The following is a 55,301-nucleotide window of genomic DNA, read 5'->3' as shown; positions in this document are numbered from 1 at the left end:
GGCCCGTTGGGCGGGGTCGATCGCGTGGGCGCCGTCGTCCAGGTCCCAGAGGGCGTTCTGCAGGATCCGGCCGAGGGTCCAGGACGTCGCCCGGGCCCGGTCGAGGGCGAGGACGTCGGTCATCAGGTCGAAGCGACGGCGCAGGGCGCGCGGAACGTCGCCGGTGGCGGTGAGGTCGTCCCAGCGGTTGCCGAGCGCGGGGAGAAGCTCGAAGCCCGGGTCGCCGGCGAGCGGTTTGGGGTCGATGGCGAGCCAGGGCGCGCGGCCGTCCGGGCCGGCCGGGGCGAGCACATTGCCGTAGTGCAGGTCCCAGTGCAGCAGGCGGTCGCCGGGCTCGTCCCTGACCTCGCGGACGGCCGCGGCGCAGTCGGCGAGCAGGCGGCGGTCGGCCGGGTCCGCCAGCACGGCGAGTGCGGGCGGAGTCCCGGCCAGCAGGCCGTCGGCGAGGTCCGCCAGCCGGCGCAGCCCGGGCGGGGCCTGGCGTTCCGTCAGGCCGGCCAGGATCTCCGCGAGGACGCGCAGCGCGGCGAGGTCGTCGGGGACGGCGAGCAGGGAGCGGTCCGGGTCCAGGCGTTCCAGCAGCATCGATCCGGACGCCGGGTCGTGGGCGAGCAGCCGGACGGCGCCCCGGCCGGCCCAGGCCCGCAGCGCCACCGGCTCGCCCGCCGTCTCCTCGTCCACGGGCTGGAGCTTGAGCACGGCGGGCGTGCCGTCGGCGCGCAGCACCGGGACGACCAGCCCGACCACGCCGTGCGCGGGCGGGCCGTCCGGGCGCAGCTCCCAGCTCTCCAGCAGTGCGCCGGCGAGTGACGGCAGCCCGGCCGCCCAAACCCGTCCGGCCTCGCCGAGGAACGCGGTGAGAGAGGCCGCCAGAGCGTCGGGGACATCGATCGGCGCGGGGCCGGGCGGGTGTTTCGGCATGGTGGGCTCCTGCTGGCACGTCCGGGCTGTCCTTCCGGGCAAGCCTGACACGGCCCGCCGCGGCCATCGGCCCGGCCGCATCACCCGCTCCGGGCCGCCGCTCCCCCACCGGGGACCGCCGGCTCGGCGCGACCGCCGGCAAGCAATCGCCAACTCACTTCCCCAGAGGGGGATTTCCGGGGTGCGAGTTCCGCCGAACGACGGTTTTCCGGCCCGTTCCGGAGGAGGATGGCACTCGGACGCTCCACCCGCGGGCGAGGGACCGGAGCAATGACGGAGGGGCGGACGTGGCCTCGCACCCCTGGCAGTCCGCACGCCAGGGATGCGAGGCCGGCGAGGGAGCCGTCTCTCGGACCGGGCCGACCCGTCCTATCGGGTCGGCCTGTGCCGTGTGGCGAGTTCTGCGCTTCGCCGGGCAGGTCGGGGACACGGCTCCCCGTCCGCCTCCGCTCTCGCCGCCCGGGGCGCAGGTCGGCCGGAACAGAAGCTTCCCGCAAGCGTACCCGGTTCGGGCAAAACGTTCGGGCCATCAATGAACGAGTTCTGTGCCCAACTGGCCTTTCTTCGGCGATTCCTTGACGAATGATCAGCTCTTGGCGCACAGAAGCCCGAGGGGCGCCGAACCGTCCGGCGCCCCTCGGGCCGTTCTCCTCGCGGCGCTCGCCGGCAGGGACCACGCGAACTGGCGCCACCATCCCCATGGCGCAGTCCGTCGGACCGCGGTCACCACTGGCCGAGCACACCGGCGCGGGTCATGTCCCTGGGAGCCGAACCCGGTCTCCCGGCCGCACCGCCCACCCGGGCCGCACGCTCATCCGAGCAGCAGCAGTTCCCGGACGGATCCCTCGCGATCGACCAGTTGGAGCTTGCTCCCGCGCTCGCTCTCCCGCTCCACCAGGTCCAGCAGGGCGATGGCCCGTCGCACCGTCTCGGTGATGGAGGTGCCGCGCTTCTTGTGCCGCTTCAACACCTCTTCCGTCTCGCTGTTGATGTTGATGCTCAGGCGAGTGAAGGTTTTCGTCTCAGTGTTCTCGGACATGCCGCAGGCCCCTCGTTCGAAAACGCCGCAGCATAGGAACCACGGCGCAGCCCGGGCGTGAACACAGCACACCCAGGCACATTTGATTGGCTGCCATCACGAGCAAGGTGGGACCGCGTGTGAGCGGAAACGCACGACAACGGACTGCAGAGCGTCCGCATCCGTCACACGCCGCGCCGGCACGCCGTCACGTCAACCGAGTCGAGCCATAGCCGAGGACCGGCCCGTAACGCTCGGGACTGTTGGTCGGGACAACCCATGGTGCTCCCCCTGCAGTTCTGGCGATGCGTTCAATCCTCCCCAGACCCACATGCGATGTCAAGTAGATACACCTGGGACACTCCTTTGGTACGCACAAGATGCACATTCAATGTTGATCTGATGTTGATTCAATCCGCCTTCCGTCTGTAGGATCCCTCCTGCAGCACGCTGCAGGGAACTGCGCCGCTGCTCCCCTGCCCCGACGGGCACTTCAGTGAGGGAGAACCACAGCATGTCGACCGTCTCCGCGAGCAGCGGCGAGCCGGGACAGGACCGCTGCGCCTTCGTGCGTCACCTGTTCCCCAGGCCCGGCTCCGCGGTCTCCACCCGGGTCAGCCTGGACTTCGGCTGCCCCAGAATGGCCGCAGCAGACAGCGTGGTGAACGTCTACGCGGGCCAGTCGGTTCCTGAACCGACCCCCGAGGATCCAGAGTTGATCATCAGTCAGACCATTCCGGCCCTCGTGCCGGGGCAGCGGCTCCTGCACGAGGACGAGACCCCCGGCAACGGCCTGTGCGACGTCGCCTCGGTGTCCGGGCCGATCGCCCGGCTCTACTGCGAGGCCGGCAAGGAAGGATGCCGTGACCGAGATCTCTGAGGGCGCCGAGCGGCCCGGACAGCACGTCCTGTCCGAGAACGACGAGCCCTCCAGGCGCGGGCTGAACACCAACGACTTCCTGTTGGAGGTCAACAACCAGAAGCACATGTCCCAGACCCGACGCCTGCTGGCGGTCGGGCTTTTGTGGATCATGGGCCTGCTCGCCGTGATCCCCACCATCGCCCTGGTGCTCGGCCGCTGGACCCACTTCGGCGGCGAGCAGCTCCAGGCCTTCGCGGTGCTGTTCACCCCCGTGATGGCACTCGCCAGCGCGGCGTTCGGCTTCTTCTTCGCCTCGGAGGGGAGCAACCGCCGGCGATAGCGGCGCCGCACACCGGAGCCGCGCCCGTACCGGCCGCCGATCGGACCGGTACCGGCGCGGCTCCGTCCCGCGCGCGGGCCCGCACACCCGGGAAGCGGACCGCCACGTACCTCTTCCCGGCACCCCCTTCCCAGTTCCGGCCGCCCGTGTTCGGATGGGGCGCATGGGTGATGAGCGACGCGATGGATACGACGGGACGGGGCCAGGAGCGATCACGCCGGACGGCTGCGCCGTCGAGATGTGGTCCCGGCTGCCGGTGGACGGTTCGCCGGAGGTGATCGAACGGGCGGTACCGGCCGGCGCGAGCATCCTCGAACTGGGCTGCGGCGTCGGCCGGATGACACACCCGCTGCTCGACCGCGGCTTCACGGTGACGGCCGTGGACGAGTCGCCCGAGATGCTGGCCCGGGTGCGCGGGGCGCGCACGGTCCGCAGCCCGATCGAGCACCTGGATCTCGGCGAGCGCTTCGACGTCGTCCTGCTCGCCTCGTTCCTGGTGCACGCCGGCGACCCGACGGTCCGCCGGGGGCTGCTGGAGACCTGCCGCCGGCACGTCGCGGACGACGGCAGCGTCCTGGTGCAGCGGGAGGGCGAGGACTGGTACCGGAACGTACCGCGCGAGCGCCCCGTCGGCCGGGACGGGCTGATGCGGGTGGTGTCGGCCACCCCGGTCGGCGACGGGGTGAACTCGGTCCATATCGAGTACGAGTTCCCCGACGCACGCTGGACCCACACCTTCCGCGCCCGGCCGCTCGACACGAAGCAGTTCGAGCGGGCGCTGGCGGACGCCGGGCTGGCCGTGGAGGGGTACCTCACGGACGACCGGACGTGGGTCCAGGCCCGGCCGGTGCCGCACCGGACCGGCTGAGCCCGGCGGGGGCCCGGAGCGGGGGCCCGGAGCGGGGGTGATCGCCAAGTCGTCACCTTCACCGCGTACCATCAGGCGCGCGCCGGGCCCGCGCGCGGCCCGAGGGCCGGACGGGACCGGTTGTTCGCATGCCGTCGGCATGTCCCCCGCGCATGCCATCGGGCATGCTCCCGCACCGACCGACAAGGACCGCTGATGCGCATCGAGCGACGGATACCCCCGGCGGGTGCCCGGTGATCGACTGGTTCCACGGGGCCGTCCTCGGCCTGATCCAGGGGCTCACCGAGTTCCTGCCGGTCTCCTCCAGTGCCCACCTGCGGGTCTTCTCCGCCCTGCTGGGCTGGGACGACCCGGGCGCGGCGTTCACCGCCGTCACCCAGCTCGGCACCGAGTCCGCGGTGCTGATCTACTTCCGCCGCGACATCGCCTCGATCGTGAAGACCTGGACGCTCTCGCTGTTCCGCCCGGCGCTGCGCTCGCACCAGGACGCCCGGATGGGCTGGTTCGTGATCATCGGCACCCTGCCGATCGGCATTCTCGGCAAGCTGTTCCAGGACAGCATCGAGACCAACCTCCGCGATCTGCGGATCATCGGCACCACGCTGATCGTCTTCGGCCTGATCCTGGCGGTCGCCGACCGCAGCCGGGCGGTCCGGAACGCCAAGCCGATCACCGACCTGACCCTGCCGCACGCGGTCGGGTACGGCTTCGCCCAGGCGCTCGCGCTCATCCCCGGCGTGTCGCGCTCCGGCGGCACCATCAGCGCCGGTCTGCTGCTCGGCTACAGCCGCGAGGCGGCGGCCCGGTACTCGTTCCTGCTGGCCATCCCCGCGGTGCTGGCCTCCGGCGCGCTGGAGCTGTTCAAGATCGGCGAGGGCCCGGCGCCGGCCTGGGGACCGACCATCCTGGCAACGGTCATCGCCTTCGCGGTCGGCTACGCGGCGATCGCCTGGTTCCTGAAGTACATCTCGAACAACAGCTTCCTGCCGTTCGTGGTCTACCGGGTGCTGCTGGGCATTCTGATCATCACCCTGGTGAGCATCGGCACCCTGGCCCCCGACGCCGGTGTGGTGAAGTAGCGCGGCGGACGTCGCGGACACGTCGGTAGAACGGCATTGCAGAACGGCCCGGGCACAAGCGCCCGGGCCGTTCGTCGTATGCGGTGCGGAGAACCTAGCGACCGCGCTCGCGGGCGGCGGTCAGACGGCCGCGTACGGCGGCGTGGACCTCGGCCTCCTCGGCCGGGTCGGCGGCGAGCCGGCGCAGGCGCTCCAGCACACGGGCGTCCCCCGTGGTGGCGACATGCCGCGCGGCGAGCTCGCGGGTGGACTCCTCGCAGTCCCAGAGGCACTCGACGGCCGGCCCCTCGGGGAAGTGCACGTCGGTCACGGCCAGCGCGCGGGCGGCGCGGCCACGCAGCTCGGACGAGGCGGCCTCACCGTAGATATGGCGCAGGACGGGGACGGCTTCGGCGGCGGCCAGCCGCCCCGCGCCGTCGACCAGCGACCCGAGCCCGGTACCGGTGACGCCGCGGACGGAGACCCAGCGGCGCAGCCCGGCCACCACCAGCGGTCCGTCGCCGGGCTCGCCGGCGTCGGCGAGCAGCTGGACGGCGGCCTCGCCGAGGGCGCTGTCGGCGCCGCCGGTGGCCGGATCGGCCCAGCGGCGGGCGTGGGCCAGCGCCTCGGGGCCGCGCATCCGGCCGAGCAGTTCCAGGGCGGCGCGCACGATCCGGTCGTCGACATCGGCGGCGGCGGCCTCGATCAGGGCGGCGGCGGCCGGGTCGCGTTGGTCGACCAGGAAGCGCAGAGCGGCCCGGCGGGCCCCCGGCAGTCCGCCGCGGGCGGCCTCCAGCACGGCGGGACGGTCCTCGGGGCGGACCACGGCGGCCAGGCAGCGGGCGGCGGCGGCGGCCCGGCGGTCCCCGGCGTCGGGGCCGTCGGTCTCGCCGGCGTCACGGGCCGGCTCGGGGCGGTCGGGCTGCCGGGCGAAGGCACCGGCACCGAGGCCCCCGAGGTCTCCCTGGTCGGCCCAGGCGAGCACGTCCGCGGTCGACCAGCCGGGGGTGACGCCGCTGCGGTTCAGCTGGCGCTGCCAGAGGTCGAAGGGTGACTGCTCGCTCGCCGCGGCGACCCTCGGGTGGTACGCGGCCCAGAGCCGCCAGGGCCTGGGCTCGTACGCGCCGCGGATGAACTCGCGCAGCTCGGCGTCGCCCTCGGGGCCCGGCGCGAACCGGTCCAGGACGGCGGTGCCGAGCAGCAGGAGCCCGCGGTCGTCGTCCCTCAGCGCCAGTTCGTCCAGCGCCCAGGCCCAGTTGGTGCCGGTGGCGGTGTACTCGCGCAGCATCAGCAGCGCGTCGCGCCGGCCGTACGCGGCGAGGTGGCCCAGGACGGACAGGGCGAGACCGGTGCGGCCCTCGTCGTCGTCGAGAAGGTCCTCCGGGTCGTGGAGGTGGTCCTCGATACCGTCGAGCGGTGCCTCCAGCTCCATGTAGAGGCGCGCGTAGTAGAGGGAGCGGTTCTCGACCTGCCAATCGGCTCGCGGATCCCTGGTGACGCACTCCTCCAGTGCGGCGATGGCCTCGGTGCGGTCGGCGGCCAGCGCATGGAGCTGCCCGTCACCGCGGCCTCGCTGAAGGAGGCCGAGGAGGCTGGCACTGGGCGCTATCACTGGCTCGAACATGAGGTCAGCATCCGTTGCGGCGGTCGTAGTGGCAACGGGATTTCCGTCGCCGGGGTCTCTGGTCGGTACTGCGGTGGGCGCCCGGGCGCCGGAATCACCGAAGGTTACCGCCTCGCGCACGTCGCCGCACACAGGGCGACGGCCCCCGATGCCTTACTGGCATATGCCGGGGGACTTTTGCCAGGATCTGTTCAAATCCCCCGCAGGGGTGACGCGGCTGTGCGACAGTTTTTTCACCACCCCCGACGGCCTTCCCGGCACCCCGCCACCCTCGGAGCGATGGAGCCGCCATGAGCATGCCAGCCCCCGCCCCCGATCCCTGCCCGCCCGGCACCCCCGCCGGGCCGGGCGGCCCGGCGAAGGGCCCGGCAGGGGGCGGGACGGACGGCGGAGCGGACGGCGCGACGGGCACCGACGGCACGGCGCAGGCGCCGCCCGGCCCCGAGATCGGCTCGGCCGAGTGGGATCTCCTCACCGACGACGTCCGGTGGTCGGCGGAGACGTTCCGGCTGCTCGGGTGTGACCCCGGACACGGTCCGCTCAGCCTCGACCGGCTGCCCGACCGGCTCGACGCGGCGGACCGGCCGATGCTGCGCCGGATGATGACCGACGCGCTGGTGCACGGCCGCTGCGCCGTCGGCACGGTGCAGGTGCGCCGGCCCGGCGGCGGCCACGGCACGGTCGAGTACGCGGGCGAGCCCGTGCTCGGCGCGGACGGCACCGTCACCGCCCTGCGCATGCTGCTCCGGCCGGCCGGTCAGGACGGCGGGACGACCCCGGTCTGACCCCGACCCGCCGGGCGCCACGGACCCGCCGGGGACGGCTCGGAGAACACCGGACAGCACCGGACACGCCGGCGAAGGTACCGGCCCCGGGCCGGAGGCCGGCTCAGGCGAGCTTCGGGCGGTGCTTGGCGTCCGCCACCCGCAACTCCCGCCCCAGCTCCGCCCGGAGCTCGTCCACCACCTGCACGCCGCGATAGCGGGCGGTCAGCCGGTACATCTCGCGCAGCCGGTCCCAGGTCCGGTGGGACGAGTTCTGGCCGATCAGGTTCATCACCATCTTGGCCTGGAACTCCGCCGCGTCCGGCTCCCCGGTGATCCAGTGCACCGAGGCCAGGGTGATCCGGTCGAACAGCGCCGAGCGCAGCTGTCCGGTGCCCTCGCGCAGCTTGATCACCCGCTCGGCCTGCTGTCTGGCCTGCGGGGCGGCCACCGGGTCGTGCTCGGCGAGGGTGCGCAGCACCAGCGCCTGCATCCCGCGCAGCTCGGCCTCGTCGAACACCTGCATCCAGGACGGCGGTGGCTCGGACACGTCCTCGGCGAACAGCTCCTCGGCCTCGCCGAGCAGCCGCCAGGTGTCCTGCGAGTGCCCGATCGAGGCGTGTGCCCAAGCCTCCACGGTGTTCAGCATGGCCCGGGTCCTGGGCAGCGCCCGGCCACCGCCCGCCTTGGCTGCCGCCATCAGGTCGAGCGCGTCGTCGGCCCGGCCCAGGTGGACCATCTGCCGGGCGGCCCGGGAGATCGCCTCGCCAGCCCGGGGGCGGTCCCCGGCCTCCTTGGCGGACTCGGCGGCGATCATGAAGTACTTCTGGGCGGTCGGTTCGAGGCCGACGTCGTGCGACATCCACCCGGCGAGCACCGCCAGGTTGGCCGCGACCAGCCACAACCGCCGTTCCACCGGCGGACTGTGGCGGTGCGTCAACAACCCGCCCACCTCGTTGAGCTGGCCGACCACGGCCTTGCGCTGAAGTCCGCCGCCGCGCGCCGCGTCCCAGGCCCGGAACACCTGGACCGAGCGCTCCAGCGCCTCCACCTCGTCGAGCCCGACCGGGCCCGCGTCGTACACGTCGACCACCGGGCGAACACCGCCCTGGGTGATCATCTGGCGGGGGCCCGGCACCGAGGCCGCGTAGGCGACCGCGTCCCCGCCCAACCAGCCCTTCAAGGAGTCGGCGATGGCCGCCCCGGCCGTGAGCGCGGCACCCGCACCCACCAATCCACGTCGGTTCAGCATGAGGTCCATTCCCGTGAACTCGGTGAGGACCGCGGCCGTTCGATCCGGCTCCCATGGCACTGCTGCGGACTGCGCCGCTCCGGTCCTGGTGGGCCGGTGTCGTTCCAGACCGAGGTCCTCAGTGGTGACGACACGGCCGAGCCGCTCCGTGAACACGGACGCCAGTACCCGCGGCACCGGATCGCGCGGGATCTCCCCGTGCTCGATCCACCGCCGCACCCTCGAGGTGTCGGTGGACAGCTGCTGCTGTCCCATCGCGGCACCCCTCCGGTTGACCAGCCGCGCGAGTTCGCCCTTGGACCATCCGGTCAGGACGAACAGATCGGCGAGTCGGGTGTTGGGTCCCCTGCTCACGTGAAGCCCCCAGGTTCCTCGGCTGGTTCGAGGCTAGAGGCTCCGTCAGGTGCCGGGCGAGTATTCGCCATGCTTCGCCAGGGTCCGCCACATTCTTAACCAGTGGCGATCGGGTGTGTTGTAGAGGTGCGCCACCTCGCCCCTCGGGTCGGGCGGCGTCCCAGGGCCGGTCGGGGCATTCCCCCGCCCGTGTCATGGGGCGTCCCCGGTCCTCACCCGAGGGGGTGGCGCGGCCGGGTGGCGCGGGGGCGCCGGGCACGGCCACGGCAGTCCGGCCGACCGCATTCCCCAGGGTGCGGACGGCCGGCACCTCGCCGCAGGGGCTCCGGCCCCGCGTCCGTGCCCGGCGCCCGCGTTCCACCCACCGCACCGCCCAAGGGCCGCCGTCACGCCAGGAAAGCTCGCGGCACCGGCCCTCCCCCGCACCGCGGGGCACACCCGCCCGACGGACAGGAAGGGACCACCCTCACCCCATGTACTCCTCAGCGACCACCCCTACGCCGACCGCGGCCCGCACCGCGCTGCGACCCCCCACCGCAGCCGCGGGCCGTCCCGGGCCGAAGCAGGTGCCGCCACCGAGCCGCCCCGCCGCCCCGCGCGGGGCCGACGGCCGGTCCACGGACGCGCGGGGCCACGCCGGCCGTACGGCGCTGGGGCTGCGCGGCCCCGAGACCGTCCTGCCGCCCGGCGCCCGGATCCCGGGCGCCCGCCCGACCGACGGCCGGCTGCTGCGGCCGCACCGGCCCGGCCAGCCCGGCACGGCCGAGCGGATCGACCCGGCGGCGCTGCAGACCCCGACGGTGCGGGCCGCGCTGGCCGGTGTCGCGCGGATATGTCCCGCGTTCACCCCGCGTCAGGTCCTGCGGGAGGGCAGCCGCCACATCCTGGTGGCCGGCACCATCGGGCGGGCCCCGGTGGTGGCCAAGTGCCTGGCCCCGCAGGCGGTGCGGAGTGAGTACTTCGAGCAGCTGGTGGCCGATTTCCACCACGAGGTCGCGGTCTACCGGGCCTTCGTCCGGCACCGTCCGCCGGTCCGGCTGCCCCGGCTGGTCGCGGCCGACCACGACCGCTGCGTGCTCGTCATGGAGCGCGTGCCCGGCCGCCCGGCCGCCCGGGAGCGCCACCCGGTCAACGCGCCCACCCCGGGCGAGGTACGGGCGCTGCTCACCGCCGTCCGCACGCTCAACCTGTGGCGGCCGCCGACGGACGTGTTCCAGCCGAGGATGGACTACCAGCTGGAGATCGCCCGGTACCACTCGGTGGGCCAGCTCACCGACCGGGACGCCGGCGATCTGCGCGGGCTGCTGCACGGCCTGAGCCACACCCCGCTCCAGCTCTGCCACGGCGACGCCCTGCTCAGCAACATGCTGCTGGCACCGTCCGGGCCGGTGCTGGTCGACTGGGAGCAGGCCGGCTGGTACCTGCCGGGCTACGACCTGGCGGTGCTGTGGAGCGTGCTCTCCGGGGACACCGCCGCCCGCCGCCAGATCAGCCAACTCGCGCAGAGCGGCGGCACGATGGCCCGGGACGCGTTCCTGGTCAACCTGGTGCTGGTGCTCATGCGGGAGATCCGGCTGTACGACGTGCCGGGCGCCGGCGAGGAGCAGCGGATCATGATCCGCCGGCTGTACGACGACGCCGCGCTGGCCCGCCGGGCCGTCCGGGCCGCCGTCGGCACCCGCTGAGGCGGCCGCGGACGGGGCGGGACATGGACCGGAGCCGGCGTCGGCTGAGGCGACGCCGGCTCCCCCCCAAGGGGGGTTTCGGGCCAGGGGGCGTCAGGCCCTGGTACCGCGCTCCAGGGCGGCTCGCCCGGCCCTGTCCAGGATGGCCTCGTCCGGGGCGAAGTGCACCCGGCTGCTCAGCACGTCCCGCAGGTAGCGCTCCAGCGGATGACGCCGGCTCAGACCGGGGTTGCCGGTGAGCGAAACCGCCTGCTGGACGGCCGATACGGCCGCGCGGGTGGCCAGCAGATGGGCCGGTCCGGTCCGGGCCACCGCCTCCGGGTCGGCCCGGTCCACCCGCGGGGCCAGTCCGCCGACCAGCTCCTCCGCGCCGATCAGCTGGGCCTCGATCTCGCCGAGCGCACAGCGGTAGCGGGGCAGGCTGCCGAGCGGCTCGGTCAGGTTGGCCGGGGTGCGCTGCTTGAGGAAACGAACCAGCCAGTCCTGCGCCGAGCGGGCCACTCCGACGGCGACGGCGGAAAGAGCCAGATCGTGCCAGGCGCGGGTGAGTTCGCCGGGCGGTACCGCGCCGGACACCGGAGCGACCGTCGAACTCGCGCCCGATTTCGGCCCGGTGAGCCCCAGCGCGAGCTCGACCGGCACCCGGACGGCGTCCAGCACCACGTCGTGGCTGGCGCTGGCCCTCAGGCCGAGCTGGTCCCAGGTCGGGTCGATCTCGATGCCCTCGCTCTCGCCGCGCACCAGGAAGGTGCCGACCCGGGGCACCGGTTCGTCGGTCCGCGCGGTGACGGCCATCCAGGCCAGCGCCTCCGCGCCGGCACAGTACGCCTTCCGGCCACTGAGCAGCCAGCCGTCGCCGTCCCGCCTGGCGACCGTGGCGGGCGGTTCCCCGCTCTGCGAACCGGGCTCCGCGCGCAGGGTGTTGACCAGCGCCGGACCGCGCCGGGACTCGGTGAGCAGCCTCCGGTAGCCGGCCGGCGGCCAGTTCGCCACCCGGGCCTGTTCGGCGTGCTGGAGCAGGGTGAACGCCGTGACCACGGCCACCGAGGCGTCCCCGCGCCCGAGTTGGGCGAGCACCCGGACGGTGTCGGCGAGCGTGCCGCCCGCGCCGCCGTACCGCTGGGCGACGGTGAGGGTGAGCAGCCCGGCCTCGTGCACCGCCTCGATGCCCTGGTACGGGAAGGTGGCGTCGCGGTCGTGCTCCTCCGCGCGGGCGGCGAGCAGATCGACCACCCGGGGCAGCCCGGCGAGGGCGGTGGCGACGGACGGCTGGTCGGCAGCGATGGTGGTCATGGTGCTGGTGCCTCCGGGCGGCAGCGTGGGCTCGGCAACTGCGGGCGGCACGCCGGAAGGGCGCGCGGTACCGGTTGGCGGCCCGGGAGACCAGCGGAAACGCCGCCCCCGGATCGGCGTCGGCCACTCGGCCGCCCGCCCACCGCCGCGGGGACGAATCCCCCTCAGCGGCCCGGACACGCCGCGCTGGCGGTGCGCCGCAGGTCCAGATAGCTGCGGCGGGTCAGCAGCAGCGGGAGACGGCACGACATGTTCGCGACTGTACGAAGCCGTGATCGAAACCGTCAAGCAGCGGCCAGGGCCCCGGCCGGTGCCCGGCCCGGGGGCGGCCGGATCAGCCCTGGTGGAACATGTCCGCCGGCAGCGGCTTGAGCAGCTGGTAGAGGTCGTCCGAAATCGGTCGGTCCCAGGAGGCGATGGTGACCTGCACGCCGTCGCTGCGCCCGAACTGGGAGCAGAACACCCGACCCTCGCTGACCTTGACCTTCTTCACGATCAGGAGGTCGTCCCCGAGCATCACCGGGAAGTCCTCGGCGGAGACGAACTCGACCGGTTCTTCGTTCTCCAGCGCCGCGAGCAGTTGCCGGATCTCGAAGGGCACGCCGTCCCCGGTGTCGCGGGCCGGCGAGCCCTCGGGGAGGTTGCCGATGAACATCGCCGGGCCTCTGCCGCCGAACAGGTCGTAGCGCAGGAAAATTCCCTGGCAGGAGCCGTCCGGGCCGGTCATCATGGCCGCACCGAAGTCACCGGGCCAGTCGCCCGGGTCCATCGCGAGCACGTCGAAGTCCGGGCCGGCGGGCTGTCCGGAGCGACGGCGGAGAAAAGACATGGGAACATCGTACGTGCCCGGCACACCGCCTTCGCAGGGTGGGTGGGGCGCCGGACGGAGATCCACGCTCAGAGACCAATGTTGACTCTGAGCAACCGTCCGGGCTACGTTCGGTTCAGCACGACAGCCGCTCTGGGTTTCACCCTCCGGGGGGACGGCTTGTCGCAACGCGGCCCTACACGCGTATCCCTCACTGTGCACATCGTCGTGCCGAACCGCCGAGCACCCAGCTTCGTCGTCGCACACAGCACAGCACACAAGCCAACAGTTCCATGCCACATAAGCAAGGTCCGCGGGGCCCCGGCCCGTCGCTCCCGCGGATCTGCTCGGGACGCCGCCGCGTGGGGGCGTGCGGGTCCCGAGCATTCGGTACCGCCGCCGAGTCGCTCTCGGCGGCGGCGCCACCCTCCCGGCGACTGCCGGCCCCTTGTGGGCCGGGACCGGCCGACGCACCCCGGTGCGCAGGGGATGACTGGGAGGAGGCCTGGCAGCGCTGCCGGGCCGCACAGCAGGCGCCGTGTCTGGCCGCGTGGGGGCGGTGGGCACGGCGTCTGCCTGTGCTCATACTCTGAGCTGCGTTTGTCTAACAGTCAACAGAAATTATGACGGCGCACGCTCAAAAGATGATCAGATGGGACGATCTGACGGACAGTCGAGTCAGGTCGGCCAAAAAACACCCGTTCGTGGAGCCACTCGTTCGAGGAACCACCCGTCCGGGGAGACGCCCTCCCGGGGCACCGGAAGCGGGCAGCACGGAAACGGGCCCCCGAACCGGGGGCCCGCCGCTGTCCGTCCCGGACCCGGGCTCAGGTGAGGTCGAACTCGCCGTCCCGCGCGCCGAGCACGAAGGCCCGCCACTCCCCGGGTGTGAACACCAGGACCGGTCCGTCCTCCTGGCGGCCGTCCCGCATGCCGATGTAACCGTCCACAAAAGCGATCTGGACGTCCCCGACACCCTGGCTGCTGCACAGCCAGGTCGCCCCGGTGAAGTCCACCTTCGGCTTCCCGCTCGGCGCGAACTCCTGCGCCGCTCCGGCCGTCTCCACGTCAGTCCCGATGTTGGCTGCCACTACTGCTCTCCTCCCGACGGCTTGTCGGGGCCAGCCTAACCACCCCGCGTCGCCCCGGTCAGCGGGTTGACCGGGACCGCCCCGACGGTTGACCGGGCTCCCCCGCCCGGGCCGGGTCCGCAGGCCCGCCCCGCGGACCCGGCCGGCCCGGCCGGAGGCCCGGTGTACGGAATCCCGCCCGGCCGCCGGAGGCGCGCCGGAGCCCCGCCGGGGCGGCTCCGGGGCGTGTCCCGGAGTCCGGGGCGGCGGTCAGCTGCCAGAGTGTGGGAAGCCCCGACCGAACGCCCCCAGGAGCAGCCGATGAGCCGCCGGGACGGCACCCGCGCCGATGTCATCCCCATCTCCGACGCACCCTCGGCCCACCCTCCGGCGCCCCGCACCCCACCCACGCGCACCCCGCTGCCCCGGCCGGCGCGGGGCCGGCCGCCCGCGCACGGCCGGGTCGGGATCGTCCTGGTCTCGCACAGCCAGGAGCTGGCCGCCGCCGTCCGCGCCCTGGCACTGGCCCTGGTCGACGCCGACTCCCCCGCCCCGGTCGTCGGCACCGGCGGCGACCTGGTCTCCGGCCCCGGCATCAGCGCTGTGCTGGTGGCCGCCGCCACCCGCCGGGTCGACCAGGGCCATGGCGTGGTGGTGCTCGCCGACCTGGGCAGCGCGGTCTCCACCGTGCGCGCCCTGCTCGCCGACGCGGACGAGCACGGGCTGCCGTTCCCGGTCCGCTTCGCCGACGCGCCGTTCGTGGAGGGCGCGGTGGCCGCGGTGGCGACCGCCACCGCCGGAGGCGACCTGACCGCCGTCCTGGACGCGGCGGAGGAGGCCTACCGCCAGCACAAGGGCTGAACCCGGCGTCCGCCCGGCCCCGCCGGGCGTCCCGCACTGTCCTGGGGCCGCTCCGGGGCCGGGGTGGGGCCGGGGTGGAGCGTTCCACCCCACGGGGGGTGACCGCCCGGCTACCATCGGCGCAGGGCCGGCCGAGCGGGCCGGGCGGTTGTCAGGGGGGAACCTCAGCCATGCGCGTGGTCGTCACCGGCGGAGCCGGATTCATCGGGGCCAATCTGGTCCGGGCCCTGCTGACCCGCCCGGAGGTGGTCCAGGTCCGGGTCGTGGACGACCTTTCCACCGGCAGCAAGGCCACTCTGGCGGGCCTCGACGCCACGCTCTACGAGGGCAGCATCCTGGAACCCGCCCTGCTGGACGAGGCGTTCGCGGGTGCCGACGCGGTGGTGCACCTCGCCGCGCTGCCCTCCGTCCCCCGCTCGGTGGCGGACCCACTGGCCAGCCACCACGCCAACGCCACCGGCACCCTGGAGGTGCTGGAGGCGGCCCGCCGGGCGGGCGGGCTGTACGTGGCGGCCGCCTCCTCGTCCTCGGTGTACGGCGCCAACCGCGAGCTGCCCAAACGGGAGAGCATGCGCACCGCGCCGATGAGCCCGTACGCGGTCAGCAAGCTGGCCACCGAGGCGTATCTGGCGGCCTATCACCACTGTTACGGGCTCGGCGTGCTGCCGCTGCGGTTCTTCAACGTGTACGGCCCGCTCCAGCCCGCCGGACACGCGTACGCCGCCGTGGTGCCGGCCTTCCTGGACGCGGCACTGGCCGGCCGGCCGCTGACCGTCCACGGGGACGGCGGCCAGAGCCGGGACTTCACCTATGTCGGCACCGTCACCCGGGTGATCACCGAGGCGGTGCTGCGCCGGGTGGTGCACGCCGACCCGGTGAACCTGGCCTTCGGCGCCCGTACCTCGCTGCTGGAGCTGGTCGGCGAGCTGGAGTCGGTGCTCGGCCACCCGGTCGAGGTGGACCACACCGATCCCCGGCCCGGCGACGTCCGGGACTCGCAGGCCGACAACTCCCGGCTGCGCGAGCTGTTTCCGGACGTCCGGCCGGTGCCGCTGCGCGAGGGCCTGGAGCGGACCGCGGAGTGGTTCCGCACGCTCTGAGGGCAGGGCTGCCGGGTCTTTCAGGGCACGGCGAAGGGGCCGCTCGGGCAGAAGGCCAGCCGGGCGAAGCGCTCGCCGATCAGGGTGTGCCCGGCCGGGCCCGGGTGCAGCAGGTCGACGAGCCCGTCGGCGTCCGCCGGGCCGAGCAGCGCGAGCCCGTCGAGGTAGTGCAGCGCCGGGTCGGTGGCGGCCCGGGCGGCGGTGATCCGGGCCAGTTCGGCGCGGACCACCTCCAGGGTGAGCGCCCCGGCCGGGACGTCCGCCCGGTCCCCGAGCGCCGCGAACCGACCGCCGGTCTCCGTCGCCTCGAACGCCGCCGGGCCTGGCGTCCGTTCGAACGGCGGGCTGAACACCGGGGAGACCACCAGCAGCGGGGTGTCCGGATGGCCCTCGCGGACGGTGTCGAGGAAGCCGTGCACGGCCGGACCGAAGGTGCGCAGCCGGAACGAGGCCTTGGTCAGGACGTTGATGCCGATCTTGAGGCTGATCAGATCGGCCGGCTGGTCACGGATGGTCCGGGCGGTGAACGGGTCCAGCTGGGCGTTGCCCGCGAGCGAGAGATTGAGCAGGTCGACGCCGGCCCGCCCGGCGGCGATCCACGGCCAGGTGTCGGCGGCCGAGGCGGCCTCCGGTGCCTGGCTGACCGAACTGCCGTGGTGCAGCCAGCGGCGGCGCCCGGTCGGCCGGGGCGGGAGGACCGGGGCGTCCGCGCGCAGGGCGGTCAGTTCGACGGCGGTCCACTGGGGAAGCCACAGTTCGGCCTCCCGCTCACCGCCCGCCCCGGTGGCGAACCGGAGGACGACGGGCCCGCCCGCGGGCGGCAGCGGAGCCCGGTCGGTCCGGACGCCGTCCAGCCACAGCTCGACCGCCCCGGGGTACGGCGACTCCGGCTCGGCGTACAGGGCGAGTTCGAGCACCGCGGCCGCCGTCCGGAAGGCCAGCCGCACACCGGACGGCATGGCGGCCACCCGGCGCAGCTCGCCGTCCGGGAACTGCCCGGCCGTCCAGGCGGGCAGCCGCCAGGGCCGCAGACCGTGCTCGGCCCGCTCCAGATGCAGGGCGCCCCGGACCCGCACCGGGCCGTCCCGCAGCGGGACTTCGGCCAGCCGGCCGGTCACGGCCGCTCCCTGCCTTCCCATTCGAAGAACGCCGCGCCCTGGCACTCCAGGGCCTGGCGCAGCCGCTGGTGCTCCTCGTCGATCATCGGCGGCAGCGCGTCCAGGGTGTACCAGCCGACCGCGAGCGACTCGTCGTCGTTGACCCGGGCCTCGCCGCCGACCGCCCGGCAGCGGAAGGTGAGGAGCACGTACCGCGTCACATCGCCGTTGGGGTAGGTCACTTCCGGTGTCACGCCGACCGAGGCGAGCAGTTCGGGGACGGCGGCGACGCCGGTCTCCTCCAGGCACTCGCGCACCGCGCCGTCGGCGGGCTGCTCACCGGGGTCGAGGATGCCGCCGGGCAGCGCCCAGCGGCCGTCGTCGGCGCGCCGGGCGAGCAGCACCCGGCCGTCGTCGTCCAGGACGACGGTCACGACGGCGCTGAGCCAGAGCGGGCGGGTACCGACCACGGAGCGGAGTTCGGCGAGGAACGGAGGAATGGCCATGCCCCGCAGCCTATCCACCGGTCCACGTCGGACCTGCGGCTCTGCCCGGCCCCGCTGTCCTCGCCACCGCGACACGCGCCCGGCGCGCGCCTTACCGGGAGGGCGTCCGCAGGGGTCCGGCCGGCGAGCCGACCACCACCTCGCCGGGCGGGACGTCCCTGGTGACCACGGCGGCGGCGCCGACGAAGGCGCCCGCGCCGACCTTGCGGCCCTGGAGCACCACGGCGTTGCCGCCGACGGTCGCGCCGTCGTCCAGCAGCACCGCACCGGAGACGTTGCCGCCCGGACAGACCGTCACCCGCTCACCGAGCACGCTGTCGTGCCCGACGGTCGCGTTGTAGTGGACCTGGCTGTGCGCGCCCAGGCGCACGCTGCTGGACACGTACGCCCCGCCCATCGCCAGGCAGCCGGGGCCGAGTTCGGCCTCGGGCGCGATCAGCGCCCGCGGGTGGAGCAGGGTCGCGGGCACCGTGCCGAGGCCGTCCAGCAGAGCGGTGTGCGGGTGTGGTTGGCGACGGTGCAGAGGCCGGAGCCGGTCATCTCGCGCAGCTGCTCCCAGCTGAGCGCGGACGCGCCGGCGCCCTTGGCGGTGGAGCCCTCCCAGCGCGTCTCGCCGCCGACGTGGCAGCTGGCGAGGTAGACGGTGAACGGGAGGGCGCGTTCGCGCAGCAGCGGCCAGGCGTTCTCGTAGACGTCCGCGAAGCCGTCGTCGAAGGTGAGCACGGTGCCGGGGGTCCGGCGGCCGGCCTCGATCCGGTCGACGGCCTCGTCCAGGGAGACCACCCGGCCGGGCGCGCCAGCCGGCGCTTGACCTGGGCGCGGATGCCTCCGTCGGCTCCGGTCGGTCCGGGCGCGGCTGTGCCGCTCATCGCCCCCCTCTGCGGCGCCCTCCCCGGCGCCGTCAAGTGGCCCCGTATCCGGCGCAGTTGACGCACCGGACGGAAATCACAGCAGGGGGAAGTGTGGGGCTGGTGGACCGGAATGGTGAAAGAAGCGAGAAGGAGTTGGCGGATGGGCTGAAAACCGGCCGATCCGACCGGTTGAGACGGGCGCCCGTCCCGCGTCAGAGCGTGGCGCCCCGGCGGTACCGCAGCACGGCGAACGCGATCCGGCCGAGCAGCAGCACGCCGGCCCCGAGACATCCGGCCACCGCCATCGCCCAGGCCGGTCCGTCACTGTCCGGAACCGCCACCGCGACCACGATGCCCACCGCCAGACAGGCCAGGCCGACCATCGCCAGCGGGATCTGGTGGGTGACCAGCGCGCCACCACTCCACAGGCGGGCCATCCTGGTCGCGCCGTGCGGGTGGGAGTGATCACGTTCCGCATCTGCCATGAGCCCAAGGTACCCCGGGAGGGCGCCCGGGGCAGCCCGCGGGAAGTGATTCCCCGGACACCCTCCGCAACCGCCCCGGCGTCGGGCGCACTCCGGCGCGCGGCCGGGGCCGCCCCGCCTCCGGCGCGCGAAAAATCCTCGACTGTCCGGTACAACCATCTACGCGGCGTATCGGTCTCCACTACATTGAGCGATCCAGGAGCCGTCCGCGGTGCGGGTTGGGAGTCCCCGCCGTGGACCGGAATACCCAGGGGGCGGAGCCGCCGTGCCCTTGGTGTCGGAGGCCGGGCTCCGTCCTCCGGCGGTACCGCCACGCCGCATCGGCGACCGAGGGGGAACCGTGCCGCAGTCCCAGTCCACGACGTCGACCTCGACGGCCCCGGCCAGGTCCGCGCCCGGCGTGCGTGTTCGCCCGCTGCCACGGGCGGCGGCCCAGCCGGTGTCCGGCGCGTCCACACGCTCGCCAGCCCGCTCAGCGACGGGCGCGGCGGCCCGCGAGCAGCGCGGTGCCGGGGCGCGCGGTGGGCGGCACGCCGCGCAGTCCGCGGGCTGTCACTCGGACGGGCGAGGTGAGTGGCTGCGCTTCGCCCCCGTCCAGCCCCTGTTCCGGGCCCGCGCCGCCCAGCGGCTCGCCGTGCTCGCCTATCACGGCGTGACGGACCCGCGGTCCTTCGGCGCCCAGCTGGACCGGCTGCGAAGACTTGCCACGCCCGTCTCACTGGACGCCGTCCGGCAGGCCGTCGCGGACCGCCGTCCGCTGCCGGCCCGGAGCGTGCTGGTCACCTTCGACGACGCCGACCGCAGCGTTCTCACCCACGCCCTGCCCGCGCTGAACGACCGGGGCATCCCGGCCGCCGCCTTCGTGATCTCCGAGCTGATCGGGACGGAACGACCGTTCTGGTGGCACGAGGCCGACTTCCTCGCCCGGCACGGCGGGCGCGCCCGTTCACTCGACTGCGGACACCCCTCGCAGCTGCTGCGCCGGCTCAAGGCCATGCCCGACCCCGACCGGCGGCGCAGCCTCCAGGAACTGCGGGTCAGCGCGGACCGCAGGCCTCCCCGCCAGGACCAGCTCACCCCCACCGACCTGCTCGCCCTGCGCGAGGGCGGGGTCGCGATCGGCAACCACACCCAGGGGCACCCCTGCCTCGGGCGCTGCGACGACGCCACCGTCCGGACCGAGATCACCGGCGCGCACGAAGCCCTCACCCGCTGGCTCGGCGAGCCCCCGATCGCCTTCGCCTACCCCGACGGCGGCCACGACCCGCGTGCCGAAACCGTCCTGCAGGAGCTCGGCTACCACCTCGGGTTCCTCTCCGACCACCGCCTGGGCCCCCGGCTCCCCGACCACCCGCTCCAGATCAGCCGCCTCCAGGTCGACTCCACCACCAGCACCCGCCGCTTCGACACCATCCTGTCCGGGCTGGAGCCCGCCTACCGCCGCTGGCGCGGCCAGGCCGTCGCGTAGCAGGACCTCGTCCGGGCCGGGGCCCCCGTCAAACGGCCGGGAGCGGGGCCGGGGCGGCGAGGGTACGGCCCTGGGGGTAGCGGGTGGCGGCGGTGGGAAGGGCGGCGGGGCGGCCTGCGTGGAGGACGGTGAGGGTGCCGGTGCCCCGGCGGGCCGGGTCCCCGATGCGGCGCAGGGCCTGGGCGGCGACCGCGCCGGCGGAACCGTGCAGGGTGAGCTGGGCGGCCGCGGTGGGCGCCACGGCGGCCCGGATGCGGTCGGCCACGAGTTCGTAGTGGGTGCAGCCCAGGACGATCGCCGCCGTACCGGCCGGGGTGCGGGCGGCCGCGTCGGTGACGGCCGCCTCGATGGCGTCGTCGTCGCCGTGTTCGACGGCGTCGGCCAGGCCCGGGCAGGCGACCTCGGTGACGCTGGCCGCCCCGCCGAAGTCACGGATCAGCCCGCGCTGGTACGCGCTGCCGGTGGTCGCGGGGGTGGCCCAGATCGCGACCGGCCCGCCGAGGGCGGCGGCCGGCTTGATGGCGGGCACCGTGCCGATGACGGGCAGTCCGGGCTCCAGTTCGGCCCGGAGCGCGGCGAGCGCGTGGACGGAGGCGGTGTTGCAGGCGATCACCAGCGCGTCCGGTTCGAGGGCGGCCGCCGCCCGCGCGCAACCGACGGCGAGCGCCGTCACCTCCTCGGTCGTGCGCGGGCCCCAGGGCATCGAGGCCGGGTCGGAGGAGAGCACCAGATCGGCGTCCGGGCGCAGCTTCCGAAGGGCGGCGGCGGCGGCCAGCAGGCCGATTCCGGAGTCCATCAGTGCGATCTTCACGGGTCAAGACTTTAGTCGATCCGCCCCGCCGGGCCCCGGGTGCGGCAGACTGCCGGGGTGACCGTCCTGCTGTGGATCGCCGTGCTCTCCCTGCTGGTCTGGCTCTGGCTGGCGTGCTGCCACGGGTTGTTCTGGCGTACCGACGTACGTCTCCCGCCCCGTCGGCCGCCCGCGCGCTGGCCCGCGGTCGCGGTGGTGGTGCCGGCCCGGGACGAGGCGGAGGTGCTGCCGCTCAGCCTGCCGAGCCTGCTCGCGCAGAAGTACCCGGGCCGGGCCCGGGTGATCCTGGTGGACGACCACAGCTCCGACGGCACGGGCGCGGTCGCGTCGAACCTCGCCACCCCTGACCCCGCCGCCCCGGGCCTCACCAGCACGGCCGGCCTGGAGCTGACCGTCACCACCCCTCCCCCGCTGCCGCCCGGCTGGACGGGCAAGCTGTGGGCGCTGCGGCACGGCGTGGAGCTGGCCGGGCCGGACGCCGAGTACCTGCTGCTGACCGACGCCGACATCGCGCACGGCCCGGACTCGCTGGCCGACCTGGTGGCCGGAGCCGAGAGCAACGGGCTGGACCTGGTCTCGCAGATGGCCCGGCTGCGGGTGGAGACCGGCTGGGAGCGGCTGATCGTCCCGGCCTTCGTGTACTTCTTCGCCCAGCTGTACCCGTTCCGCCGGAGCAACCGGCCCGGCAGCCGGACGGCCGCCGCGGCGGGCGGCTGCTCCCTGGTGCGGCGGGACGCCCTGGAGCGGGCGGGCGGGGTGGCGGCGATCCGGGGCGCGGTGATCGACGACGTGTCGCTGGCCCGCGCGGTGAAGGCGTCCGGCGGACGGATCTGGCTGGGCCTGGCCGAGGAGGTGGACAGCGTCCGGCCGTACCCGCGCCTCGCCCAGCTGTGGCGGATGGTCTCGCGCAGCGCGTACGCCCAGCTCCGGCACTCGTCGGTGCTGCTGCTCGGGACGGTGCTGGGGCTGACGCTGGTCTACCTGGTGCCGCCGGTGGCGACGCTGGCCGGGCTGGCCACCGCCCGGTGGGCGGTGGCCGGGGCGGGCGGCGCGGCCTGGGCGCTGATGGCGGGGACGTATCTGCCGATGCTCCGCTACTACCGCCGGCCCGCGCCGGCCGCGCTGCTGCTGCCGTTCACGGCGGCGCTGTACCTGCTGATGACGGTGGACTCGGCGGTGCGGCACTGGCGGGGTCGCGGGGCGTCCTGGAAGGGCCGGACCTACTGAGCGGCCGGCGCCGTCGGCACCGTCCCGGCGCCTTCCCAGCGCCTTCCGTGCGGTCAGCGCCCGAGCATCCGCAGCGCGGCCGGTTCGGTGAACTCGTACCTGGTCATCCGCTCCAGGTCCCGCAGCCAGCTGGTCATCCGCGCCGCCCCGGCGGGGCGGGCCGGCACCCGGGCGTACAGCTCCTCGAACGCGGTGGTGGCGCTGTCCAGCGAGAACCGGCCGACCACCCACTCCCGCCCCCAGGCACCGAGCCGCGCCCGGCGGGCGGGATCGTCGACGAGCTGCGCGCGTTGCCCCCCACGGAGCCCTGCCCTCTCCGGTACCGCCGGTATCGAGAAGTGGGCCCGCCGCCACGGCAGTTCCGTACCGCGGCGGTGTGGCCCGGCGCCCACCCTGGCGCAGGGTGTGGTCCTCGGGGGTCGGATCGGTGAAGGTGATCAGGTCCGGGACCCGGCCGGGTCGTCCGGCCGGGCCCCGGCGCACGTTCCGGGCCGGCGAGGGGCCGCCGGGCGTCGGCGGACGGGGCCGGCGGCGGGTCAGCGACCGGGCCGGGCCTGCTGCCCCTGCCGTTCCAGCTCGACCAGGTGGTCGAGGACGCCGGGCATGGCCTCGACACCGCCGGCCCTGGTCGGCGAGGTGCGGTACTCGCCCTGGACGACCACGGTGGGCAGCTCCTCGACGCCGTACCGGACGAACAGCCCGGCGGCCTCGTCGGTGGCCCGCTGGACCTCGGCGGAGCGGTACGCCTCGCGGAACCGCCGCGGGTCGACGCCCTGGCGCAGCGCCCAGTCGGCGGCGCCGGCCTCGGTGGTGAGGTCCGCCCGGTCGACGCGGACGGCGCGGAAGACGGTGGTCTGCAGGCGCTCGACCAGGCCGAGGCGCTCCAGCGTGTAGTAGAGGCGCGCATGGCCGCGCTGGGCACCCTCGTGGGGGTCGCCGGGCCAGACGGCGGGCACCCGGCGGAGGGTGGCGTCGGCCCGGTGCCTCCCGGCCCAGTCCTGGAGCGGCTGTTCCAGGAGCTGGGAGTGGCTGCAGTCGTACCAGAAGAACTCGACCGCCTCGGTGCGGGTGCTCTCGCGCACCGGCTGCGGCTGGTCGAGGCGGACGTACTGGGCGCCCTCGTGGGGCGGTTGAGGGGTGATCGCGCCGGCCTGGAGGGGGGACGCGGCGATCCCGGCGGCGACGGCGAGCAGGACGGTGGACCTCAGCAGCGATTTCACACCGGGCAGTGTGTCGATGACGGATCGTTACCGGCCAGTCTCCCGGGGGCGGCCGGGCCGGGATTCGCCCGTTCGGCGCAGCCCGGCCCGGCCTGTTCGGCGGGCGGTCAGCCTCTTCCCCACACGTCGGTGAAGAGCCGCTGCCAGGCGTCGGCCACCACGCCGAGTTCGAAGTGCTCCAGGGCCCGCGCGCGGGCGGCGGCGCCGAGCGTGGCGCGGTCGCCGGCCAGCACCTTGGCCAGCGCCTCGGCGAGGGCGACCGGGTCGCCGGGGGCGACCAGCGCGCCGGTGGCGCCGTCGCGGACCACCGAGCGGACCCAGCCGACATCGGTGGCGACGGCGGGCAGCCCGGCCAGCGCGGCCTCGATCAGGACGCCGGGCGCGCCCTCGCTGTCGCTGGTCAACAGCAGGGCGTCGGCGGCCCGGTAGAGCGGGGCCGGGTCGGCGAGGGTGCCGAGGAAGTGGGTGCGGGCGGCGGCCGGGTGGCGTTCCAGGGCGGCGCGGCCCGGGCCGTCGCCGGCCACCGCGAGGCGGACGTCGGGCAGCCGGTCGAGGGCGTCGAGGGCGAGGTCCAGGCGCTTCTCGGGGGCGATCGCGCCGACCCAGGCGACCAGCAGGCCGTCGGTGGGCAGGCCGAGGGCCTGCCGGGCGGCACGGCGGTCGGCGTCGCCGTCGGCGGGCGGATAGCGGTCGGCGGCACGGGCGTTGGGGATGGTGCGGACCGTGGCGGCGGGCAGCCGGAACCGGTCGAGCAGAACGGCGCGGGCCTCGTCGGCGAGCGCGGTGACGGCGGCCGCGCGGCGCAGCAGGAGGCCGGTGCGCAGCCGGCGCAGCGGGCGGGCGGTCCAGTGCCGGGGGTCGCCGATGGAGACGTAGACGAACGGGGTGCGGGTGCCGGCCAGGGCGAGGGCGCAGGCGGGGAGGGTGGCGGAGCCGTGGGCGAGCACGAGGTCGGCGGTCCGGGCGGCGGAGCGCAGGGCGAGCAGGGTGGCGGGGTGCAGCCGACCGGGGCCGAGCACGGTGGTGGCGCGGGTGTCGGGGGCGTCGGGGTGGGCGTCGGGGTGCGGGGCGAGGGCGCGCAGCGCGGAGGCCTGGCCCCGGCGGCGGAGTTCCCGGTGGAGGTCCCGGGCGAGGTTCTGGGCGCCTCGGCGGCGCGGGTCGGTGATCACGTGCAGGATGCGGGGGCGGGTTCCGGCCGTCTTGGCCGACACGGCGTCGGGCATGGGAACGACCTTGGCACAGCGCCCGGCGCGGTTACAGCCCCTTCGCGCAACCCGGTGGTGGCCCGTACGCCGGTGCCGGTACTCCTGGCGGGCGCCGACCGCGAGCCGTCGTGCGCGGGGCATGGCGACCGTACGCCTTGTTTCGCGCCCCCAGCGCCGTCGACCGCCCCCGGCTGCCCCGGCGCCCGTGGGACCGGCCTGGCCTAATCCCTGGCGGGCGGTGCCCGCCACCTGCGATGCTGATCGGCAGTCAGGGTGCCGGCCGGCATGGGAGACCGGCCGCGCCCAGGAGGGCGGGGGTTGGCCTGTGCATGTGCTCTATGTGATCGACAGCGTGAGCCGGGTCGGTGGGGCCGAGCAGGGTCTGGTGGCGATGGCCCCCCAACTGGTGCGGGCCGGCGTGAAACTGGATGTCGCGTACCTCGAGGAGTCACCCGGGGGCTTCCAGCCGGAGCTGACCGAGGCGGGGGCCGACGTGTTCGGCGTGGGCCGGGCCACCCGGGGGCGGACGGCCGCCGCGCTGCACCGGCTGATCCGCGAACGGCGGCCGGAGCTGGTCCACACCACCCTGTACGAGTCGGACGTGCTCGGCCGGGCCGCCGCGCTGTCGGCCCGCACGCCGGTGGTGTCCAGCCTGGTGAACTCGGCGTACGGCCCGGAGCACCTCAACGCGCGCGGGCTCAGCCCCTGGAAGGTCCGGGCCGCGCAGGCGGTGGACGCGGCGACGGCCCAGGGCACCCGCCGGTTCCACGCGCTGACCAGGTATGTGGCCGGGGCGATGGCACAGCGGCTGCGGGTGCCGCGGGAGCGGATCGACGTCGTCCCGCGCGGGCGCGACCCCGAGCTGCTGGGCATCATCACCCCGGAGCGCCGGGCCGCCGTCCGGGCCGCGCTGGATCTGCCGCAGGACGTCCCGGTGGTGCTCGCGGCGGCGCGCCAGCAGTACCAGAAGGGTCTGGACGTGCTGCTGGAGGCGTGGCCGGCGGTGCTGCGGGCGGAGCCGGAGGCGGTGCTGCTGCTGGCGGGCAGCGAGGGCACCGAGACGGTGCGGCTGCGGGCGCTCGCCGAGGCCGCCGGGAACGTCCGCTTCCTCGGTCCGCGCGGGGACGTGTTCGACCTGATGGCCGCCGCCGACGCGCTCGCCGCGCCGTCCCGCTGGGAGGGGCTGGGCAGTGCGGCGATGGAGGCGATGGGCGTCGGTGTCCCGCTGGTCTGCGCGGACGTGCCCGCGCTGCGCGAGACGGTCGGTTCGGAGGACTACGCCCGGCTGGTGACGCCGGAGCGGCCGGCCGAGCTGGCGGCGGCGCTCACCGACACGCTGGACGACCGGGCGTCGGCCCGGGTGCGGGCGAAGGCGGCCCGGGCGCGGTTCCTGACCTCGTTCACGCTGCACCAGGTGTCCGCGCAGATGGTCGAGTTCTACGAACGCTCGCTGCGACTGCGCCCGGTCTGACCGGTCCCGACGGCCCGCCGGTCACCGACTGCCCCCAGTATCGCCAAGGCGGTTGCGCCGCACGTCGCGGCTCGGCAAGCATCGCGGGAGGGGGACGGGCGCGGGCGGCGGGGGTCGGTCGGACGCCTTCGGCCCGACCGCCGAGCGGCTCGCCGCCGTCCTGCGGGCCGAGGGCATCGGCTCGCGCCGCTACTTCCACCCGCCGGTGCAGCGCCAGCGGGCCCACGCCCATCTCGGCCAGGCCGAGTCACTGCCGGTGACCGACCGGCCGGCCGCCTCGGTGCTGACCGTCCCGCTCTGGTCGCAGATGGACGCGCCCACCGTGCGCCGGATCGCCGGCGCGGTGACCCGGATCCAGCCGTACGCGGAGCGTCTGACGGGCCGCACCCGGTTGGGCGGTTCGGGTGAACGCGGTTGGACCGCGGGCGCATCCGGTCGGCAGGATGTCCGGCCGGGGGCCTGCGGCTCCGTCTCACGGGCACCCGTCGAACACCTTCACGGGAATTTTATTCCCGAAACATTCACGAGCCACCGTCACGCCCTCGGCGGGGGCTCGAATGCGCCAGCGCACGCCCTGTCCGCAGAAGTTTCTTCGGCGGTGCCCGAACCGTCCACCGGCCCGTCACCACACGGGCCCGCGCGAGCCGTGTCCGGGTGGCGTTCGAGAGTCCGCACGGGCTCCGGGTTGGCCTGAAGTCGCCGCCGGAATGTCCGTTCTTCCCACTTTCGAAACCTTTGTGCGAGCGAAGACTGTGTAAACACTCGAACTGCACTGCCTCCCGCTCTCCTCAGCAGGCGCGTTGTGGGCTTACCGTATGCCCCATGACCTCGCCCCGCTCCTACGACGGAGTCGGCTACCCCTCTCCGTCCTTCTCCTCCGGCACGCCCATCTACGACAGTCTTGTCGCAGAGCGCGGTGTCCCCCAGATCGCGCCCATCAACGTGCCGGCCGCCCTGCCACCGGCCCTGTCCACCGGGTACGGCCCGGGCGCCGGCCCGTCCTACGAGAACCGGTACGGCTCCGGGTACGAGAGCACCGGCAGCAACCTCCCCGCGCTGCCGCCCGCCCGCCTCGCCCTCGGCCCCGGCCCGAGCAGCGCCCCGTCCGCCGGCCCCGCCACGACGTACCTCCCGGCGCAGCCCGCGCCGGCCTACGCCGCCGCGCCCCAGCCGCCCGTCCCCGGTTACGGCGGCCCCCAGCCGTACGTGCCCGGCCAGCGCCCGCAGACGCCGGCGCCCGGTTTCTCGCAGACCACCGGCGGCGGCTACCAGCCGTCCGGCGGCCAGAGCTTCGGCGGGCAGAACACCTTCGTCGGCGCCGGCCAGGGCGGCCAGCAGCAGACCTTCGGCGCCCAGCCGCTCGGCGGCCCCGGCCCCTTCGGCGGACCGCAGAACCCGGCCGGCCAGCCGCACGGCGGCCCGCAGGGCTTCGGCGGCCCGCAGCCCTGCGCCGGACCGAACCCGGCCGGCCAGGGGTACCAGGGCCAGGGCGGCGACCAGGGCTTCGGCGGCGCCCAGCTCCGCCCGGCCGTCGCGCCCGTCGCGCCGGTCCGCCCGATGCAGCCGCAACGCCCGGGCCCGTACGGCGAGCCCGGCCAGTTCCAGCAGGGCGGCTACCAGTCGCAGGGCCAGGGCTACTGAGCCGCTGACCACCCCATGGGCCGACCCCCACCCGGCCGGCACCCGCACCACCTGAGCACCACCCGGCGTACCACCGCGCGCCGGGCGTACGGAGAAACGGGTCATCCACGGACCGTCCGGACCGCCACCCCACGGCGTCCGGGCGGTCCGTGCGCGTACGGGGGCACGGCGGGTGCGCCGGGGGGTGCACCGGGGGGTGTGCCCGCCGTCCGGCGGGGCTGGCAGGATGGAGGAATGCAGCTCTCCGGTCTCCACGTCTACCCCGTCAAGTCCATGTACCGCCTCAGCCCGGCCAGCGCCCGGGTCGAGCCGTGGGGTCTGGCCGGCGACCGCCGCTGGATGCTCGCCGATGCCTCCGGACGCTTCGTCAGCCAGCGGGAGAACGCCGCGCTCGGCCAGATCCGCGCCGAACTCGCCACCGACGGCTCACTCGCCCTCACCGCCCCCGACGGCTCCCGGATCGACGTCCCGGCCCCCGCCGTGACCGCCGGCGCCCCGCTCGCGGACGTCGAGGTCTGGGGCACCCGCTTCCGCGCCGCCGAGGCCGCCGAGGAGGCGCACCGGTGGATCGCCGAACACCTGGGCGACTACCGCCTGGTGCACCTGGACGACCCGCGCGCCCGGCCGGTCGACCCGGACTTCTCCGAGCCCGGCGACACCGTCTCGATGGCCGACGGCTTCCCCCTGCTGCTCGCCACCACCGCCTCGCTCGACGAGCTGAACGCGCTGATCGCCGCCGAGCACGCCGAGGGCCACGAGACGCTGCCGATGGGGCGCTTCCGCCCCAACGCGGTGGTCACCGGCACCAAGCCGTGGGCCGAGGACGGCTGGCGCCGGATCCGGATCGGCGAGCTGACCTTCAAGGTGGTCAAGCCCTGCGGCCGTTGCGTGGTCACCACCACCGACCAGGAGAGCGGCGAGCGGCGCGGCCCCGAGCCGCTCCGCACCCTGGCCCGGCACCACAAACTGCTGAAGAAGGCCGCGTTCGGCCAGAACCTGATCCCCGAGCGCCCGGCCGGGGTCGAGGGCGACGTGTTCGGCACGCTGCGGGTCGGCGACGAGGTCGAGGTGCTGGAGGAGGGCGCGCACTGGCCGGAGCACGGCCTGGTCTGAGAACGGCCTGGTCCGGCCACCGGGTGCCGCCGCCCGCGGGGCCGGAACCGGAAGCGCGCGCACTCGTTGAAGGGGGTGCCGGGCACCGGGCGTCCGCGGTCCCGTACGGCGGCGGGCGGGCGGACCACCCGCGCGAGCGCGCTACGGTGGGCGGGCGGCCCGCGCACCCCCGCGTACGGCCCGTTGATCGCCGGCTCGATGAAGGTGGGGACGACAGACCGTCATGGCTGAGCACAGGGTCCGGGTCACCCAGGACAGCGCATCCCGCTGGCGGCGCCGCGCCGGCGAGTACGACACCCTCGCGGAGGCCCTGGCCGCCGCCGAACCGGGCGACACCGTGACGATCCGGCCGGGCACCTTCCGGGAGAACGTGGTCCTGGACAAACCGGTCACCGTCGTCCCGGCCCAGGGGCCCGGCACGGTACGGATCGACCCGCCGGGCGGGGTACCGCTGACCGTGACGTCCGCCGCCATCGTCCGCGACCTGGTGATCGAGGGCAGCGACAGCTCCGTCCCGGCCGTCCTGGTCACCGGCCCGGCGGCGACGCCCTCGCTCAGCGGCTGCCGGGTGGAGACCCGCTCGGCCAGCGGTATCGAGGTCACCGCCGGCGCCCGGCCCACCCTGCGCGGCTGTGTGGTCTCCAACCCGGCGGGCCTCGGCCTGCGGCTGCGCGGCGAGGGCACGGCGGCCGCGTTCGAGGACTGCGAGGTCGCCGCCGCCGGGCAGGCCGGGCTCGCGGTGCTCGGCGGCGCCACCGCCGCGCTGGAGCGCTGCCGGGTGCACCACGCCTCCGGCGCCGGGGTGCTGCTCACCGACCCGGGCAGCGCCGCCGAGCTGACCGGCTGCGAGATCTACGAGATCCGCGGCAGCGGGGTGCAGGCCGAGGCGCAGGCCGGCGGGCGGCTGATCGACTGCGAGATCCACCGGGTCACGGGCAACGGCCTGACCCTGGACGGCGAGGCCGAGCTGGTGCTGACCGGCTGCCGGCTGCACGACCTGCCGGAGAACGGCGCCGACCTGCGCGGCCGGGCCCGGCTCAGCCTCTCCGGCAGCACCGTCCGGGACTTCGGGCGCGGCGCGCTCTCGGTCTGGGACCAGGGCACCGAGGCCGTCGCCGAGTCCAGCGAGATCCACGGCTCGACCGGGGAGTACCCGGCCCTCTGGGTCAGCGACGGCGCCCGGCTCACCCTCACCGACTGCTCGCTGCACGACCTGCCGGACGCGCTCTTCGTGCTGGACCGCGACTCCGCCGCCACCGCCGACGGCTGCTCGTTCAGCCGGATCCGCAGCTCGGCGGTGTCGGTCAGCGGCGGTGCCGGGGTGACCCTCACCGGCTGCCGGGTCCAGGAGGCGGGCACCGGGCTCTGGTTCCGCGACCACGGCAGCGGCGGGCTGCTCACCGGCTGCGAGATCTCCGACGTGGCCACCGGCGTCATCGTCACCAAGGGCGCCGACCCGGTGCTGCGCGACTGCACCGTCCGGGCCAGCTCGGACGCCGGCGTGTACGTCTCCGCGCAGGGCCGGGGCACCTTCGAGGACTGCCGGGTCTCGCACGGCAAGGGCTTCGGTTTCCACATCATCGACGGCTGCCGCACCCAGCTCATCCGCTGCCGGGCCGAACAGAACGAGCGGGCCGGTTTCGAGTTCTCCGAGCCCGGCCCGGTGGTGGAGGCCTGCACCTCGGACGATGTCGCCCCGGCCGCCCCCGCGGCCGAGGTGCCGGCCCCGAGAACGGCCCAACTGACCACCGCCCCGCCCCCGTTGGCGGCACCCGCGGCGATCGGCCCGATCCCGGACTGCCGGCCGGCCGACGAGGCGCTGGCCGAACTGGACGCGCTGGTGGGCCTGGCCACCGTCAAGCAGGAGGTCCGGACGCTGATCGACCTGATCGCGGTCGGCCGGCGCCGCCGCCAGGCCGGGCTCAAGGCGCCCTCGCTCCGCCGCCATCTGGTCTTCACCGGCGCCCCCGGCACCGGCAAGACCACGGTGGCCCGGCTCTACGGCGAGATCCTGGCCTCGCTCGGGGTGCTGCAGCGCGGCCACCTGGTCGAGGTCGCCCGGGTGGACCTGGTCGGCGAGCACATCGGCTCCACCGCGATCCGCACCGCCGCCGCCTTCGACCGGGCCCGCGGCGGGGTGCTCTTCATCGACGAGGCGTACACGCTGGCGCCCGAGGACGGCGCCCGCGACTTCGGCCGGGAGGCGATCGACACCCTGGTCAAGCTGATGGAGGACCACCGGGACGAGGTGGTCGTCATCGTGGCCGGCTACACCAGTGAGATGGAGCGCTTCCTCTCCGCCAACCCCGGTGTCTCCTCGCGCTTCTCCCGCACCATCACCTTCTCCGACTACACCGCCGAGGAGCTGCTGGAGATCGCCCGCGCCCAGTGCGCCGAGCACGAGTACGCGCTGGCCGAGGCCACCGAGGGCGCGCTGCTGGACCACTTCGCCACCCTGGAGCGCGGCCCCAACTTCGGCAACGGCCGCACCGCCCGGCAGGTCTTCGAGACCATGGTCGAACGCCACGCCATGCGCGTCGCCCACCTCGCCGACCCGTCCACCGAGGAGCTCCAGCTCCTCGTCCCCGCCGACCTCCCGGGCGCCCGCACGCCCTGACCGCCCGCGATCGCCCGGGCCGACGGCGTCAGCCCGTCCAGGCGCCGCCGGCCAGGAAGGCGTCCAGTGCGGCGCGGTAGGGCACGATGTCGATCCGTTCGCCGGCCAGCCAGTCGTCCGAGTAGTACTTGTCGAGGTAGCGGTCGCCCGGGTCGCAGATCAGGGTGACCACGCTGCCGCGCTCCCCGGCGGCGCGCATCTCGGCGACGATCCGCAGCGCGCTCCACAGCCCCGTCCCGGTGGAGGCCCCGGCCCGCTTGCCGAGCACCCGCTCCAGCACCCGGACGGCGGCGACCGAGGCGGCGTCCGGGACCTTCATCATTCGGTCGATCGCCCCGGGCACGAAGCTCGGCTCCATCCGGGGGCGCCCGATGCCCTCGATCCGCGAGCCGCTCGCGCAGACCGCGTCCGGGTCGTGGCGGACCCAGCCGTCGAAGAAACAGGAGTTCTCCGGGTCGGCGACGCAGATCCGGGTGTCGTACTGCTGGTAGTGCACGTACCGGGCGATGGTCGCCGAGGTGCCGCCCGTCCCGGCGGTGGCGACGATCCAGGCCGGCTCGGGGTGCGGCTCCAGGCGCAGCTGGGCGAAGACCGACTCGGCGATGTTGTTGTTGCCGCGCCAGTCGGTGGCCCGCTCGGCGTAGGTGAACTGGTCCATGTAGTGGCCGCCGGTCTCCTCGGCGAGCCGGGCGGAGGCCTCGTACACCTCGTCGGAGCGCTCGACCAGGTGGCACTCGCCGCCGTGGAACTCGATCAGGTCGATCTTGGACTGGCTGGTGCTCTTGGCCATCACGGCGATGAACGGCACGCCGACGAGCTGCGCGAAGTACGCCTCGGAGACGGCGGTGGAGCCGCTGGAGGCCTCGATCACCGGTTTGCCGGGGCGAATCCAGCCGTTGCAGAGCCCGTACAGGAAGAGCGAGCGGGCCAGCCGGTGCTTGAGCGAGCCGGTGGGGTGGGTGGACTCGTCCTTGAGGTAGAGGTCGATGCCCCAGTCGGCGGGGAGCGGGAAGCGCAGCAGGTGGGTGTCGGCGGAGCGGTTGGCGTCCGCCTGGACCTTGCGTACGGCCTCCTTGAGCCAGCTGCGGTAGTCCGCGTCGGAGCGGTCCACGTCGACGGTCGGCTCGATACCCATGATGGCTCTCCTCGCTCGAACCCCCCGGTTGCTCACTACGAGTATATGAGAGTCACGATAAGTGACCGTTTCGGCTGTCCCAGCTTCCGCTTATCGCCCTCCGGCGGCCTGGCGTGTCATCGCCCTCCGGCGGCCGGCGCGCCGGAGGGCCCGGGGTTCAGCCCGCCGCCACCGACTGCGGGTCCGCCAGGTACGGCAGCCAGGCCAGCTCGGCCGCGCCGGCCAGTGCGCTGTGCGCCAGCTCCGAGCCGACGATCGGCACCCGGCCGCTGCGGCCCCAGAGGGAGCGCTCGGCGAGCACCGCGCGCAGCCGCTCGGGCGCGGCCTCCAGCAGGTCGCGGTGGAGGCCGCTGAGCACCACCCGGTCGGGGTTGAGGATGTTGGCGACTCCGGCGAGCCCGAGGCCGAGCCGGTCGATCACGTGCTCGACGGCGGCCCGGGCGCGCGGGTCGGTGGCGGCGGAGCGGCAGAGCTCGCGGGCCTGGTCGAGCAGCGGGCGGTCCGGCTCGGGGGTGAGCCCGGCGGCGGCGAACAGCGCGTCGGGGTCGGTCTCGGAGTTGAGGCAGCCCCGGTTGCCGCACTGGCAGGGGCGGCCCTGCGGGTCGACGGTGAGGTGGCCGACCTCCAGCGCGAGTCCCGCGCTGCCGGTGTGCAGCCGGCCGTCGATCACCAGCGCGCCACCGACGCCGCGGTGGCCGGAGGTGACCAGCAGCAGGTGGCGGGCGCCGCGCCCGGCCCCGTGCCGGTACTCGGCGAGCGCGCCGAGGTTGGCGTCGTTGGCGACGAAGGAGGGCAGCGGGTCCAGCGCGTGCGGGCCGTTGTCGGCGCGGCCGACCTCGACGTCGTACAGGTCGGCGACCGGCGTGCCACTGGGCCAGGCGAAGTGCAGTGCGGCTAGGGCGGTGCCGTCCGGCTCGGTGACCGGGTTGGGCAGCGCGAGCGCGGCGCCGAGGCAGCGGCGGGTGGTGCCGCGGGCGAGCTCGGCGCCCGCCTGGGCGACGGCGCGCAGCATCCGGACCGGGTCGGTGGCGGCGGGCAGCGGCAGGTGGACGGGCGGGTCCAGCAGGCCGCCGAGCCCGGCGAGGGTGACGCTCAGCCCGTCGGCGTGGATCTGCCCGGCGATGACGACCGGGCCCTCGGGGTCGATGGCCAGCCGGTGCGAGGGGCGGCCGCGGCCGCCGCCCGCCGGGCGGGAGTCGACGGCGATCAGGCCGAGCGCCTCCAGCTCCGCCGTGACGGCGCCGGCGGTGGCCCGGGTGACGTCCAGCGCGCGGGTGAGCGCCGAGCGGGTGGGCGTCTGGCCGGTGTGGATGAGGGAGAGCGCCGGGCCCAGCAGCGTCCGGCCGCGGTCGGGTGCCGCGCGGCGGTGGGCGTCGCGCTGCGCGTCGGGGTCGGCCGCAGAGCCTGGCTTCGGACTTGAAGGTGTGAGCTGCACACCTCTATTGTTACTTTGTGCCGCTCCGAAACAAAATCCTCGCGTATTCCCGGACCGACCGCCCCTCCTCCCAGTCTCGCAGCACACCACCCGCCCCCGACACCCCCTGGGGGGCCGCACGTCTCGCACTGACCGCCTTCTTCGCCGTCGACGGCTTCCTGTTCGCCGCCTGGGTGGTGCGCATTCCGGACATCCGCAGCCAGGTCAGCGCCTCGCACAGTGCCCTCGGGCTCGCCCTGCTCTGCGTCTCGGCCGGCGCCGTGGCCACCATGCCGGTGGTCGGCCGGCTCTGTCTGCGGTACGGCTCCCGGCCGGTCACCGTCGGCTCGCTGGCCCTGCTCGGCGTCGCCGTGCCACTGCCCGCGCACGCCCACTCGGTCGCGGCGCTCGGCGGCGTCCTGCTGCTCTTCGGCGCCGGCTACGGCGGTGCCAACGTCGCCATGAACAGCGCCGCCGTCGACCTGGTGGCCGAGCTGCGGCGACCGGTCATGCCCAGCTTCCACGCCGGCTACAGCCTCGGCGGCCTGCTCGGCGCGGGCGCCGGCGGGCTGCTCGCGGGCACCCTCAGCACCGCCTGGGCGCTCGCCCTGGGCGGCCTGCTCGGCCTGGCCGTCACGGCGGGCGCCGGTGTGGTCCTGCTCCGCAGCCCGGCCGCACCGGCGGTGGCGCCCGCCCGCCCTGCCACCGGGAGCCCCGGCTCGCGGACGGCGGCCGCCCCGCACGCCCGCCTGCTCGTCCTGCTGCTCGGGCTCACGGCTCTCTGCTGCGCCTACGGCGAGGGCGCGATCGCCGACTGGACCACCCTGCACCTCACCGACGACGTGCACGCCGGTGCCGGTACGGCCGCCGCCGCGTACGCCGCGTACGCCTTCGCGATGACCACCGGGCGGGTCGGCGGGACCTGGGCCTCGATCCGGCTCGGCCAGACCCGGGTGATGGTCCTCGGCGGCCTCACCGCCGCGGCCGGCATGCTGCTCGCCGCGCTCTCGCCCTCGGTGCCGCTCGTCATCGGCGGATTCGTGCTGGTCGGCCTCGGCCTGGCCAACATCTTCCCGCTCGCCATCGCCCGGGCCGGCGCCGCGGGCGGTCCGCAGGGCGTCGCCCTCGCGTCCACCCTCGGCTACGGCGGCATGCTGATCGGGCCGCCGGTGATCGGCTTCCTCGCCGACGCCGCCGGCCTCCCGCTCGCCCTCACCACCGTCGCGCTCGCCGCCACCGTCGCCGCGCTCCTCCCCCTGACGGCCCGCTCCCGCTGACCGGCCGGCCGCGCCCCGACGCCCGCCCACCCCCGGTCGCGCCGTCCGGCGCGGGAGGCCCGTCCGTCCGCGCCGGGCTGCCGCGCTTGCCGACCGTGCCGGAGATCCTGCGCAACGGCGGGGGCGCCCTCCGCCCCCGGCCCCCGGGCGGCTCGTGGCAGGATGCCGCCATGACGACCAGTGGGCGGATCCGGATACTGCGGGCGGGCGAGCGCCCGGCGACGGCCTGGCTCAACGGGGGCGGGGTGACCAGGGAGGTCGCCGGCTTCCCGGCCGGGGCGGGGCTGGACACCTTCGACTGGCGGGTCAGCCTCGCGGACGTCGCCTCGGCCGGACCGTTCTCGCCGTTCCCCGGCGTCGACCGGGTGATCACCCTGGTCGACGGCCCGGGCATGGCGCTGACCGTCGACGGCACCGAGCACCTCGTCGACACCCCCTTCCGCCCGTTCGCCTTCCCCGGCGACGCGACGACCGGCTGCCGCCTGCTCGGCGGCCCGGTGGTCGACTTCAACGTGATGACCCGCCGGGGCCGCACCACCGCCGACGTCTCCTTCGCCGCCTCGCCCCGCGCCGTGGACGTCCCGCCCGGCGCCACCGTCCTGGTGGTCTGCCTGGCCGGCACCGCCGCCCTCGGCCCGGCCGGCCTCACCCGCTTCGACGCCGCCCTGCTCACCGCCCCCGGCCCGCACACCCTGCGCGTCGACGGCGCCACGGCCGTCGTGACGCTGAGCCCGGCCGGCTGACCGGGGAGCGGCAGCGCGGTGGGAGCGAACAGACCTGCCACCCGGACGAGTTGCCGCTCCCGCCCGCGAAGAAGGGCACCGGCCCCGCGGAGGAGCTACGGGCCCGGTCCGGGAACAGCCAGCGGAACCGCCCGGACCGAACTCCCCTGCCCAGCCGATCCGTTGACCGCGTCCGGGCCGGGCCCGTCCTCAGGACGAGGCGTCCTCCCCCGGCAGCCGCAGGTCCCACCCGACCAGGGCGCGCAGCTGCTCGGCGGTGACGCCGTCGGGGACGGGGCTCGGCGGATCGTGGCGCAGCGGGGGCTGCCAGCCCTCCTCGGCGGTCCAGCGGCGGACGACCTTCGCCGGGGCGCCGGCGACCACGCTGTGGTCGGGGACCTCGCCGCGGACCACCGCGCCGGCCGCGACGACGACGTTGCGGCCGAGCCTGGCGCCGGGGAGTATCACCGCGCCGGTGCCGATCCAGCTGCCGGGGCCGATCTCGACCGGTTCGTTGCGCGGCCACTGCTTGCCGATCGGCAGGTCGGTGGAGCGGTACTCGTGGGCCTGGTCGGATATGTAGACGCCGGGGCCGGTCCAGACGTCGTCGCCGAGGACGATCGACTGGTGGCCGACGATGTGGCTGTCGCGGCCGATCACGCAGCCACCGCCGATCCGGACTATCGGCTCCGGCCCGAGGTCCAGGCCCGGCAGGAAGCCCGCGCTGATGGTGACGCGCTCGCCGATGATCGAGAACGGGCCGATGGTGATCCACTGCTCGTTGAAGACGGCGCCGAGCGGGAACGCGAGCTTCGTCCCCGCGCCCAGTTCGCCGAACCGGTACGGCCCGGGGTTGTCGCCGGACACCGCCCCGGCCGTCTGCACGAAGCGCCAGCCCCGGTGGACGAGGCGGCCCGCGACACGTCGGCCGCCGGCCCGGACGGCGGAGAACAGGGAACGGGTGATCGGCATGCGCTCACGTTACCGGCCCGTACGGTACGGCCGACCGGCGAGGCGGCCAACGTCACATCGGCCCGGTACGGCTGCCGCTTCCAGCTCGGCAGGACGGCAGGACGGCAGCCGATCGGTCGGCAGGTCCGAAATCCGCCACCGGTGCGACACTCGTCGACCATGGAGATCTCCGAGCACATCGACGCACTGCGCCGCGAGGGCGGCCTGCTGGCCGACGCCGCCGACCGCACCGACCTCGCCGCCCCCGTCCCCACCTGCCCCGACTGGCGGCTGCGCGACCTCGTCCTGCACACCGGCCAGGTGCACCGCTGGGCCACCGCCTACCTGGTGCACGGTCACCGGGCACCGCTGGACGCCGACGGCGCGGCCGCCGCCTGGGGGCCGGAACCGTCCGACGCCGCGCTGGTCGGCTGGTTCCGGGCGGGCCACACCGCCCTGGTGGAGGCGCTCGCCGCGGCGCCGGCCGACCTGGACTGCTGGAGCTTCCTGCCCGCGCCCGGCCCACTGGCGTTCTGGGCCCGCCGCCAGGCGCACGAGACGGCCGTGCACCGCTTCGACGCCGACGCCGCCTCCGGGGAGCCCGGCCCGCCGGTCGCCACCGACCTGGCGCTGGACGGCATCGACGAGCTGCTGTGCGGTCTGATGTCCCGCGGCCGTGCCCGGGCGCGCAGCGAGCACCCGCGCACGGTGCTGGTCCGGGCCACCGACGGGCCGGTCTCCTGGCTGCTGACCATCAGCCAGGAGCCGCTGTCCGTCCGGCGCCTGGGCGACGCCGGGCCCGCCGACGGCGGCGGCCCCGCCGACCTCACGCTCAGTGGTCCGGCCCGCGAGCTCTACCTGCTGCTCTGGAACCGGCTGCCGGCCGAACGGGTGGACCGCTCGGGCGACCGGTCGCTGCTGGACCTCTGGCGGGAGACGGCCGCCGTCCGCTGGAGCTGAACCCCGGTGTGGCGGGCGGTCACCGCGCCCATGGCGCGGGCTGCTTGGCCAGGAACGCCCGCATGCCCTGCTGCGCCTCGTCCGAGCCGAACAGCCGGGCCGACAGCTCGACCAGTTCGTCGGCGTCCCGCTCGAAGGAGCGCACCACCTCGGCGTTGGCCAGCCGCTTGGACTGCGCGAGGCCCTGCGGCGAGCCCAGCCGCAGGGCGTCCAGCAGGGAGGTGAGCGCGGTGCCGGTGGACTCGGCGGAGTCCGTCGCCTGGGTGATCAGGCCGATCCGGGCGGCCTCGGCGGCGGCGAAGACCTCGCCGGTCAGGTAGTAGCGGGAGGCCGCGCGCGGGTCCAGCTTGGGGCGCAGTGGGAGCGAGATGACGGCGGGCGCGAGACCGAGCCGGACCTCGGTGAACGCGAAGGTGGCGGCCGGGCCGGCCAGCGCGAGGTCGGCGGCGCCGACCAGGCCGAGGCCGCCGGCCCGGACGTGGCCGTCGACGACGGCGATCACCGGCTTCGCGCAGTCCACGATCGCCCGCTGGAGCTCCACCAGGCCGCGCGGGCCGACCGTCGGGTCCGCACCGGTCGCCTCGGAGAGGTCGGCGCCCGCGCAGAACACCTTGCCGGTGTGCCCGAGCACCACCGCCCGGACCTCCGGGTCGGCCGCCGCGACCGCCAGGCCGGCGGTCAGTTCGGCCATCAGGCGGGTGGAGAGGGCATTGCGGTTGTGCGGCGAGTCGAGGGTCAGGGTGGTGACGGCGTCGGCGGTGGTGACGCGGACGAAGGGTACTTCGCGGGTCATCGGTGCGGGCCTGCTTTCCGGCTGAGGGTGGGTCGGACTGCCGAGGCGTCCCCGGTGGTTCGGGCGGCGCCCGGACGACTCTGACACGGCCACCCGCCCGACGGCCAGAGCCGCCTCGGCCGGGGCTCCCGCGGACCGGAGGCCGGTGGTGGGGCACGCACCGGCCAGGGGCGGGAAATCCGGTGGAACGGTGATCGCGGCTGGGTCACGATGACCGCATGACCACCACCCCGCAGCACCTCACCCATATCGCCGAGCCGCCCGGGGTCGCCCCCGGCACCGGGTACACCCAGGTCGTCACCGGCACCGGGCGCCTGGTCGCGGTCTCCGGCCAGGTCGCGTTCGACGAGCAGCGGCGGCTGGTCGGCCCGGGCGACCCGGAGGCGCAGGCCCGGCAGATCTTCGAGAACCTGCGCCGCTGCCTGGCCGCGGCCGGGGCCGACTTCACCGATGTCGTCAAGCTGACCTACTTCGTCACCGACATCGCGTACCTCTCCGCCATCCGCGAGGCCCGGAACGCCTGCATGGACCCGGCCCGGCTGCCGGCCAGTTCGGCGATGCAGGTGGCGGCGCTGTTCCTGCCCGAGGTCCTGATCGAGATCGAGGCCCTCGCCCTGGTGCCCGAGCCCGCCTAGGGTCGCCCGGCCCGCGCCGGGCCCGTACGGTCTAGACCGCGATCGCGCCCCGCCGCCCGGCCCACCGGACGGCGGGGCCCATGGCCAGTCCCGCGCCGGCCAGCAGCACACCGAGCGCGGCCCAGCCGAGCAGGCCGAACCCGATCACGGCGGTGCTGACCACCGCCGGGCCAATCATCAGCGAGGCGGCGCTGCCCGCGTTGTGGACCCCCTGGTAGGCGCCGTGGGCGCGTTCGTCGGCCAGGTCGTAACTGAGCGCCCAGCCACCGGCCTGGCTCAGCACCTCGCCGAGCGCCTGCAGCGCCACCCCGGCGAGCACCACCACGGCCGCGACGACCGGGGGCAGTCCGTGGGCGAGGCCGATCACCACGCAGGAGGCGGCGAGGATCAGACCCGCCCGGCCGCAGACCCGGGCGGCCGTCGCCGGGTCCTCGGTGCCCCGGGTGGCCCGGACCTGGAGGGCGATCACCAGCAGGGTGTTGACGATCAGGGTGCCCGCCACGGTGATCCGGGGCGCGTCGGTCTGCTGGACGATCCAGAGCGGCACGCCGACCTCCAGCAGCGCGAACTGGAGGCAGAACAGCGAGTTCAGCGCCGTCACCACCAGGAACGGCCCGTCCCGCAGGGCCGGGTTGCGCTGCCGCCCGGGCCGGCCGGGCCGCTCGTGCCGTCCCGGGGCGGGGGCCGGGAGCCGCAGGTACAGCACGGCGACGACCGCGAAGGAGACGGCGTCGGCCAGAATCGCCGTCAGATAGACCGGCCGGGTGTCCGCCTGGAGAGCGATCGCGCCGAGCGCCGTACCGCCGCACAGGCCCGCGTTGGTCACCACCCTGAGGTAGGCCCGGCCCGCCACCCGGCGGTCGGCGGGCAGCACTTCGGCGTAGAGGGCGTTGCGCACCGCGGCGGACCCCCGGTCGACGGCGGTGACCGCACAGGCCAGCGCGACGAAGGCCGGATAGCTGTGCACCAGCGCGTACCCGGCGGTGCCGACGGCCTCCAGCGCGACCAGCAGCACCAGCACCCGCCGCGCGCCCCAGCGGTCCGCGGCCCGCCCGGCCGGCATGCTGGCGGCGACCCCGCACAGACCGGCGACGGTGAGCCCGAAGCCGAGCCGGGCGGCGCTCAGCCCGAGGACGCGGGTGAAGAAGAGCACGCCGACGGCGAGCGAGAGGCCGTTGCCGAGGGTGTTCACGAGGGTGATACCGGCGAGCCTGCGCACCGCCGGATCGGGGTGCAGCAGTCGTGATGTCCTGGCCGGTCCGGTTTCGGGCAGGTCGGAGCCGCGTGCGGAGGTCTCCGCCGGTGAGGTGGTCATGTCCTCGATCCCACCGCCTCCCGCTCCCGCACAGTACTGATTTAGGCTCTGGCTAAAAGGACGGCGACGACGGGGGCGGACAGGTGCACCGGTTCAGGCTCGGGCTGTCCGACCTCGCCACCACCTGGTTCGCCTGCTCGCCGATCCAGGAGGCCGCGCTCAGCCTGCGGATGTGGACCCACCCGGGCTTCTACGCGCTCCAGTCGTCCGCCTTCGAGCGGCTGCGCCCCGCCTTCGCCCGGCTGGACTCGACGCTGCTGCTCTCGCTGGTGGGCGCGAACCGCTGGATCCCCGACTTCCTGACGCCCCGGCCGGCCTCCCCCGCCCCGGACTTCCGCACCGAGCTGGCCGTCGTCCGCGCGTTGCCGCCCGAGCGGCTGCGCCCCGAGCTGGAGCAGGTCTTCCTGCCGCACGGCCGACCGCTGCCCGCCGTCCTGTCGGCCGGGCTGGCCGATCCGGCGCGGCTGCTGGCCCGGATCGCGGACGGGCTGGAGGAGTACTGGGAGGTCTGCCTGGCGCCCTCCTGGTGGCCGCAGGCGCGTGCGGTGCTCGAGGCGGACCTGGTGTACCGGGCGCGGCTGCTGGCCCAGCACGGCGCGGCGGCGCTCTTCGCCGACCTGGACCACCGGCTGCGCTGGGAGGACGGCGTGCTGTCGATCAACCGCCGCTGGACGGACTGGGACGGCGAGATCACGGTGGACGGCCGCGGGCTGGTCCTCGTCCCGACCTTCTTCGCCCGCGGTGCGATCACGATGATCGACAACGACCTTCCGCCGCAGATCAGTTACCCGGCCCGCGGCCAGGCCGGCATGGCCGGGCCGACCGCCCCCGTCACCCCGCGCGCGCTGGAGCTGCTGCTCGGCGCGCCGAAGGCCCGGCTGCTGACCCTGCTCGCCGAACCGGCCTCGACCACCGACCTCGCCTACCGGCTGGGCGTCACCCCGGGCGCCGTCAGCCAGCACCTGGCCGTGCTGTCCGACACCGGCCTGGTGACCAGGGCCCGGCACGGCCGTTCGGTGCTCTACTCCCGCAGCCCGCTCGGCGACGAGCTGACCGGCGGCCCCCGGCGCGCCTGAGGTGCGCCGCACGGATCCTGCCGGACCGCCGACCCAAGCCCTCGGCCCAAACCCCCGATCCGGTTGATCAACTCGCCATTGGTACAGACCTGTTGACGCATTGGTCCAGTCCTCCTACAGTGCCCATGCCCCCGTCTCCCCACGGCGCGGGCACCGATCGGCCACGCACCACCCGTACGGTTCTACGTCACCCTGTCCAACCCCCACAGCCACAGGGAGAACCATGTCCGCTCGACCCCGGGCACACCGCCCGCGAGCGCGCAGCAGACTGCTGACGCTGCTCTCCGCCCTGCTCCTCCCGCTGGCCGCGCTCACCGTGCTGGCCACCCCTGCGAACGCCGCCGGAAAGCTCACCGCCACCTTCACCACCGTCAACAACGGCTCCTGGTGGCAGGGCACTTACGTCGTCCACAACGACAACACCGCCGCCGTCTCCGGCTGGACCCTGGAGTTCGACCTGCCGGCCGGCGCCACCATCGCCAACAGCTACAACGGCACCGCGACGGCCAACGGCAGCCACGTCACCGCCACCAACGCCTTCTACAACGCGAACGTCCCCGCGCACGGCACCACCGAGCCGTACAGCTTCTGGTTCGTCGCCAACGGCCCGCTCGGCACGCCGACCGGCTGCCGCATCAACGGCGACAAGTGCGACGGGAGTTCGGACGTCCTGCCGTCCGCGCCCGGCACCCCGACGGTGACCGACTCCACCGCCCACAGCCTCGCGCTGCACTGGCCGGCCGCCACCGGCGGGGACTTCCCGGTCGCGTCCTACGAGGTGCTCAACGGGAGCACGGTGGTGGGCACCAGCACCACCACCGACGCGCTGGTCACCGGGCTCACCCCGGCCACCTCGTACACCCTGACCGTGCGCGCCAAGGACACCCGGGGCAACACCGGCCCGCTGAGCGTGTCCGTCACGGCCTCCACCTTCGACCCGGCCACCGACCCGGTGCCGCCCACCGCGCCCACCAACCTCCGCACCACGGCGGTGGGTTCGTCCGACGTGACGCTCGCCTGGAACGCCGCCACCGACAACGTGCGGGTGGCCGCGTACGACGTCTACCAGGGCGCCACCCTGGTCAAGACCGTCACCGGGTCCACGCTGACCGCCAATGTGGGCGGCCTCTCCCCGTCCACCGCCTACACCTTCACCGTCAAGGCCCGCGACGGCGCCGACAACGCCTCGCCCGCCTCGGCGCCGCTCTCCGTCACCACCGCCGACCTGGTCGGGGCCGGAAAGTACGCCCGGGTCGGCTACTTCACCCAGTGGGGCATCTACGGCCGCCAGTACTTCGTCAAGAACCTCGACACCTCGGGCAGCGCGGCCAAGCTCGACGTCATCAACTACGCCTTCGAGAACATCGATCCGGTCAATCTGACCTGCCTGGCCGGCGTCACCAGGGGTACCACCTCCAACCCGCAGGACCCGGACCAGGGCACCGGCGCGGGCGACGCCGACGCCGACTACGCCCGCCCGATGAGCGCCGCCCAGTCGGTGGACGGCGTGGCCGACGACGGCTGGGGCAAACTCCGCGGCAACCTCAACCAGTTGAAGAAGCTCAAGGCCAAGTACCCCAACCTGAAGGTGGTCGTCTCGCTCGGCGGCTGGACGTACTCCAAGTACTTCTCGGACGCGGCCGCCACCGACGCCTCCCGGCAGAAGCTCGTCAAGTCCTGCATCGACACCTGGATCAAGGGCAACCTGCCGGTCTACAACGGCGCCGGCGGTGACGGCGTGGCGGCCGGGATCTTCGACGGCATCGACCTCGACTGGGAGTGGCCCGGCTCCGGCGACGGCCACCCCGGCAACCACTACAGCGCCAACGACAAGGACAACCTCACCCTGCTGCTCGCCGAGTTCCGCAAGCAGCTCGACGCGCTCGGCGGCTCGCACAAGCTGCTGACCGCCTTCACCCCGGCCGACCCGGTCAAGATCAACCAGGGCTGGGACCTCTCGAAGATCTTCAACTACCTGGACATCGCCAACGTCCAGGGCTACGACTTCCACGGCGCCGGCAGCGACAACTCGTGGGAGCCGAACCGCACCGGCCACCAGGCCAACCTCTACGCGGACACCCAGGACCCGTACAACTTCCACTTCAGCGTGGACGCGGCCGTCCAGGCCTACCTGGGCGCCGGGGTCAACCCGCGCAAGCTCACCATCGGCTTCCCGTTCTACGGCCGCGGCTGGCAGGGCGTGGCGGACGGCGGCGCGGCGGGCGAGTGGCAGACCGCGACCGGCGCGGCGCCCGGACAGTTCGCCGAGGAGGCCGGCACCCGCGGGTACAACAACCTCATCACCACCTTCCCCAACCTCACCGTCTACCACGACCCGCAGTCCATCTCGACCTACGGCTACACCGGCCCCGGCGGCCAGTGGTGGACCTTCGACGACACCTGGTCGATCGCCCAGAAGACGGCCTACCTGAAGTCGAAGAACCTGCTCGGCAGCATGATCTGGGAGATGTCCGGCGACACCCCGAACGGCGCCCTCATCACGGCGCTGGACACCGGGCTCAAGTGACCGGAGCCACCGGGGCGGGCGCGACCAGCGCCCGCCCCGGCGGCACCCCGGTGCCTCGTACCCGGTGGGCCCGCTACCGGGAGGCCAGCGAGGTCAGCCGCCGGGCCACGCGGTACTGACGCAGCACCTGGGCGAAGGTGGTGTGCCCCTGGGTCGTACGGGCGAAGGCCCGCCAGGCCGGGCTGACCAGGCAGACGGCGGCGTGGAACAGGTACGGGCGGCGCTCGAACGCGGCCAGCATCTGCTTGCCGGCCCGCATCTCCACGCCCAGCCCGGCCTTGATGGCGAAGGCGTAGTTCAGCCCCTCGCGCCGCACCTCCCCGGCGTTGCCCGCCTCGGCGACCTTGACCGCCCACTCGCCGGCCAGCCGGCCCGAGCGCAGCGCGTACGAGATGCCCTCACGGGTCCACGGCTCCAGCAGCCCGGCGGCGTCCCCGGCCACCAGCACCCGGCCGCGGGAGAGCGGCGAGTCCTCGGCCCGGCAGCGCGTCAGGTGCCCGGACTCCACGCTCGGCGGGAAGCCGGACAGGCCCAGCCGCCGGATGTAGTCGGCCAGGTACTGCTTGGTGCGCTCGCCGTCGCCGCGGGCCGAGATGACCCCGACGGTCAGGCTGCTCGTCCCGGTCTTGGGGAACACCCAGCCGTAACTGCCGGGCAGCGGGCCCCAGTCGAGGTGGATCCGGCCCGCCCAGTCCTCCGCGACCTGCGGCGGGACGGGGATCTCCGCCTCCAGGCCCAGGTCGATCTGGTCGAAGGAGACCCCGACGTGCCGGCCGATCCGGCTGGCGCTGCCGTCCGCCCCGACCACCGCGCGCGCCTCGAAGGTGCGCCCGTCGGCTGCGGTGACGACGGCCGTCCGGTGCTCGCCGCCGCGCTGCTCCACGCCGGTGACGGTCACTCCGGTGACCAGCACCGCGCCCGCCTGCTTCGCCGCCTGCACCAGGCGCAGGTCGAACTCGTCCCGGTTGACCAGCCCGAACAGCATCCGCCTGGAGCGCCGCGTCCGGGTGAACCGGCCGTCGTACGCGAAGGTGACGGCGTGCACGCGGTCCTGCAGCGGCAGCCGGAAGTCCGGCGGCAGGCTGTCGCGGGAGGGGCCGATGATGCCGCCGCCGCAGGTCTTGTAACGGGGGTGCTCGGCCTTGTCGAGCAGCAGGACGCGGCGGCCCTGGGCGGCGGCGGCGTGCGCGGCCGACGCTCCGGCCGGTCCGGCGCCGACCACGACGACGTCCCAGACGCCGTCGAGCGGGCCGCCGGACCCGGGCCGCGGCGTCTCGGGCGTCTCCACGGCCGCCTGTTCGGCCGGCTGAGCGGCCGGCTGCCGCTCGGGTTGACGCGGCTCGGACGGCAGTGCCTCGGACGGCTGTCCGGACGCCTCGGCGTCGAGCGGGCTACGGGAATCGGAGCTTCCGGAGTCAGTCACGTCGAGCAATCCTATGCGTCCCCCCGACCGCCGGTCGCCGCGCCGCCCCGAACCCCGGAGGATCCTCCCGGGCGTCCGTTCGACTCCGCCTATGATCGGCGGTACCCCCAGCCGTCGCCGTCCGCCCGGACCACCCCTCGGACGGACCAGCCACCCTCGGAGCACCCCGATGCCACAGCAGCCCCTGGCCGACGCCGTCCGGTCCCTGATGGACCGTGCCCGCACCGACCTCGCCGAACTGGTCGCCTTCCGCTCGGTCGCCGACCCGCGGCAGTTCCCCGTCGAGGAGTGCGAGCGGGCCGCCCGCTGGGTCGCCGACGCCTTCACCGCCGAGGGCCTGACGAACGTGCGGCTGCTGGACACCCCCGACGGCACCCAGTCCGTCTACGCCGAACTGTCCGGCCCCGAGGGCGCGCCGACCGTCCTGCTGTACTCGCACTACGACGTGCAGCCGCCGCTCGACGAGGACGCCTGGCTCAGCCCCGCCTTCGAACTGACCGAGCGCGACGGCCGCTGGTACGGGCGCGGCGCGGCCGACTGCAAGGGCAACATCCTGATGCACCTGACGGCGCTCCGGGCGCTGCGCCAGGTGTACGGCGACGGCTACCCGGTCGGGCTGAAGATCATCGTCGAGGGCTCGGAGGAACAGGGCACCGGCGGCCTGGAGCGGTACGCCGAGGCGCACCCCGAGCTGCTCACCGCCGACGTCATCGTCATCGGCGACACCGGCAACTTCGCCGCCGGCCTGCCCACCGTCACCGCCTCGCTGCGCGGTATGACGGTCGTCGAGGTCGCGATCACCACACTGGGCGGCAACCTGCACTCCGGCGCCTTCGGCGGTGCCGCCCCGGACGCCCTCCAGGCCCTGGTCAAGGTGCTGGCCTCGCTGCACGACGAGCACGGCGACGTCGCGGTGGCCGGCCTGACCCGGGACCAGACCTGGTCCGGCGTGCAGTACCCCGACGAGCAGTTCCGCGCCGACGCCAAGGTGCTGGACGGCGTCGCGCTGACCGGCACCGGTACCGTCGCCGACCGGCTCTGGGCCCGCCCGGCCGTCACCGTCCTCGGCATCGACGCCCCGCCGGTGATCGGGGCCACCTCCTCCGTCCAGGCCGCCGCCAAGGCCCTGGTCAGCCTGCGGGTGCCGCCGGGCACCGACACCGCCGCCGCCCAGGACGCGCTGGTCGCCCATCTGGAGGCGCAGGTCCCGTTCGGCGCCCGGATCCGGATCGAACGGCAGGGCAACGGCGCCCCGTTCAGCGCGGACACCACCGGCCCGGCGTACGAGGCGATGGGCGAGGCGATGGCGGAGGCGTTCGGCACCCCGATGGTCGCCTCCGGCGAGGGCGGGTCGATCCCGCTCTGCAACACCCTGCGCTCGCTGTACCCGCAGGCCGAGATCGTGCTCATCGGCGTCGAGGAGCCGACCACCCAGATCCACGCCGTCAACGAGAGCGTCGATCCGCGGGAGCTGGAGCGGATGGCCCTGACCGAGGCGCTCTTCCTCCGCCGCTACGCCGAACTGCGGTCGGTCTGACCCCTCCCGCCCCCGGCCGGTCGCCGCTACGCGGACTCCCGCTCCGGCCGGGGCCGTTCACCGTTCCCGCGATCGCCACGTCCACCGTCGGCACCGCCCACCAGCGGTGCGTCAGCCGGCCCCGACCGTAGACCCCGGGGAACAGCGACTCCGCGAAGAACGGCACGTCGGGCGCCATAGACCCGGCGACCAGCGCCGACGCCACCAGCGGCCCGCGCTCCCCCGCCACGCGCAGCAGGGGCAGGACGGCGGCCGGGTGGCTCAGGGTGAACGGCATGCCCTCATCCTCCCGCCGCCGGCTCCGCCGGGGTGTGTCCGACGACGCGCCCGCCCGGCGCGACCTGCCGGGGACACCCCTTACGCCGCGTCGGCCGCCCGGGCCAGGCCGAGCCCGGCCCGCCGTCCGGCCTCCAGATAGCGCAGTTCGCCGCAGCGGCGGGCGTCCAGCGCGGCGGCGAGCCGCCGGTACCGGCCCGGGGGCAGCAGGCCGGCGGCCTCCTCCAGGCTGACGAAGCGCCAGCCGCGCAGTTCCTCCTGCTGGAGCAGCAGCCCCTGACGGGCGGTGGCGTCCAGCAGGCCGCCGTCGTACACGAGGCGCAGGCCGCCGCGGCGGGGGCCGGTGCGCGGCTCCCAGTCCACGGCGAGCAGGCGCAGCACGGACGGGTCGAGGCGCAGGCCCAGCTCCTCGGCGGTCTCCCGGAGGGCGGCGTCGGTCGGCGCCTCACCGCGTTCGACCACCCCGCCGGGGAACTCCCAGTCCGGCTTGTACACCGGGTCGACGAGCAGGACCCGGTCCTGCTCGTCGAAGAACAGCACGGCGGCGGCCACGGTGTCGCCGGTCGCGTCGGGGGTCTGGGCGATGGGGCAGCGGGCCGAACCGTCCTGGACGAGGGCGGCGAGCCGGACGGCGGTCTCGCGCGGGGTGAGGCCGCCGGTGTCGAGCAGCCGGGCGTCCCGGCCGAGCCAGCGCCGGGCGGCGCGGTAGCGGGGCAGGTGCTCCAGACACCAGCGCCGGACCAGCGCGCTGCGCTCCGGGTCGCCGGGGCACTCCTCGCGCTGGGCTATGCGCTCGCGCAGGATCGTTTCTCCAGGGTCCAGGACGAGATGGTGCACCGCGATGCCGTGGGAGGCGAGCCCGCCGAAGATCTCGTCCCGGTAGTCCTCCCTGAGCAGGGTCATCGGGACGACCAGCGGGCCCGGCACCTCGCCGAGCAGTGCGGCCGCCGTCTCGGGGACGAGCCGGCGCCAGGCCGGCAGGTCCTGGAAGTCGGAGACCGCCGTCAGCCGGTCCGCCGGCAGCATCCCGCGCAGGCCGGCCCCCACCAGCTCGGGATCGAACAGCGTGCTGCCGGGCAGCAGTTCCACCAACTCGCGGCAGGCACTCGTCTTGCCCGCCCCGAACGTGCCATTAACCCAGACGATCACTCGTACTCCAGGATGGGAAGGCCGCTGAACAGCGACGGAGCAGGATTCGCGGGGCTGTCTGGGAGAGGCATGGGAAAAGTCGGCGTCCACAGCGCGGCCCCCACCACTTCCTTCTCCCACACTCTCTGGAGATACCCAACTATCCGCTCCTCCATCACGAGTGTTACCTCGCTGTAGGTGCCCTCCACTCCCGGCAGCTCATGGCCCATCCGCTCCTCGACTGCCACCCGTGGGATGTCGCCTGGCTCGTCCAGCTTCGCCTTGTGCCAGTGCCGCAGCCGATAGATGGCCTCTCCAGCCATCTCCTCGACGGCCGGCAGCGCTGGCCGGGCCCACCGCTCGTACCGAGGCCGGGACGCGCGCTCCTCGGCGCCGTCCCGGATTGGGAACCAGTAGGTGTTATCGAAGTTCGTGCTTAACAGCGGCTTGCCCTGCATCGACAGGAACATCCACGGCTGGTCGTGCGACGCCAGGAGGGCCTGGTGCATCTCGTGCAGGAACGGCGGGATGACGATCGTCCTCCAGCTGTCGTACTTCGGCGTAGCCAGCACTGCTCTCTTGTCGGCCCGATAGGTCTGGTACTGCACCCGGAGAGCGTGGAGGGACTCGTACCGCTGGAGGGCTTCCACGCGCAGCTCGGCGTCCGGCTCGGAGGCGGGCCAGTACGGCGAGGCGTAGCCGCGCTGCAGTCCGAACATCTCACCCGGCGGCCGCAGTCCGGTGAAGGCGATGGTCCAGATATAGGTCCACCCAGCGAATCCCCAGACGTAGTAGGCGTTCTGGGCCGCCTGGTGCACGGATCGGGTGGACAGCTGCCGCTTGACTCGGCGCACCTGCTTCTTCTTGTACAGGCCTCGCCGCTTCTGCTCCACGATGGGCGACTCCTCGCGGTATTTGTACTTCACTACCGCATCGTCCATGATCATCTTGAATGTATTCAGGACCCCCTTCGCGTAGTTGTGCGAGTATTTGGCCTGCACGAATTTCCTGAACGCGTCGTACTGGATGGGCGTGATCTCGTCCACCGTGCTCTGCGCCCAATAGGGGCGAATCACAGCCGACAGCCGGGACTTGTACGACAACATAGAATTGCTGCGCAGACTGACCCCTTTGAACCAGAGGTCGCAGTAGTCCGCCATGTTGATCGGGGCGGCGACCCTCTGGCCCCGACGGTTCCGCACGTCGGACTCCCGGTCGAGGCCAAAGGTGAACGCCTCATCCTCATCCGCGAACGGCATACCGTCCAGATTCTTGGACGCGGACCCGTACAGCTTCGTGGTCGTCGGCTTGCCGTCGTCGTCCAGCTTGTACTGCCCGGTCCACCACTTCACGCGGATGCTGTTCCCGCGGACTTCCGTGTACGGCACCTGTCATCTCCCACTTCGATGATCGGCGCGCGGGTGCCGGCGGACACTCCATCCGCTGATCCCTTCCGCCACCCGTCCTACCGTGAACGCCCGGTCGGGCATCCACGACATGACAGGCAATCACGGCCCTGGGCTTCCATGAACTGCCTCACGCGCTTTCGGACCACGTGATCTTCGGCAACCCCGGACGGCAGGACGCACACCGTCTCTCCTGTTACTTGTTACTTGCTACTTGAGCCGTGGTAAGGCGCAAAGGTTGTACGGGGATTGAAGCGAATCCTTTTCATTCCACCATATCGCCCGACCTCCGCAGCGCCTCCACGAACTGCTCACTAAAAGCGTCAAGCTCCCCGATCGATACGTTCGGCATCGCCTTTCTCGCAGCGTTGAACACAGCTCCGCGGACGGCATACACACTTAGCCCGACCCCAGTCGATGCCGACTCGCCGCCGGCGGAGCCAACAAGGACTGGCTCGGCGCCTTCAGTCCCCTCAACACAGCCCCCGTAGCCCACCCGAGCGTCCGGTCGACCTTTGCATAGGCCACCTCGCGAACATCTACCCCCTCCTCAACTCGTCGCCACATGCCCTTGGAGATACCTGCCGCCTCGACGACCGCGAAGCGCGAGGGGTAGAGCTCCAGTCGGTGCGCCTTGACACGTAACGCAAGTCGGGCGAGATCGCGAGTTCCCATACTGACATCCTCACAGGGCCAGCCGTCGCCAGCTAGGCCCATCCGCGAGACAGGCCGACTCATGATCGAAAGACCCCAGACAAGGCCATCCAGATCCATTCGACTACACCATACAGCCCACCAGATAGCCCACTAGAAGGCTATCTAGATCTATACAATCGAGGCTGACTAAGGTTAGATTGCTGGGGTACACCAACCGTTGACCTGCGGGGTTGACGGGGACGCGAGCCGCACGGAACGCGTACACAGCTGGCACCACAGGCGGGGATAGCCGCCTCCGTCACCTCGAAAACGGCACTCGTAGATACATGAGCCCCGCCACACATCACCCTCCGCGCAGCCCTCGGCACCGCCGACGACCGCCTCGCGCCGCATCCGGACGAAGCACACCAGCCTGAAAGGACATGACGATGGCCACCAAAGCCTACGAGCTCTACGGGGTGCCCACTGCCCCCGAGGACCCCGCGCAGGAGTACATGACGGTCCAGGAGACCGCCTATGTCTTGAAGTGCTCCGTCTCGTGGCTGCGCCGCTTCCTCCGCAACCATTCCACGCTCTGCGGCCGGACCGGCCGCGGCGGCCGGATCATCACCAACCGCGAGCAGCGCGCCGCGATCCATGCCACGCGCTCGGCCGGCGACCCACGTACGGGGCGGCCGATACCGCGCCGACGCAGTCCTCGCCGCGCGACTGTGAAGACGCCCGTCGCCCCCTGATCAGACGAACACGCCGCCTGCAGCGATGCACCGTCGCTGGGCGACGAGGAGTTATTGACTTCGGCTCGTTAGGGTGATTCTTCTTGAAGTTCCTGATGGGCTCGGAGTGTTGTCTGTTTCCCGTGGTGTATGAGGTATGCGGATGGGGGCAGGCCAACTCCTGCGGGGCGTCAGCGCCGTGAGACGGTACGGATGCAGGCGGCCGGGCTGTTCGAGCGGAACATCGGACCGCCGGAGGTGGGTCCGTATGGTCAATGGTGGATCTTCGAACAGGAAGTGACACCTGATGACAGACGTGACCGTCTCGGCCGAGGCCGTTGAGGAAGCAGAGCCCGCCGGCCTGGATCCGGTCGTGCTGGATGACCAGCTGATCGGCCGGCTGGCGACGGGCTCTGACCCCGGAATTTGGACACCGGAGACACTTGGATCTTGAGGGTCCAGGAGAACGGAGTCTCCGTGGGGATGAAGCACTACCCCGCCGAGTTCAAGGTGGACGCGGTCGCGTTCTACCGGTCGAGGCCGGGAGCGACGTTCAAGTCCGTCGCTGGTGGTCTCGGGGTGAACACCGAGACGCTGCGGAACTGGATCCGGGCCGCGGCGGGCTGCCGGATCCCCGCGCCGCCACGCCACCGCTGCACGGCGACATGCGTGGTGCCCAGGGCGATGCCGCGCTGCGCGGCGAGATCCCGCATGCGTTTGGCCAGGCCCTTGTTCGAGGCCCCCGCCTCCGCCATCAAGGCAGCTAAGCGATCATTCGGCACTTCTGACCCCCGGGCCATCCCAAAAGCGACGACGCGAGCACCCATGGTGACACAGGCGGCACGGGGGGGTCAGGCGTGACCCCCCCCGTCCACGGCAAAGCGTTCACGTGAACCCCCGCACTGGGGCCACCAGAAGTGCTTACAGACATGCGACAGCGATGTTCGGCGCCGGCGGGGCGGATCCGGCCTGTTTGTTGAGGAAGACCTCGACGTGTTGGCGGCGAAGCTCTTCGCCAACTGGCCGGAGGTCCGCGAGGAGTGTAAGGCTGAGCTCGGCCGCCTCCTGGCTGGCCCCTGAAGCACGAAAACTCCCCGGCTCACCGGGGCGTTTTCGTGTGTGCGCTCAGGTCAGCGCAGGCCGTCTGTGTCGTCGTGCTCTTCGCCGACCGGGAGTAGCCGACGACTGCCCCCCTGGTCCTCCCTGTAGATGACAGCGGAGACCGCGCTGTCGTAGGCATCGTTGAGGCCGTTGCCGCTTGCGCCTAGCATGTTCTCCCAGTCGATTCCCATGCCTACGAGCCTAGCTGTACTGCTCGAGGAACACGGAACTGCCGCTCGGGATCGGCGTACACCGTCACCGGGCTCGGGCCCGGCGCTCTCCCGCTCCGAACAAAGCTGTTTGCATAGCTTCTGCACCTGCTGGCACAGGTCGGTTATCACTGTGTCCTTCTCCCGCAGCATCTGCTCCTCCCCTACGAGCCGGCCCAGCTCGGCCTCGCGCCGGTCGGCGTCCTCTGGGCTGGGGCGAGCCCCACGGTCAATGGGGGCCCGGGCGGGCATACCGGCTGCCGCGCGCAGGTGTGCGGTGATCTGCCCGAGGGCTACCTGGGGCCGGGCGGGGTCGACCCTGTTCAGCGGGTGCCACTGCCAGGGGTCGGGAGGCGCGGCAGCGATCGACCTGTCGGGTACGCCGACAGGGGCGGCTTCGACGTCGTTGGTGGCTCTTCGGTTACCACCGAGCTGAGCCCAAACGGTTTACGGGGCGATCTCGGCGGGGCAAGGTGGGCAACCTGCCGTACGGATGGAATGCCCCCTGGCTCGCCCGTAGGAGGAGCAGCGTGGAACCCACCGTTCTGCCGTGGCTGCGGCATCACGCGTCGTGCCCAGACCCATTGCGTCGGCCGGTGGCGGCCGTTCAAGAGTTCTCGGCCGCCGAGTTCAATCCGTCCGGAGACTACGTCGACGGCCACCGCGGTCGCGGACCGATGCCGGGCCTGCGGCAGAGAGTTCGACCAGAGCCGACCGGAGGCGGAAGCCCGAGACGGTGAATGTCTACGACCGGGAGTTCGACCAAGCCGCCCGGAACAGCGTCATGAGCCTGGGCCTGGGACCTATCCAGCCAGGTTGTTGCGGGCATCACGCATCCGGGCGTCGAGAACGGCCTGGGTCTCAGGGTCGAGTTCGTAGTCGCCGGCGGTTTCAGGGTTGACGTCCAGCGCGTGAGAGCGGAAGCCCTCCCGCTCGGCGGAGAGCTGCTGGATGGTCCGGGTGATCCGGTGGATCTTCTGGCGCAGCCTCTCCCATTCCTGCTCGGCGAGGGCGAGCTCGGCGAGCTGGTTCTGGATCTCAGCCTCGTTCTCCCGGGCGTAGCTATCGCTGACCAGTGTGATCAGAGGAACCCCGAGAGCCTTGGCGGCGGTGACCGCCTCATCTAGTCTCACCGCGCGGGTCTGCTGCTCGATGCGCGTGATGGCGGTGGCGTCAAGGTTCGTGCCGAGCAGTGCGGACATACGGCGCGCCAGCTCCGCCTGGCTGATGCCGAGGCGTTCGCGTTCTTGACGGAGTCGGCGGGCGAAAAGGTCCCCGGGCAGTGGGTTCATGGCGGTATGGCACTTCCTGGTCAAGATCGCGATTGACGGGGCGTATGGGGGTGGCCCGCCTCGAAATTGAGCAGGCCAGCGTCGCAGCAGTGCTGGGGCAGCACATTACACATCTCGCACTGCGGATTCCACAGGAGTCCACCACGACCTGCGGTCGCGCGTTGCGGCGTCGATTCACCTAGCTTCCGAGCACCTTTCAACTGCTTGTCGATAGCCTTTCACGAACCTCTGCTATCCGCAGTTCGAATGGGGTACATTAGCCATCACGGACGTTCACATACATGAGCCGACAGGCGGGTCGGCGGCATGCAACCAGTCACTCAAGCTCTATCGGAACCCGCCCGGGTGGGCGAGCTGCGCTTGTCGCCTTGTGACTCACTGCCATGTCACTGAATGATTCGAAAGGCGAGAGGAAAGAACTATGACGAAGATCTACGAGGCAGCCGTCCTCACACAGGCCTCCCTGCCGAGCGCAGCCTGGGACCTGACGAGCTTCCTGCAGAACGCCAAGTCCCAGATCCAGCTCTGGGGCGGTCTTCTGCTCATGCTGCTCGGCGCCGCCGGCTTGATATGGGGCGGTGTGCTTCTGATCAAGAAGCTGATGGCCAACCCGCAGTCCGCGGGCAGCCAGCAGGGCTGGGGCACGATCGCGCTCCTCATCCTCGTCTGCGGAGCCCTGGGTACCGGCGGATGGTCGCTGATCTCGACGATCGGCTCCGGCGGCCAGCAGACCATCACGGACCTCGGCGGCGGCACGGTGATCGTCCAGACCGCCGATCAGGTCAGCGGGTTCCTGAGTGGCCCTTCCAAGTAGGAGGCCGTCACAGACCGTGCACAAGACCGGGGATAGAGGCGTCGAGCGGACCGGGTCGGTTGAGGTGCAAGGCCTCCTCCGGCCCGGTTCGGCATTTCCGGGACCGCAGCACAGCGCAGGCACGAAGGAGAGCAGAACATGGGGATCAAGGACAAGGCACTGGCCTTCAACAGGAAGTTCAAGCTCGACTCGCACCACGCGATCGAGCGCTTTGGGGTGTTCTTCGGCATCTTCGCGGTCACGGGTGCGATCGTGATCAGCGCATCGGGTGCCTTGGCGTACCAGGCGGAGCGTGACTCGCTATCGCAGACGGCGCTGTACACCAGCGACTTCAAGACGTCTAAGACGAA

Annotated in this window: 53 protein-coding genes and 1 pseudogene (2 of these 54 cut by a window edge); 27 read left to right on the top strand and 27 right to left on the bottom strand. The window is 73.6% G+C overall.

The genetic code is table 11. The features are described 5' to 3' along the window. Together ACIQIB_RS24065 and ACIQIB_RS24060 are read right to left on the bottom strand one after the other, a co-directional pair. Positions 1–921: the 5' portion of an aminoglycoside phosphotransferase family protein gene (locus ACIQIB_RS24065; RefSeq protein ID WP_400658845.1), read on the bottom strand. It extends 27 nt beyond the left edge of the window; the window shows 921 of its 948 coding nt (coding positions 1–921); the start codon lies at positions 919–921; its stop codon lies off the left edge, out of view. An 811-nt stretch (positions 922–1,732) separates the two neighbouring features. Beyond that, positions 1,733–1,960 (bottom strand): hypothetical protein, encoded by a 228-nt coding sequence (locus tag ACIQIB_RS24060; protein ID WP_363610619.1) that lies wholly within the window; start codon positions 1,958–1,960, stop codon positions 1,733–1,735. Positions 1,961–2,453: 493 nt separating this feature from the next. Between ACIQIB_RS24060 and ACIQIB_RS24055 the strand changes: the two genes are divergently transcribed. From ACIQIB_RS24055 to ACIQIB_RS24040, 4 genes are all read left to right on the top strand, one after another. After that, positions 2,454–2,819, top strand: a complete 366-nt coding sequence (locus ACIQIB_RS24055) for a hypothetical protein (protein WP_363610617.1) — start codon at positions 2,454–2,456, stop codon at positions 2,817–2,819. Continuing rightward, positions 2,803–3,141 carry a hypothetical protein gene (locus tag ACIQIB_RS24050; RefSeq protein WP_363610615.1) on the top strand — a complete coding sequence of 113 codons (339 nt, stop codon included), beginning with the start codon at positions 2,803–2,805 and terminating at the stop codon, positions 3,139–3,141. Before ACIQIB_RS24055 ends, ACIQIB_RS24050 begins: the two co-directional genes overlap by 17 nt. A 163-nt stretch (positions 3,142–3,304) precedes the next feature. Beyond that, positions 3,305–4,009: a class I SAM-dependent methyltransferase gene (locus ACIQIB_RS24045; RefSeq protein ID WP_400760494.1), complete on the top strand. Its 705-nt coding sequence runs from the start codon at positions 3,305–3,307 to the stop codon at positions 4,007–4,009. Between the two features lie 236 nt (positions 4,010–4,245). Beyond that, positions 4,246–5,088, top strand: a complete 843-nt coding sequence (locus ACIQIB_RS24040) for an undecaprenyl-diphosphate phosphatase (RefSeq protein WP_400658908.1) — start codon at positions 4,246–4,248, stop codon at positions 5,086–5,088. A gap of 94 nt (positions 5,089–5,182) precedes the next feature. On the opposite strand, the gene ACIQIB_RS24035 is transcribed toward ACIQIB_RS24040, so the two are convergent. Next, a complete protein-coding gene (locus ACIQIB_RS24035; protein WP_363610609.1) occupies positions 5,183–6,691 on the bottom strand; it encodes a HEAT repeat domain-containing protein in 1,509 nt (502 codons plus the stop codon). Between the two features lie 290 nt (positions 6,692–6,981). Here ACIQIB_RS24035 and ACIQIB_RS24030 point away from each other — a divergent pair, with 290 nt between their 5' ends. Continuing rightward, positions 6,982–7,476: a hypothetical protein gene (locus tag ACIQIB_RS24030; protein WP_400760492.1), complete on the top strand. Its 495-nt coding sequence runs from the start codon at positions 6,982–6,984 to the stop codon at positions 7,474–7,476. Between the two features lie 103 nt (positions 7,477–7,579). On the opposite strand, the gene ACIQIB_RS24025 is transcribed toward ACIQIB_RS24030, so the two are convergent. Then, a complete protein-coding gene (locus tag ACIQIB_RS24025; RefSeq protein WP_363610605.1) occupies positions 7,580–9,061 on the bottom strand; it encodes a hypothetical protein in 1,482 nt (493 codons plus the stop codon). A 473-nt stretch (positions 9,062–9,534) separates the two neighbouring features. On the opposite strand from ACIQIB_RS24025, the gene ACIQIB_RS24020 reads away from it, so the two are divergent. Then, positions 9,535–10,746: an aminoglycoside phosphotransferase family protein gene (locus ACIQIB_RS24020; RefSeq protein ID WP_363610603.1), complete on the top strand. Its 1,212-nt coding sequence runs from the start codon at positions 9,535–9,537 to the stop codon at positions 10,744–10,746. Between the two features lie 93 nt (positions 10,747–10,839). Here ACIQIB_RS24020 and ACIQIB_RS24015 read toward each other — a convergent pair whose 3' ends face one another. The 3 genes from ACIQIB_RS24015 to ACIQIB_RS24005 form a co-directional block, all read right to left on the bottom strand. Continuing rightward, positions 10,840–12,039, bottom strand: coding sequence for an acyl-CoA dehydrogenase family protein (locus ACIQIB_RS24015; RefSeq protein ID WP_400760490.1), 1,200 nt, complete (start codon positions 12,037–12,039; stop codon positions 10,840–10,842). Positions 12,040–12,373: 334 nt separating this feature from the next. Then, positions 12,374–12,868 carry a hypothetical protein gene (locus ACIQIB_RS24010; RefSeq protein ID WP_400760488.1) on the bottom strand — a complete coding sequence of 165 codons (495 nt, stop codon included), beginning with the start codon at positions 12,866–12,868 and terminating at the stop codon, positions 12,374–12,376. An 806-nt stretch (positions 12,869–13,674) separates the two neighbouring features. Continuing rightward, positions 13,675–13,914, bottom strand: coding sequence for a DUF397 domain-containing protein (locus ACIQIB_RS24005; protein WP_363610667.1), 240 nt, complete (start codon positions 13,912–13,914; stop codon positions 13,675–13,677). A 324-nt stretch (positions 13,915–14,238) separates the two neighbouring features. Here ACIQIB_RS24005 and ACIQIB_RS24000 point away from each other — a divergent pair, with 324 nt between their 5' ends. Both ACIQIB_RS24000 and ACIQIB_RS23995 read left to right on the top strand, forming a co-directional pair. Then, complete coding sequence (locus ACIQIB_RS24000) at positions 14,239–14,778, top strand: PTS-dependent dihydroxyacetone kinase phosphotransferase subunit DhaM (protein ID WP_400658857.1); 540 nt, start codon at positions 14,239–14,241, stop codon at positions 14,776–14,778. Positions 14,779–14,948: 170 nt separating this feature from the next. Next, the gene (locus tag ACIQIB_RS23995; RefSeq protein WP_400658859.1) at positions 14,949–15,878 is read left to right on the top strand and encodes an NAD-dependent epimerase/dehydratase family protein; all 930 of its coding nucleotides are present in this window, start codon (positions 14,949–14,951) and stop codon (positions 15,876–15,878) included. A gap of 20 nt (positions 15,879–15,898) precedes the next feature. On the opposite strand, the gene ACIQIB_RS23990 is transcribed toward ACIQIB_RS23995, so the two are convergent. From ACIQIB_RS23990 to ACIQIB_RS23970, 5 genes are all read right to left on the bottom strand, one after another. Continuing rightward, entirely contained in the window at positions 15,899–16,996 is a 1,098-nt protein-coding gene (locus tag ACIQIB_RS23990) for a lipase (protein ID WP_400760485.1), read from the bottom strand. Next, positions 16,993–17,481, bottom strand: coding sequence for an NUDIX domain-containing protein (locus ACIQIB_RS23985; RefSeq protein ID WP_363610593.1), 489 nt, complete (start codon positions 17,479–17,481; stop codon positions 16,993–16,995). Before ACIQIB_RS23985 ends, ACIQIB_RS23990 begins: the two co-directional genes overlap by 4 nt. A 91-nt stretch (positions 17,482–17,572) precedes the next feature. After that, positions 17,573–17,950, bottom strand: a complete 378-nt coding sequence (locus ACIQIB_RS23980; RefSeq protein ID WP_400760483.1) for a hypothetical protein — start codon at positions 17,948–17,950, stop codon at positions 17,573–17,575. After that, positions 17,917–18,264, bottom strand: a complete 348-nt coding sequence (locus ACIQIB_RS23975; RefSeq protein ID WP_400760481.1) for a polysaccharide deacetylase family protein — start codon at positions 18,262–18,264, stop codon at positions 17,917–17,919. Before ACIQIB_RS23975 ends, ACIQIB_RS23980 begins: the two co-directional genes overlap by 34 nt. Positions 18,265–18,544: 280 nt before the next feature. Further along, complete coding sequence (locus tag ACIQIB_RS23970; RefSeq protein WP_400658863.1) at positions 18,545–18,817, bottom strand: hypothetical protein; 273 nt, start codon at positions 18,815–18,817, stop codon at positions 18,545–18,547. 340 nt (positions 18,818–19,157) lie between these two features. On the opposite strand from ACIQIB_RS23970, the gene ACIQIB_RS23965 reads away from it, so the two are divergent. After that, a complete protein-coding gene (locus ACIQIB_RS23965) occupies positions 19,158–20,285 on the top strand; it encodes a polysaccharide deacetylase family protein (RefSeq protein ID WP_363610587.1) in 1,128 nt (375 codons plus the stop codon). Between the two features lie 28 nt (positions 20,286–20,313). Here the strand turns inward: ACIQIB_RS23965 and ACIQIB_RS23960 are convergent, their stop codons facing one another. Continuing rightward, positions 20,314–21,096, bottom strand: coding sequence for a glutamate racemase (locus ACIQIB_RS23960; protein WP_400760478.1), 783 nt, complete (start codon positions 21,094–21,096; stop codon positions 20,314–20,316). 57 nt (positions 21,097–21,153) lie between these two features. Between ACIQIB_RS23960 and ACIQIB_RS23955 the strand changes: the two genes are divergently transcribed. After that, positions 21,154–22,323, top strand: a complete 1,170-nt coding sequence (locus tag ACIQIB_RS23955) for a glycosyltransferase (protein WP_400760475.1) — start codon at positions 21,154–21,156, stop codon at positions 22,321–22,323. Between the two features lie 53 nt (positions 22,324–22,376). Here ACIQIB_RS23955 and ACIQIB_RS23950 read toward each other — a convergent pair whose 3' ends face one another. The 3 genes from ACIQIB_RS23950 to ACIQIB_RS23940 form a co-directional block, all read right to left on the bottom strand. After that, the gene (locus tag ACIQIB_RS23950) at positions 22,377–22,550 is read right to left on the bottom strand and encodes a hypothetical protein (protein WP_400760472.1); all 174 of its coding nucleotides are present in this window, start codon (positions 22,548–22,550) and stop codon (positions 22,377–22,379) included. A 309-nt stretch (positions 22,551–22,859) separates the two neighbouring features. After that, positions 22,860–23,543, bottom strand: coding sequence for a thiol:disulfide interchange protein DsbA/DsbL (locus tag ACIQIB_RS23945; protein WP_400760470.1), 684 nt, complete (start codon positions 23,541–23,543; stop codon positions 22,860–22,862). Positions 23,544–23,650: 107 nt separating this feature from the next. After that, entirely contained in the window at positions 23,651–24,766 is a 1,116-nt protein-coding gene (locus tag ACIQIB_RS23940) for a glycosyltransferase family 4 protein (RefSeq protein WP_400760467.1), read from the bottom strand. 322 nt (positions 24,767–25,088) lie between these two features. Here ACIQIB_RS23940 and ACIQIB_RS23935 point away from each other — a divergent pair, with 322 nt between their 5' ends. From ACIQIB_RS23935 to ACIQIB_RS23915, 5 genes are all read left to right on the top strand, one after another. Beyond that, positions 25,089–26,219 (top strand): glycosyltransferase family 4 protein, encoded by a 1,131-nt coding sequence (locus ACIQIB_RS23935; RefSeq protein WP_400658877.1) that lies wholly within the window; start codon positions 25,089–25,091, stop codon positions 26,217–26,219. Between the two features lie 52 nt (positions 26,220–26,271). Continuing rightward, complete coding sequence (locus tag ACIQIB_RS23930) at positions 26,272–26,913, top strand: DegT/DnrJ/EryC1/StrS family aminotransferase (RefSeq protein WP_400760464.1); 642 nt, start codon at positions 26,272–26,274, stop codon at positions 26,911–26,913. Positions 26,914–27,041: 128 nt separating this feature from the next. After that, complete coding sequence (locus ACIQIB_RS23925; protein ID WP_400760462.1) at positions 27,042–27,860, top strand: DUF6643 family protein; 819 nt, start codon at positions 27,042–27,044, stop codon at positions 27,858–27,860. 234 nt (positions 27,861–28,094) lie between these two features. Continuing rightward, the gene (locus tag ACIQIB_RS23920) at positions 28,095–28,973 is read left to right on the top strand and encodes an MOSC domain-containing protein (RefSeq protein ID WP_400760459.1); all 879 of its coding nucleotides are present in this window, start codon (positions 28,095–28,097) and stop codon (positions 28,971–28,973) included. Positions 28,974–29,196: 223 nt separating this feature from the next. Further along, positions 29,197–31,590: a right-handed parallel beta-helix repeat-containing protein gene (locus ACIQIB_RS23915; RefSeq protein ID WP_400760457.1), complete on the top strand. Its 2,394-nt coding sequence runs from the start codon at positions 29,197–29,199 to the stop codon at positions 31,588–31,590. 28 nt (positions 31,591–31,618) lie between these two features. Here ACIQIB_RS23915 and ACIQIB_RS23910 read toward each other — a convergent pair whose 3' ends face one another. Beyond that, a complete protein-coding gene (locus tag ACIQIB_RS23910; RefSeq protein WP_400760454.1) occupies positions 31,619–32,725 on the bottom strand; it encodes a PLP-dependent cysteine synthase family protein in 1,107 nt (368 codons plus the stop codon). A gap of 157 nt (positions 32,726–32,882) precedes the next feature. Continuing rightward, entirely contained in the window at positions 32,883–34,061 is a 1,179-nt protein-coding gene (locus tag ACIQIB_RS23905) for an ROK family protein (protein ID WP_363610663.1), read from the bottom strand. A gap of 116 nt (positions 34,062–34,177) precedes the next feature. On the opposite strand from ACIQIB_RS23905, the gene ACIQIB_RS23900 reads away from it, so the two are divergent. Then, the gene (locus tag ACIQIB_RS23900) at positions 34,178–35,416 is read left to right on the top strand and encodes an MFS transporter (protein ID WP_400658886.1); all 1,239 of its coding nucleotides are present in this window, start codon (positions 34,178–34,180) and stop codon (positions 35,414–35,416) included. A gap of 170 nt (positions 35,417–35,586) precedes the next feature. Further along, positions 35,587–36,159, top strand: coding sequence for a HutD family protein (locus tag ACIQIB_RS23895; RefSeq protein WP_363610563.1), 573 nt, complete (start codon positions 35,587–35,589; stop codon positions 36,157–36,159). A gap of 189 nt (positions 36,160–36,348) precedes the next feature. Here ACIQIB_RS23895 and ACIQIB_RS23890 read toward each other — a convergent pair whose 3' ends face one another. Further along, the gene (locus tag ACIQIB_RS23890) at positions 36,349–37,110 is read right to left on the bottom strand and encodes a DapH/DapD/GlmU-related protein (protein ID WP_363610561.1); all 762 of its coding nucleotides are present in this window, start codon (positions 37,108–37,110) and stop codon (positions 36,349–36,351) included. 159 nt (positions 37,111–37,269) lie between these two features. On the opposite strand from ACIQIB_RS23890, the gene ACIQIB_RS23885 reads away from it, so the two are divergent. After that, positions 37,270–38,049 (top strand): maleylpyruvate isomerase family mycothiol-dependent enzyme, encoded by a 780-nt coding sequence (locus tag ACIQIB_RS23885; RefSeq protein ID WP_400760451.1) that lies wholly within the window; start codon positions 37,270–37,272, stop codon positions 38,047–38,049. A gap of 19 nt (positions 38,050–38,068) precedes the next feature. Here the strand turns inward: ACIQIB_RS23885 and ACIQIB_RS23880 are convergent, their stop codons facing one another. Next, entirely contained in the window at positions 38,069–38,842 is a 774-nt protein-coding gene (locus ACIQIB_RS23880) for an enoyl-CoA hydratase family protein (protein ID WP_400760449.1), read from the bottom strand. Between the two features lie 218 nt (positions 38,843–39,060). Between ACIQIB_RS23880 and ACIQIB_RS23875 the strand changes: the two genes are divergently transcribed. After that, positions 39,061–39,477: a RidA family protein gene (locus ACIQIB_RS23875; protein ID WP_400658891.1), complete on the top strand. Its 417-nt coding sequence runs from the start codon at positions 39,061–39,063 to the stop codon at positions 39,475–39,477. Positions 39,478–39,508: 31 nt separating this feature from the next. Here ACIQIB_RS23875 and ACIQIB_RS23870 read toward each other — a convergent pair whose 3' ends face one another. Then, on the bottom strand, positions 39,509–40,792 hold the full coding sequence (locus ACIQIB_RS23870) for an MFS transporter (RefSeq protein ID WP_400760447.1): 1,284 nt from the start codon (positions 40,790–40,792) through the stop codon (positions 39,509–39,511). Between the two features lie 83 nt (positions 40,793–40,875). On the opposite strand from ACIQIB_RS23870, the gene ACIQIB_RS23865 reads away from it, so the two are divergent. Both ACIQIB_RS23865 and ACIQIB_RS23860 read left to right on the top strand, forming a co-directional pair. After that, positions 40,876–41,868, top strand: a complete 993-nt coding sequence (locus ACIQIB_RS23865; RefSeq protein ID WP_363610551.1) for a helix-turn-helix domain-containing protein — start codon at positions 40,876–40,878, stop codon at positions 41,866–41,868. Between the two features lie 223 nt (positions 41,869–42,091). Beyond that, on the top strand, positions 42,092–44,395 hold the full coding sequence (locus ACIQIB_RS23860; RefSeq protein WP_400760444.1) for a glycosyl hydrolase family 18 protein: 2,304 nt from the start codon (positions 42,092–42,094) through the stop codon (positions 44,393–44,395). A 73-nt stretch (positions 44,396–44,468) separates the two neighbouring features. Here ACIQIB_RS23860 and ACIQIB_RS23855 read toward each other — a convergent pair whose 3' ends face one another. Then, positions 44,469–45,683: a geranylgeranyl reductase family protein gene (locus ACIQIB_RS23855; RefSeq protein ID WP_363610659.1), complete on the bottom strand. Its 1,215-nt coding sequence runs from the start codon at positions 45,681–45,683 to the stop codon at positions 44,469–44,471. Positions 45,684–45,987: 304 nt separating this feature from the next. On the opposite strand from ACIQIB_RS23855, the gene ACIQIB_RS23850 reads away from it, so the two are divergent. After that, the gene (locus ACIQIB_RS23850) at positions 45,988–47,355 is read left to right on the top strand and encodes a dipeptidase (RefSeq protein WP_363610547.1); all 1,368 of its coding nucleotides are present in this window, start codon (positions 45,988–45,990) and stop codon (positions 47,353–47,355) included. Here the strand turns inward: ACIQIB_RS23850 and ACIQIB_RS23845 are convergent. From ACIQIB_RS23845 to ACIQIB_RS23835, 3 genes are all read right to left on the bottom strand, one after another. Next, on the bottom strand, positions 47,264–47,632 hold the full coding sequence (locus ACIQIB_RS23845; RefSeq protein WP_400760442.1) for a DUF4184 family protein: 369 nt from the start codon (positions 47,630–47,632) through the stop codon (positions 47,264–47,266). The two genes, ACIQIB_RS23850 and ACIQIB_RS23845, sit on opposite strands and share 92 nt — an antisense overlap. An 80-nt stretch (positions 47,633–47,712) precedes the next feature. After that, the gene (locus tag ACIQIB_RS23840; protein WP_400760440.1) at positions 47,713–48,780 is read right to left on the bottom strand and encodes an NUDIX domain-containing protein; all 1,068 of its coding nucleotides are present in this window, start codon (positions 48,778–48,780) and stop codon (positions 47,713–47,715) included. Further along, positions 48,777–50,147, bottom strand: coding sequence for an integrase (locus ACIQIB_RS23835; RefSeq protein ID WP_400760438.1), 1,371 nt, complete (start codon positions 50,145–50,147; stop codon positions 48,777–48,779). Before ACIQIB_RS23835 ends, ACIQIB_RS23840 begins: the two co-directional genes overlap by 4 nt. A 1,103-nt stretch (positions 50,148–51,250) precedes the next feature. Here ACIQIB_RS23835 and ACIQIB_RS23830 point away from each other — a divergent pair. The 3 genes and pseudogenes from ACIQIB_RS23830 to ACIQIB_RS23820 form a co-directional block, all read left to right on the top strand. Further along, positions 51,251–51,556, top strand: a complete 306-nt coding sequence (locus ACIQIB_RS23830) for a DNA-binding protein (RefSeq protein WP_400760436.1) — start codon at positions 51,251–51,253, stop codon at positions 51,554–51,556. A 286-nt stretch (positions 51,557–51,842) separates the two neighbouring features. After that, a complete protein-coding gene (locus tag ACIQIB_RS23825; protein WP_400760434.1) occupies positions 51,843–51,989 on the top strand; it encodes a hypothetical protein in 147 nt (48 codons plus the stop codon). Positions 51,990–52,012: 23 nt separating this feature from the next. After that, positions 52,013–52,150 (top strand): annotated as a pseudogene (locus tag ACIQIB_RS23820) (transposase); the annotation flags it as partial. Between the two features lie 515 nt (positions 52,151–52,665). Here the strand turns inward: ACIQIB_RS23820 and ACIQIB_RS23815 are convergent. After that, positions 52,666–52,827 carry a hypothetical protein gene (locus tag ACIQIB_RS23815; RefSeq protein ID WP_400760432.1) on the bottom strand — a complete coding sequence of 54 codons (162 nt, stop codon included), beginning with the start codon at positions 52,825–52,827 and terminating at the stop codon, positions 52,666–52,668. Positions 52,828–53,648: 821 nt separating this feature from the next. Further along, positions 53,649–54,137, bottom strand: coding sequence for a helix-turn-helix domain-containing protein (locus tag ACIQIB_RS23810; RefSeq protein ID WP_400760430.1), 489 nt, complete (start codon positions 54,135–54,137; stop codon positions 53,649–53,651). Positions 54,138–54,558: 421 nt separating this feature from the next. Between ACIQIB_RS23810 and ACIQIB_RS23805 the strand changes: the two genes are divergently transcribed. Beyond that, complete coding sequence (locus ACIQIB_RS23805) at positions 54,559–54,951, top strand: hypothetical protein (protein ID WP_400760428.1); 393 nt, start codon at positions 54,559–54,561, stop codon at positions 54,949–54,951. A 138-nt stretch (positions 54,952–55,089) separates the two neighbouring features. Then, positions 55,090–55,301, top strand: partial view of a hypothetical protein gene (locus ACIQIB_RS23800; protein ID WP_400760425.1) — the 5' portion only. Its footprint extends 1,093 nt past the window's final position; 212 of the gene's 1,305 nt are visible here — the first part of the coding sequence; its start codon is at positions 55,090–55,092; the stop codon falls past the right edge of the window.

This window comes from Kitasatospora sp. NPDC092286, from assembly GCF_044755565.1.
In the GTDB taxonomy this organism is placed as follows: Bacteria; Actinomycetota; Actinomycetes; order Streptomycetales; family Streptomycetaceae; genus Kitasatospora.
This window is presented reverse-complemented; position numbering and strand designations above follow the sequence as displayed.

Excerpts from the sequence above, each read along its gene's own strand:
- ACIQIB_RS24060 (WP_363610619.1), bottom strand. The coding sequence starts at position 1,960 with ATGTCCGAGAACACTGAGACGAAAACCTTCACTCGCCTGAGCATCAAC.
- ACIQIB_RS23995 (WP_400658859.1), top strand. The coding sequence starts at position 14,949 with ATGCGCGTGGTCGTCACCGGCGGAGCCGGATTCATCGGGGCCAATCTG.
- ACIQIB_RS23825 (WP_400760434.1), top strand. The coding sequence starts at position 51,843 with ATGACAGACGTGACCGTCTCGGCCGAGGCCGTTGAGGAAGCAGAGCCC.
- ACIQIB_RS23860 (WP_400760444.1), top strand. The coding sequence starts at position 42,092 with ATGTCCGCTCGACCCCGGGCACACCGCCCGCGAGCGCGCAGCAGACTG.
- ACIQIB_RS24010 (WP_400760488.1), bottom strand. The coding sequence starts at position 12,868 with ATGTCTTTTCTCCGCCGTCGCTCCGGACAGCCCGCCGGCCCGGACTTC.
- ACIQIB_RS23925 (WP_400760462.1), top strand. The coding sequence starts at position 27,042 with ATGACCTCGCCCCGCTCCTACGACGGAGTCGGCTACCCCTCTCCGTCC.
- ACIQIB_RS24015 (WP_400760490.1), bottom strand. The coding sequence starts at position 12,039 with ATGACCACCATCGCTGCCGACCAGCCGTCCGTCGCCACCGCCCTCGCC.
- ACIQIB_RS23895 (WP_363610563.1), top strand. The coding sequence starts at position 35,587 with ATGACGACCAGTGGGCGGATCCGGATACTGCGGGCGGGCGAGCGCCCG.
- ACIQIB_RS23915 (WP_400760457.1), top strand. The coding sequence starts at position 29,197 with ATGGCTGAGCACAGGGTCCGGGTCACCCAGGACAGCGCATCCCGCTGG.
- ACIQIB_RS23920 (WP_400760459.1), top strand. The coding sequence starts at position 28,095 with ATGCAGCTCTCCGGTCTCCACGTCTACCCCGTCAAGTCCATGTACCGC.
- ACIQIB_RS24045 (WP_400760494.1), top strand. The coding sequence starts at position 3,305 with ATGGGTGATGAGCGACGCGATGGATACGACGGGACGGGGCCAGGAGCG.
- ACIQIB_RS23970 (WP_400658863.1), bottom strand. The coding sequence starts at position 18,817 with ATGGCAGATGCGGAACGTGATCACTCCCACCCGCACGGCGCGACCAGG.
- ACIQIB_RS23810 (WP_400760430.1), bottom strand. The coding sequence starts at position 54,137 with ATGAACCCACTGCCCGGGGACCTTTTCGCCCGCCGACTCCGTCAAGAA.
- ACIQIB_RS23880 (WP_400760449.1), bottom strand. The coding sequence starts at position 38,842 with ATGACCCGCGAAGTACCCTTCGTCCGCGTCACCACCGCCGACGCCGTC.
- ACIQIB_RS23985 (WP_363610593.1), bottom strand. The coding sequence starts at position 17,481 with ATGGCCATTCCTCCGTTCCTCGCCGAACTCCGCTCCGTGGTCGGTACC.
- ACIQIB_RS24000 (WP_400658857.1), top strand. The coding sequence starts at position 14,239 with ATGAGCCGCCGGGACGGCACCCGCGCCGATGTCATCCCCATCTCCGAC.
- ACIQIB_RS23940 (WP_400760467.1), bottom strand. The coding sequence starts at position 24,766 with ATGCCCGACGCCGTGTCGGCCAAGACGGCCGGAACCCGCCCCCGCATC.
- ACIQIB_RS23890 (WP_363610561.1), bottom strand. The coding sequence starts at position 37,110 with ATGCCGATCACCCGTTCCCTGTTCTCCGCCGTCCGGGCCGGCGGCCGA.
- ACIQIB_RS23815 (WP_400760432.1), bottom strand. The coding sequence starts at position 52,827 with ATGGGAATCGACTGGGAGAACATGCTAGGCGCAAGCGGCAACGGCCTC.
- ACIQIB_RS23805 (WP_400760428.1), top strand. The coding sequence starts at position 54,559 with ATGACGAAGATCTACGAGGCAGCCGTCCTCACACAGGCCTCCCTGCCG.
- ACIQIB_RS24035 (WP_363610609.1), bottom strand. The coding sequence starts at position 6,691 with ATGTTCGAGCCAGTGATAGCGCCCAGTGCCAGCCTCCTCGGCCTCCTT.
- ACIQIB_RS24020 (WP_363610603.1), top strand. The coding sequence starts at position 9,535 with ATGTACTCCTCAGCGACCACCCCTACGCCGACCGCGGCCCGCACCGCG.
- ACIQIB_RS23830 (WP_400760436.1), top strand. The coding sequence starts at position 51,251 with ATGGCCACCAAAGCCTACGAGCTCTACGGGGTGCCCACTGCCCCCGAG.
- ACIQIB_RS23885 (WP_400760451.1), top strand. The coding sequence starts at position 37,270 with ATGGAGATCTCCGAGCACATCGACGCACTGCGCCGCGAGGGCGGCCTG.
- ACIQIB_RS23845 (WP_400760442.1), bottom strand. The coding sequence starts at position 47,632 with ATGCCGTTCACCCTGAGCCACCCGGCCGCCGTCCTGCCCCTGCTGCGC.
- ACIQIB_RS24055 (WP_363610617.1), top strand. The coding sequence starts at position 2,454 with ATGTCGACCGTCTCCGCGAGCAGCGGCGAGCCGGGACAGGACCGCTGC.
- ACIQIB_RS23875 (WP_400658891.1), top strand. The coding sequence starts at position 39,061 with ATGACCACCACCCCGCAGCACCTCACCCATATCGCCGAGCCGCCCGGG.
- ACIQIB_RS24030 (WP_400760492.1), top strand. The coding sequence starts at position 6,982 with ATGAGCATGCCAGCCCCCGCCCCCGATCCCTGCCCGCCCGGCACCCCC.
- ACIQIB_RS23850 (WP_363610547.1), top strand. The coding sequence starts at position 45,988 with ATGCCACAGCAGCCCCTGGCCGACGCCGTCCGGTCCCTGATGGACCGT.
- ACIQIB_RS23910 (WP_400760454.1), bottom strand. The coding sequence starts at position 32,725 with ATGGGTATCGAGCCGACCGTCGACGTGGACCGCTCCGACGCGGACTAC.
- ACIQIB_RS23870 (WP_400760447.1), bottom strand. The coding sequence starts at position 40,792 with ATGACCACCTCACCGGCGGAGACCTCCGCACGCGGCTCCGACCTGCCC.